The sequence below is a fragment of the Rhodococcus sp. HM1 genome (genome assembly GCF_023218075.1).
GTDB lineage: Bacteria > Actinomycetota > Actinomycetes > Mycobacteriales > Mycobacteriaceae > Rhodococcus.
Genome location: NZ_JALPTB010000029.1, coordinates 1 through 57,309, shown reverse-complemented (window position 1 = coordinate 57,309; position 57,309 = coordinate 1). Strand labels below are relative to the sequence as shown.

56 protein-coding genes and 1 riboswitch (1 of these 57 only partly in view) are annotated in these 57,309 nt (G+C 69.7%); of the genes, 26 read left to right on the top strand and 30 right to left on the bottom strand.

The features are described from left to right. Together pepN and M1M07_RS16485 are read right to left on the bottom strand one after the other, a co-directional pair. On the bottom strand, positions 1-1,282 hold the 5' portion of the coding sequence (gene pepN / locus M1M07_RS16490) for an aminopeptidase N (RefSeq protein ID WP_248674898.1). 1,214 nt of this gene lie to the left of the window's left edge; the window shows 1,282 of its 2,496 coding nt (coding positions 1-1,282); its start codon is at positions 1,280-1,282; its stop codon lies off the left edge, out of view. Between the two features lie 58 nt (positions 1,283-1,340). Next, complete coding sequence (locus M1M07_RS16485) at positions 1,341-1,520, bottom strand: 4-oxalocrotonate tautomerase family protein (protein WP_197252026.1); 180 nt, start codon at positions 1,518-1,520, stop codon at positions 1,341-1,343. A 61-nt stretch (positions 1,521-1,581) separates the two neighbouring features. Between M1M07_RS16485 and M1M07_RS16480 the strand changes: the two genes are divergently transcribed. Further along, complete coding sequence (locus M1M07_RS16480; protein ID WP_197252027.1) at positions 1,582-2,022, top strand: hypothetical protein; 441 nt, start codon at positions 1,582-1,584, stop codon at positions 2,020-2,022. Between the two features lie 26 nt (positions 2,023-2,048). Here M1M07_RS16480 and hisI read toward each other — a convergent pair whose 3' ends face one another. From hisI to M1M07_RS16445, 7 genes are all read right to left on the bottom strand, one after another. Continuing rightward, positions 2,049-2,399 (bottom strand): phosphoribosyl-AMP cyclohydrolase, encoded by a 351-nt coding sequence (gene hisI / locus M1M07_RS16475; RefSeq protein ID WP_197252028.1) that lies wholly within the window; start codon positions 2,397-2,399, stop codon positions 2,049-2,051. After that, complete coding sequence (gene hisF, locus M1M07_RS16470; RefSeq protein WP_197252029.1) at positions 2,396-3,169, bottom strand: imidazole glycerol phosphate synthase subunit HisF; 774 nt, start codon at positions 3,167-3,169, stop codon at positions 2,396-2,398. The genes hisI and hisF overlap by 4 nt, the downstream gene beginning before the upstream one ends. Next, positions 3,166-3,993: an inositol monophosphatase gene (locus M1M07_RS16465; protein ID WP_248674897.1), complete on the bottom strand. Its 828-nt coding sequence runs from the start codon at positions 3,991-3,993 to the stop codon at positions 3,166-3,168. Before M1M07_RS16465 ends, hisF begins: the two co-directional genes overlap by 4 nt. A gap of 4 nt (positions 3,994-3,997) precedes the next feature. Next, positions 3,998-4,732 (bottom strand): bifunctional 1-(5-phosphoribosyl)-5-((5-phosphoribosylamino)methylideneamino)imidazole-4-carboxamide isomerase/phosphoribosylanthranilate isomerase PriA, encoded by a 735-nt coding sequence (gene priA / locus M1M07_RS16460; RefSeq protein ID WP_197251341.1) that lies wholly within the window; start codon positions 4,730-4,732, stop codon positions 3,998-4,000. Between the two features lie 153 nt (positions 4,733-4,885). Continuing rightward, positions 4,886-6,511, bottom strand: coding sequence for an ABC transporter permease (locus tag M1M07_RS16455; protein WP_248674896.1), 1,626 nt, complete (start codon positions 6,509-6,511; stop codon positions 4,886-4,888). Beyond that, positions 6,508-7,587, bottom strand: coding sequence for an ABC transporter substrate-binding protein (locus M1M07_RS16450; protein WP_248674920.1), 1,080 nt, complete (start codon positions 7,585-7,587; stop codon positions 6,508-6,510). The genes M1M07_RS16455 and M1M07_RS16450 overlap by 4 nt, the downstream gene beginning before the upstream one ends. Before the next feature lie 53 nt (positions 7,588-7,640). After that, positions 7,641-8,714 (bottom strand): 2OG-Fe(II) oxygenase family protein, encoded by a 1,074-nt coding sequence (locus tag M1M07_RS16445; RefSeq protein WP_248674895.1) that lies wholly within the window; start codon positions 8,712-8,714, stop codon positions 7,641-7,643. Positions 8,715-9,159: 445 nt separating this feature from the next. On the opposite strand from M1M07_RS16445, the gene M1M07_RS16440 reads away from it, so the two are divergent. Continuing rightward, on the top strand, positions 9,160-11,130 hold the full coding sequence (locus tag M1M07_RS16440; RefSeq protein ID WP_248674919.1) for a heavy metal translocating P-type ATPase: 1,971 nt from the start codon (positions 9,160-9,162) through the stop codon (positions 11,128-11,130). 22 nt (positions 11,131-11,152) lie between these two features. Here the strand turns inward: M1M07_RS16440 and M1M07_RS16435 are convergent, their stop codons facing one another. From M1M07_RS16435 to hisD, 7 genes are read right to left on the bottom strand one after another with little or no spacing between them, the layout of a single operon-like run. After that, positions 11,153-11,404: a hypothetical protein gene (locus M1M07_RS16435; protein ID WP_197251336.1), complete on the bottom strand. Its 252-nt coding sequence runs from the start codon at positions 11,402-11,404 to the stop codon at positions 11,153-11,155. Further along, the gene (gene hisH / locus M1M07_RS16430) at positions 11,401-12,036 is read right to left on the bottom strand and encodes an imidazole glycerol phosphate synthase subunit HisH (protein ID WP_197251335.1); all 636 of its coding nucleotides are present in this window, start codon (positions 12,034-12,036) and stop codon (positions 11,401-11,403) included. The genes M1M07_RS16435 and hisH overlap by 4 nt, the downstream gene beginning before the upstream one ends. Further along, the gene (locus M1M07_RS16425; RefSeq protein WP_248674918.1) at positions 12,033-13,175 is read right to left on the bottom strand and encodes an MFS transporter; all 1,143 of its coding nucleotides are present in this window, start codon (positions 13,173-13,175) and stop codon (positions 12,033-12,035) included. Before M1M07_RS16425 ends, hisH begins: the two co-directional genes overlap by 4 nt. Before the next feature lie 23 nt (positions 13,176-13,198). Continuing rightward, complete coding sequence (locus M1M07_RS16420; protein ID WP_231610203.1) at positions 13,199-13,354, bottom strand: hypothetical protein; 156 nt, start codon at positions 13,352-13,354, stop codon at positions 13,199-13,201. A gap of 3 nt (positions 13,355-13,357) precedes the next feature. Further along, a complete protein-coding gene (hisB, locus tag M1M07_RS16415; RefSeq protein WP_197251333.1) occupies positions 13,358-13,972 on the bottom strand; it encodes an imidazoleglycerol-phosphate dehydratase HisB in 615 nt (204 codons plus the stop codon). Continuing rightward, positions 13,969-15,111 carry a histidinol-phosphate transaminase gene (locus tag M1M07_RS16410; protein ID WP_197251332.1) on the bottom strand — a complete coding sequence of 381 codons (1,143 nt, stop codon included), beginning with the start codon at positions 15,109-15,111 and terminating at the stop codon, positions 13,969-13,971. Before M1M07_RS16410 ends, hisB begins: the two co-directional genes overlap by 4 nt. Then, on the bottom strand, positions 15,108-16,436 hold the full coding sequence (hisD, locus tag M1M07_RS16405; protein ID WP_248674894.1) for a histidinol dehydrogenase: 1,329 nt from the start codon (positions 16,434-16,436) through the stop codon (positions 15,108-15,110). The genes M1M07_RS16410 and hisD overlap by 4 nt, the downstream gene beginning before the upstream one ends. A gap of 142 nt (positions 16,437-16,578) precedes the next feature. On the opposite strand from hisD, the gene M1M07_RS16400 reads away from it, so the two are divergent. The 7 genes from M1M07_RS16400 (at position 16,579) to ctaD (ending at position 24,315) form a co-directional block, all read left to right on the top strand. Continuing rightward, positions 16,579-16,974, top strand: coding sequence for a helix-turn-helix domain-containing protein (locus tag M1M07_RS16400; RefSeq protein WP_197251331.1), 396 nt, complete (start codon positions 16,579-16,581; stop codon positions 16,972-16,974). A gap of 174 nt (positions 16,975-17,148) precedes the next feature. Further along, a complete protein-coding gene (locus tag M1M07_RS16395) occupies positions 17,149-18,837 on the top strand; it encodes an alpha/beta hydrolase (RefSeq protein WP_197251330.1) in 1,689 nt (562 codons plus the stop codon). 86 nt (positions 18,838-18,923) lie between these two features. Further along, positions 18,924-19,313 (top strand): hypothetical protein, encoded by a 390-nt coding sequence (locus tag M1M07_RS16390; RefSeq protein ID WP_197251329.1) that lies wholly within the window; start codon positions 18,924-18,926, stop codon positions 19,311-19,313. Positions 19,314-19,391: 78 nt separating this feature from the next. Then, positions 19,392-20,534 carry an alpha/beta fold hydrolase gene (locus tag M1M07_RS16385; RefSeq protein ID WP_248674893.1) on the top strand — a complete coding sequence of 381 codons (1,143 nt, stop codon included), beginning with the start codon at positions 19,392-19,394 and terminating at the stop codon, positions 20,532-20,534. A 5-nt stretch (positions 20,535-20,539) separates the two neighbouring features. Further along, complete coding sequence (locus M1M07_RS16380; protein WP_248674917.1) at positions 20,540-21,742, top strand: family 1 glycosylhydrolase; 1,203 nt, start codon at positions 20,540-20,542, stop codon at positions 21,740-21,742. Positions 21,743-21,767: 25 nt separating this feature from the next. Continuing rightward, complete coding sequence (gene rhtB, locus M1M07_RS16375; protein ID WP_248674892.1) at positions 21,768-22,400, top strand: homoserine/homoserine lactone efflux protein; 633 nt, start codon at positions 21,768-21,770, stop codon at positions 22,398-22,400. Between the two features lie 202 nt (positions 22,401-22,602). Beyond that, a complete protein-coding gene (gene ctaD, locus M1M07_RS16370; RefSeq protein ID WP_248674916.1) occupies positions 22,603-24,315 on the top strand; it encodes a cytochrome c oxidase subunit I in 1,713 nt (570 codons plus the stop codon). A gap of 24 nt (positions 24,316-24,339) precedes the next feature. On the opposite strand, the gene M1M07_RS16365 is transcribed toward ctaD, so the two are convergent. Next, a complete protein-coding gene (locus M1M07_RS16365) occupies positions 24,340-24,639 on the bottom strand; it encodes a DUF2470 domain-containing protein (protein WP_248674891.1) in 300 nt (99 codons plus the stop codon). A gap of 159 nt (positions 24,640-24,798) precedes the next feature. Between M1M07_RS16365 and M1M07_RS16360 the strand changes: the two genes are divergently transcribed. After that, positions 24,799-25,227 carry a CBS domain-containing protein gene (locus M1M07_RS16360; protein ID WP_197255379.1) on the top strand — a complete coding sequence of 143 codons (429 nt, stop codon included), beginning with the start codon at positions 24,799-24,801 and terminating at the stop codon, positions 25,225-25,227. A gap of 10 nt (positions 25,228-25,237) precedes the next feature. On the opposite strand, the gene M1M07_RS16355 is transcribed toward M1M07_RS16360, so the two are convergent. The 4 genes from M1M07_RS16355 to M1M07_RS16340 all read right to left on the bottom strand — a co-directional run bounded on the left by M1M07_RS16355 (position 25,238) and on the right by M1M07_RS16340 (position 30,734). After that, a complete protein-coding gene (locus M1M07_RS16355; protein WP_197255381.1) occupies positions 25,238-26,632 on the bottom strand; it encodes a wax ester/triacylglycerol synthase family O-acyltransferase in 1,395 nt (464 codons plus the stop codon). A gap of 179 nt (positions 26,633-26,811) precedes the next feature. After that, positions 26,812-28,485 (bottom strand): MDR family MFS transporter, encoded by a 1,674-nt coding sequence (locus M1M07_RS16350; RefSeq protein WP_248674890.1) that lies wholly within the window; start codon positions 28,483-28,485, stop codon positions 26,812-26,814. Between the two features lie 128 nt (positions 28,486-28,613). Then, on the bottom strand, positions 28,614-30,344 hold the full coding sequence (gene thiC / locus M1M07_RS16345; RefSeq protein ID WP_248674889.1) for a phosphomethylpyrimidine synthase ThiC: 1,731 nt from the start codon (positions 30,342-30,344) through the stop codon (positions 28,614-28,616). Continuing rightward, positions 30,343-30,452: riboswitch (TPP riboswitch) on the bottom strand. It overlaps the preceding gene by 2 nt. A gap of 117 nt (positions 30,453-30,569) precedes the next feature. Next, complete coding sequence (locus M1M07_RS16340; RefSeq protein WP_248674888.1) at positions 30,570-30,734, bottom strand: hypothetical protein; 165 nt, start codon at positions 30,732-30,734, stop codon at positions 30,570-30,572. Positions 30,735-30,780: 46 nt separating this feature from the next. On the opposite strand from M1M07_RS16340, the gene M1M07_RS16335 reads away from it, so the two are divergent. Beyond that, entirely contained in the window at positions 30,781-32,463 is a 1,683-nt protein-coding gene (locus M1M07_RS16335; RefSeq protein WP_248674887.1) for an alpha/beta hydrolase, read from the top strand. A 124-nt stretch (positions 32,464-32,587) separates the two neighbouring features. Here the strand turns inward: M1M07_RS16335 and nadC are convergent, their stop codons facing one another. The 3 genes from nadC to nadA are packed head-to-tail and all read right to left on the bottom strand — an operon-like array spanning position 32,588 to position 36,057. Next, positions 32,588-33,454 (bottom strand): carboxylating nicotinate-nucleotide diphosphorylase, encoded by an 867-nt coding sequence (nadC, locus tag M1M07_RS16330; protein WP_248674886.1) that lies wholly within the window; start codon positions 33,452-33,454, stop codon positions 32,588-32,590. 3 nt (positions 33,455-33,457) lie between these two features. After that, complete coding sequence (locus tag M1M07_RS16325) at positions 33,458-35,029, bottom strand: L-aspartate oxidase (protein ID WP_248674885.1); 1,572 nt, start codon at positions 35,027-35,029, stop codon at positions 33,458-33,460. Beyond that, the gene (gene nadA / locus M1M07_RS16320) at positions 35,026-36,057 is read right to left on the bottom strand and encodes a quinolinate synthase NadA (RefSeq protein WP_197255389.1); all 1,032 of its coding nucleotides are present in this window, start codon (positions 36,055-36,057) and stop codon (positions 35,026-35,028) included. The genes M1M07_RS16325 and nadA overlap by 4 nt, the downstream gene beginning before the upstream one ends. 80 nt (positions 36,058-36,137) lie before the next feature. Here nadA and M1M07_RS16315 point away from each other — a divergent pair, with 80 nt between their 5' ends. Further along, positions 36,138-36,848, top strand: coding sequence for an NUDIX domain-containing protein (locus M1M07_RS16315; protein WP_248674884.1), 711 nt, complete (start codon positions 36,138-36,140; stop codon positions 36,846-36,848). A 112-nt stretch (positions 36,849-36,960) separates the two neighbouring features. Here M1M07_RS16315 and M1M07_RS33210 read toward each other — a convergent pair whose 3' ends face one another. Beyond that, positions 36,961-37,539 (bottom strand): radical SAM protein, encoded by a 579-nt coding sequence (locus M1M07_RS33210; protein WP_368862565.1) that lies wholly within the window; start codon positions 37,537-37,539, stop codon positions 36,961-36,963. Positions 37,540-37,903: 364 nt separating this feature from the next. On the opposite strand from M1M07_RS33210, the gene M1M07_RS16310 reads away from it, so the two are divergent. Next, positions 37,904-39,652 (top strand): cutinase family protein, encoded by a 1,749-nt coding sequence (locus tag M1M07_RS16310; RefSeq protein WP_248674883.1) that lies wholly within the window; start codon positions 37,904-37,906, stop codon positions 39,650-39,652. Between the two features lie 121 nt (positions 39,653-39,773). On the opposite strand, the gene M1M07_RS16305 is transcribed toward M1M07_RS16310, so the two are convergent. After that, positions 39,774-39,971 (bottom strand): hypothetical protein, encoded by a 198-nt coding sequence (locus M1M07_RS16305; protein ID WP_197256707.1) that lies wholly within the window; start codon positions 39,969-39,971, stop codon positions 39,774-39,776. Between the two features lies 1 nt (position 39,972). Next, complete coding sequence (gene bioB, locus M1M07_RS16300; RefSeq protein WP_197256709.1) at positions 39,973-40,986, bottom strand: biotin synthase BioB; 1,014 nt, start codon at positions 40,984-40,986, stop codon at positions 39,973-39,975. Between the two features lie 120 nt (positions 40,987-41,106). Between bioB and M1M07_RS16295 the strand changes: the two genes are divergently transcribed. From M1M07_RS16295 to M1M07_RS16255, 9 genes are all read left to right on the top strand, one after another. Next, entirely contained in the window at positions 41,107-41,733 is a 627-nt protein-coding gene (locus M1M07_RS16295; protein WP_248674882.1) for a TetR/AcrR family transcriptional regulator C-terminal domain-containing protein, read from the top strand. A 42-nt stretch (positions 41,734-41,775) separates the two neighbouring features. Beyond that, complete coding sequence (locus M1M07_RS16290) at positions 41,776-43,071, top strand: SWIM zinc finger family protein (RefSeq protein ID WP_248674881.1); 1,296 nt, start codon at positions 41,776-41,778, stop codon at positions 43,069-43,071. Then, positions 43,068-44,537, top strand: coding sequence for a DUF5691 domain-containing protein (locus tag M1M07_RS16285; RefSeq protein ID WP_248674880.1), 1,470 nt, complete (start codon positions 43,068-43,070; stop codon positions 44,535-44,537). The genes M1M07_RS16290 and M1M07_RS16285 overlap by 4 nt, the downstream gene beginning before the upstream one ends. Continuing rightward, positions 44,534-45,637: an AAA family ATPase gene (locus M1M07_RS16280; protein ID WP_197256717.1), complete on the top strand. Its 1,104-nt coding sequence runs from the start codon at positions 44,534-44,536 to the stop codon at positions 45,635-45,637. The genes M1M07_RS16285 and M1M07_RS16280 overlap by 4 nt, the downstream gene beginning before the upstream one ends. Positions 45,638-45,639: 2 nt before the next feature. Further along, positions 45,640-47,850 (top strand): DUF5682 family protein, encoded by a 2,211-nt coding sequence (locus tag M1M07_RS16275; protein ID WP_248674915.1) that lies wholly within the window; start codon positions 45,640-45,642, stop codon positions 47,848-47,850. Further along, complete coding sequence (locus M1M07_RS16270) at positions 47,847-49,004, top strand: VWA domain-containing protein (protein ID WP_197256721.1); 1,158 nt, start codon at positions 47,847-47,849, stop codon at positions 49,002-49,004. Before M1M07_RS16275 ends, M1M07_RS16270 begins: the two co-directional genes overlap by 4 nt. Before the next feature lie 35 nt (positions 49,005-49,039). After that, positions 49,040-49,174 carry a DUF4352 domain-containing protein gene (locus M1M07_RS16265; protein WP_231611582.1) on the top strand — a complete coding sequence of 45 codons (135 nt, stop codon included), beginning with the start codon at positions 49,040-49,042 and terminating at the stop codon, positions 49,172-49,174. Between the two features lie 288 nt (positions 49,175-49,462). Beyond that, a complete protein-coding gene (locus M1M07_RS16260; RefSeq protein WP_197256723.1) occupies positions 49,463-50,197 on the top strand; it encodes a YncE family protein in 735 nt (244 codons plus the stop codon). Further along, entirely contained in the window at positions 50,194-50,346 is a 153-nt protein-coding gene (locus tag M1M07_RS16255; RefSeq protein ID WP_231611584.1) for a hypothetical protein, read from the top strand. Before M1M07_RS16260 ends, M1M07_RS16255 begins: the two co-directional genes overlap by 4 nt. Positions 50,347-51,612: 1,266 nt before the next feature. Here M1M07_RS16255 and M1M07_RS16250 read toward each other — a convergent pair. Together M1M07_RS16250 and M1M07_RS16245 are read right to left on the bottom strand one after the other, a co-directional pair. Beyond that, positions 51,613-52,131: a hypothetical protein gene (locus tag M1M07_RS16250; RefSeq protein WP_197256725.1), complete on the bottom strand. Its 519-nt coding sequence runs from the start codon at positions 52,129-52,131 to the stop codon at positions 51,613-51,615. Then, positions 52,128-53,261, bottom strand: a complete 1,134-nt coding sequence (locus M1M07_RS16245; RefSeq protein WP_197256727.1) for a serine/threonine-protein kinase — start codon at positions 53,259-53,261, stop codon at positions 52,128-52,130. Before M1M07_RS16245 ends, M1M07_RS16250 begins: the two co-directional genes overlap by 4 nt. Positions 53,262-53,419: 158 nt before the next feature. Here M1M07_RS16245 and M1M07_RS16240 point away from each other — a divergent pair, with 158 nt between their 5' ends. The 3 genes from M1M07_RS16240 to M1M07_RS16230 are packed head-to-tail and all read left to right on the top strand — an operon-like array spanning position 53,420 to position 55,289. Continuing rightward, positions 53,420-54,076 carry a TetR family transcriptional regulator gene (locus M1M07_RS16240; protein ID WP_248674879.1) on the top strand — a complete coding sequence of 219 codons (657 nt, stop codon included), beginning with the start codon at positions 53,420-53,422 and terminating at the stop codon, positions 54,074-54,076. 14 nt (positions 54,077-54,090) lie between these two features. Then, positions 54,091-54,801: a hemerythrin domain-containing protein gene (locus M1M07_RS16235; protein ID WP_197256731.1), complete on the top strand. Its 711-nt coding sequence runs from the start codon at positions 54,091-54,093 to the stop codon at positions 54,799-54,801. Then, positions 54,801-55,289 carry an SRPBCC family protein gene (locus M1M07_RS16230; RefSeq protein ID WP_248674878.1) on the top strand — a complete coding sequence of 163 codons (489 nt, stop codon included), beginning with the start codon at positions 54,801-54,803 and terminating at the stop codon, positions 55,287-55,289. The genes M1M07_RS16235 and M1M07_RS16230 overlap by 1 nt, the downstream gene beginning before the upstream one ends. Before the next feature lie 12 nt (positions 55,290-55,301). Here the strand turns inward: M1M07_RS16230 and M1M07_RS16225 are convergent, their stop codons facing one another. Beyond that, positions 55,302-56,255 (bottom strand): alpha/beta fold hydrolase, encoded by a 954-nt coding sequence (locus M1M07_RS16225; RefSeq protein ID WP_248674877.1) that lies wholly within the window; start codon positions 56,253-56,255, stop codon positions 55,302-55,304. 266 nt (positions 56,256-56,521) lie between these two features. On the opposite strand from M1M07_RS16225, the gene M1M07_RS16220 reads away from it, so the two are divergent. Next, positions 56,522-57,309 (top strand): serine hydrolase (locus M1M07_RS16220; protein WP_248674876.1); only part of this gene is annotated, 788 nt, incomplete at its 3' end.

Below are 57,309 nucleotides of genomic sequence, written 5' to 3'. Positions count from 1 at the left end.
CGGTGAGCAGATCGTCGAGGGTGGTGTTGCCGAAGGCGTGGGCACGGAAGTAGCGGCGAGCACCTTCGAAGAACGCGTCCCGGCCCACATACGCGACGAGTTGCTTCAGGACGGAGGCACCCTTGGCGTAGGTGATGCCGTCGAAGTTCAGTTTGGCGGCTTCGAGGTCGACGATGTCCGCGACCACCGGATGCGTGGTGGGCAGCTGGTCCTGCAGGTATGCCCACGCCTTGCGCCGGTTCGCGAACGCCACCCACGCGTCGGTGAACTCGGTGGCCTCCGCGCTGACGAGCGAACCCATGTAGTCGGCGAAGGATTCCTTGAGCCACAGGTCGTCCCACCACTTCATGGTGACGAGGTCGCCGAACCACATGTGCGCCATCTCGTGCAGGATCGTGTTCGCCCGGCCCTGGTACTGCGCCGCGGTCGCCGCGCCCCGGAAGACGTAGGACTCGGTGAAGGTGACACAGCCGGGGTTCTCCATCGCACCGAGGTTGTATTCGGGTACGAACACCTGGTCGTACTTGCCCCAGGGGTACGGGTAGCCGAAGTGCTCGGCGAAGAAGTCCAGCCCCTGCTCGGTGATCTCGACGATCGCGTCGGCGTCGAGGTACTGCGCGAGCGACGCCCGGCACAGCACACCGAGGTCGACGGTGAGATCGCCCCGGCTCCAGGATGATTCGACCAGATGATAGGGGCCGGCGACAACCGCCGTGATGTAGGTGGACATCGGCGGGGTCGGCGCGAACACCACGCGCTGCCCACCCAGCACCGAATTCCGGTGCGCGACGGCCTGATTGGACACGACCTGCCATCCCTCGGGTGCGGCCACGTCGAAGGTGAACGGCGCCTTGAGATCCGGCTGCTCGAAGCACGCGAAGACGCGGCGCGCGTCGGCGGGCTCGTACTGGGTATAGAGATAGGTCTGTCCGTCGGCGGGGTCGACGAACCGGTGCAGGCCCTCTCCGGACCGGCTGTACTCGCCGGTCGCCACGACCGTCACCACGTTGTCCTCGGCCAGCCCGCTCAACGCGATCCGCGCCCCGTCGTACGCGACCGTGACGGGGACGCCGTTGACGGTGACGGACTCGACGGACGGCCCCAGGAAGTCGAGCCAGGTCTCACTGCTCGTCGAGGTGAACTCGATCGTGGTGGTGGTCGCGAAACCGGTGGTCGCCGAATCGGGCGCGTCCCGCAGGTCCAGTTCCACGCGGTAGGCGTGCACGCGGACGGCGTTCGCGCGGGTCGCGGTCTCGGCTCGGGTCAGGTTCGCGGTGCTCACGCGACGATCCTATGGTGCCCGCACCCGGATCCGCCGTCACCGGAAGTGGCGTCGCGGGTCAGCCGAGCGGAACCCCGCCCACACCCCAGTTCTCGCGGGGCACCTCGGTGAGGGTCACCCACACCGACGACTCGGGTTTGCCGGAGGTTTCCGCGTAGGCCTTGGTGACCGCGGCGATGACGGCGGCCTTCTGCTCGGTGGTCAGGCCGGGTGTCTGGCTGATCTGGATCAGTGGCATGTAGGACACTGTGCCACAACCGTCCTCGGACCTCTCACGCGCGCTGTGTAGCGTTCACGGCATGAGCAGGTTGGACGAAGTGGGCGAGCGCGACGCGTGGCGATGCTGGCTCTGCGACGAACCCGTGGACCCGGACATGTCGGTCAACGATCCGCGCGGCCCCAGCGTCGACGCCCTCACCACCGCGAAGAAGGGCGCGAAGGGCGGGCAGGAACGACTGGCCCACCGCGCGTGCAACACGAAGAAGGGCGCGGTGAAACCGGTGGTGCCGTGGGCCGAGCACCTCTTCGTCGTCGACCCCGCCCCGATCATCGGGGTGGTGGATCAGCTCACCCGCAAGGGCGGCCGCGTCGCCGTCGCACGCTGCCCCACGGAAGCCGACGCGACCGAAGCCGGTGCCTGGCTGGTGGACCGGATGTCGCGCCTGGCACCCGACCTGAAGGTCGCGGCGCGGATCGACTCCGCCGGAGGCGGATTCCTCCTGTCGCTCACCGCGTCCTGAGCATCGGCCCCGGCCTGCCGACGGCTCTACTCGGCGGCGAGCAGCACGTCGGTGTCGAAGCAGGTGTGGGTGCCGGTGTGGCAGGCGGCGCCGGTCTGGTCGACGACGAGCAGCACCGTGTCACCGTCGCAGTCCAGCCGCACCTCGTGCACGTACTGGGTGTGCCCGGAGGTTTCGCCCTTGACCCAGTAGCTGTTGCGCGACCGCGAGAAGTACGTCGCCTTGCGGGTAGCGAGGGTGCGGGCGAGCGCCTCGTCGTCCATCCACGCCATCATCAGCACCTGGCCGGTCGACTTCTCCTGCACGACGGCCGCGAACAACCCGGCGTCGTTGCGCTTGAGTCGGTCGGCGATCCGCGGGTCCAGAATGTTGGTCATCGCACCGTGATCCCTTCTGCCCGCATGGCGTCCTTGACCTGGGGAATGGTGAGTTCCCCGAAGTGGAACACGCTGGCGGCGAGCACCGCGTCGGCCCCGGCCTTGACGGCGGGCGCGAAGTGCTCGACGGCACCGGCGCCGCCGCTGGCGATGACCGGCACGGACACGGCGGCGCGGACGGCCTCGATCATCTTCAGATCGAATCCGGCCTTGGTGCCGTCGGCGTCCATCGAGTTGAGCAGGATCTCACCGACCCCGAGTTCCTCACCGCGGCGGGCCCATTCGACCGCGTCGATGCCCGTGCCGCGGCGACCGCCGTGGGTGGTGACCTCCCAACCGGACGGGGTGGGTTCCTGCCCCTCGGGGACGGTGCGGGCGTCGACGGACAGCACGATGCACTGGGCGCCGAACCGCTCGGACATCTCGCGCAGCACCTCGGGGCGGGCGATCGCGGCGGTGTTCACGCTGACCTTGTCGGCGCCGGCGCGCAGCAACCGGTCCACGTCCTCGACGGTGCGCACACCGCCACCGACGGTGAGCGGGATGAACACCTGCTCGGCGGTGCGGGTGACCACGTCCAGCATCGTGCCGCGGTCACCGCTCGAGGCGGTGACGTCGAGGAAGGTCAGTTCGTCGGCGCCCTGTGCGTCGTAGAGGGCGGCGAGTTCGACGGGGTCACCGGCGTCGCGCAGGTTCTCGAAATTCACGCCCTTGACGACGCGTCCGGCGTCGACGTCCAGGCACGGGATCACCCGAACTGCCAGGGTCATGGTTGTTGTTCTCCTTCGAGGCGGGAATCGGTCACCGATTCCAGTATGTCGAGTATCTCGTCGTGCACGCCGGGCGCGGCCGCGACCACCGAGCCGGAACCGATCCGCCACGGTGCGCCGGTGAAGTCCGTGGCGATACCGCCGGCGGCGCGCACCAGGGCCACCCCGGCCGCGTTGTCCCACGGATGGTGCCCGAACACCACGGCACCGCCGAGTACCCCGGCGGCGGTGTAGGCCAGGTCCACACCGGTCGAGCCGTGCATCCGCAGCCGGGATACGCGCCGGCTCAGTTCGGTGATGACCGCGAGCCGTCGCGTGCCGGGGACACGGCCGCGGCTGTCGATGTCGAAGCTGCCGACGCCGACCATCGCGTCGGCGAGCCGGCCCGGCTTCAGCGGCTCGGCGGGCACGCCGTTGTGCAGCAGGGGCCCGTCGACCGTGGCAGCGAACCGCTCCCCCACCAGCGGGAGCCACGTCAACCCGATTATCGGTTCGCCGTCGTGCACGAGCGCGAGGAGGATCCCGGCGGTGGGCAGGCCGGCGGAGTAGTTCACGGTGCCGTCGATGGGGTCGAGCAGCCACACCGTGCCCGTCCCAGCGCCGGGTCCGCCGAACTCCTCACCGTGCACCGCGATGCCGGTGCGCTCGGTGAGCTCGCCGCTGATGCGTCGCTCCAGCTCGAGATCGAGATCGGTGGCGAAGTCGTCGGGACCCTTGTCGACCGATCGGGGCGCGCCGCGACCGGCGACGAACCGCTCCGCCGCGCCGTCGAGGATCTCACTCGCGACCGCAAGCAGCCTCGACAGGTCGGCGGTGTCGGTCATCGGCTCACCGGGAGACGGCGTCGAGCGCTTCGGCCAGGGTGAACCGTCCCGCGTAGAGCGCCTTGCCGACGATCGCACCCTCGACACCCTCGGGCACCAGTGTCGCGATCGCCCGCAGGTCGTCGACGGTCGAGATACCACCGGAGGCGACGACGGGCGCGTCGGTCGCGTTCGCCACCTCGCTCAGCAGATCCAGGTTCGGGCCGGTGAGGGTGCCGTCCTTGGTGATGTCGGTGACGACGAACCGGGAGCAGCCGTCCTGGTTGAGTCGCTCCAGCGTCTCCCACAGATCGCCGCCGTCGGAGACCCAGCCGCGGCCGCGCAGGCGCCAATTGCCGTCGATGAGCTTGACGTCGAGACCGACGGCGATGCGGTCGCCATACTCGGCGATGGCGCGGGCACACCATTCCGGGTTCTCGATGGCTGCGGTACCGATGTTCACGCGGGCGCAGCCGGTCGCGAGGGCCGCGGCGAGCGTCTCGTCGTCGCGGATGCCACCGGACAGCTCGACCTTGACGTCGAGCTCACCGATCACACCGGCGAGGAGGTCCCGGTTGTCGCCGCGACCGAAGGCGGCGTCGAGGTCGACGAGATGCACCCACTCGGCTCCGGCGTTCTGCCATTCGAGGGCGGCGTCACGCGGCGAGCCGTAGCTGGTTTCGCTACCCGCCTCTCCCTGAACGAGGCGAACTGCTTCACCGTTGACGACGTCGACTGCAGGCAAAAGGACCAGGCTCACTGCGCCCACAATAGTGCCTGGCGCCCTCGACCCGGAAAACGTGCCGCGGTCGACCCTGCCGCAGATCCAGAAGACAGCCGCGCGCGGCGGGCAGCGCGCTCCTGTCTGTTCGCTCGGCGGCTCTGCGCCGCCCGAGGATGCGCGGCGATTCCGTCACTCCCCCATCCGCGCGAACACCGTCGACTCGAGTGCCGAGACGATCGTGTAGGCGACGATCATCGTGCCCGTACACACCACGACGGCGGCCCACAACTGGTCGTACGAGAAGGTCGTGGTCGCGCGGAGCATGAGGTACCCGATGCCCGTCCCGGTGGCGAGCCACTCCACCAGCAACGCGCCGACGACCGCGGCGGGCACGGCGATACGGGCGGCGGCCAGCAGCGCGGGCAGCGCGGCGGGCAGCTGTGCACCGACGAAGGTGCGCAGGGCGCTTGCTCCGGATACCGCGAACACGTCGGTGATGCTGCTGGGCACGGCCCGCACGGCGGCGAGTGTCATCACGAGTGTCGGGAAGAAGGTGACGGCAGCACAGATGAAGGCGGCGGTGAACAGCCCCCGACCGAAGATGATCATGAAGACGGGGGTGAACACGCCCAGCGGCACCGATTGCAGGACGATCGCCGGCGGCATCATCACGTACTCGAGCGCCGGGAAGCGCACGAACGCGGTCACGAGCACCAAGGCCACCGCGGTTCCCGCGAGGTAGCCGACGGCGGCCGACGACAGTGTCTGGCCCAGCGCGCCGAACACCTCGGCCCGGTGCGCGGCCGCGTCGTCGCCGGTGAGCAGGTAGCGGACGACGTCGTCGGGGGTCTTGGCGACGAACGAGCTGAGGTCGAACAGTTCGACGGCCGCCCACCACGCCGCGATCATGACAACCACCGAGGCCACGAACCCCCCGGCGAGTCCGAGCAGCCCGACACGGTGCCCGGCGGCGCCGGTGGACCCGACCGTCACCGAGGACGCGGAGACCGTGCGCGTCCACGGCGACGTCACGCGGTTCACCAGCGCGGGAAGCGCGTAGGCGATGCCCGCGACGGCGGTCGCCGCGAGCGCGAGCGCCCACGTGCGGGGCACCTGCAGTTGCTGCTGGGCCGTCATCATGGCGGGACCGAGACCGTCGGAGCCACCCAGATATTCACCGATGATGGCGCCGAGCACGGCGGCGGGTCCGGCGATGCGCAGGCTCGCCAGCACACTCGGAAGGCTCGCCCGCAGGCGCGCGAAACGCAGTTGCGCGCCGCAACCGCCGCCGGCCGCGCGCACGACGTCGAGCACGGCCGGGCTCACCGATCGCAGGCCGACGAGCGCCCCCACCACGGTGGTGAGCACCACCCCGAGGGACGCGACCACGATCTTCGGGGCGTCCCCGTCGAGCAGCACGTACAGCACGGGCCCGATCGCCAGGACGGGCAGGAACGAGACGATCGCGGCGATCCGCAGCACGAACGATTCCAGCCGGGGCACCAGCACGACCAGTCCGGCCGCGGCGAGCGCGACGACGTTGCCGGCCAGCCAACCGGCCGCCGCGATCCGCACGGTCGCCGCGGTGTTGGCCGCGATCAGCGCGCGGTCGTCGACGAACGCGCCGAGAACCGCTGCCGGCGTGGGAAACAGCGCCGGGCGCAGCAGCGCCAGACCCGTCCACACCAGCAGGAGAACAGCGAATCCCACTGTGCCCGAGATCAACCTGCGGTCGACCCGGAACGTCCTGCTCCGACGCGCCGGGACGGCCGCCGAGGTTTCGGTGACGGGCCGGGCGGCGGTGGCGGTACTCATCCGGCGACGTCGGCGAGCGCCGTCGCCAGTTCGGGTCGCGTCTCGTAGATCTCGGCGAGCAGCGACAGATCGAACAGGTCCTCGGCGGTGATGTCGAGGCCGGAGTCGGCGAGGGTGGCGATGTTCTGCGCGACGAGTTCGTCGGTGACCGTCATGATCCCGGACCGGCGGGTGTCGTCGGTGACGACGAGCCCGGTCTGGACGCGGGCGATCTCGCTCTGCACGGCGGCGTCGAGACCCAGGTCCGGTGCGTACTGCTCGATCGCGATGGTCGCTGCCCGGTCGGGATCCTTGATCGCGGCGATCCAGCCCTCGATCTCGGCGGTCAGGCAGGCGAGCACGTCCGCGCGCCGATCCCCCGCGAGCGACGACTCGTCCGCGACGTAGACCTGCGCGACGAGGGGGTAGCCGTGGTCGGCGAGCAGCAGCGTCGTGACGGCATGCCCGGCCGCGGCGAGGGTCACCGGTTCGTTGGTCACGAACGAGAACCAGCCGTCCACCTCGCCCGCGGTCAGCGGGGTGGGATCGAACTGGACGGGAACGGTCCGGACGGAGGCCGGGTCGACGCCGGCGCCGGCGAGGAATGCGGCCCAGACGGTTTCGTTGACCGCCTGGACACCGATGGTCTTGCCGACCATGTCCTGCGGGGTCCGGATCGGCGAGGAGGCGAGGGACGTGACGCAGTAGGGATTCTTCTGGTACAGCGCACCGACAATCTTGACCCCGGCGCCGCCGTTGAGGCGCGCGGTCGCGACCTGGTCGGGGGACGACGCCACCCCGATCAGCGCCTTGCCGACCGCCACGTCGATAGGTGTCGGGGTCGCGGTGGGTCCGCCCTCGACGAGCTCCACGGTGTCGAAACCCTGTGCGGCGTAGAACCCGTCGGCGATCGCCAGGTAGGTGCCGGCGAACGAGACGCCGTGGGTGTACGACAGGCGGAACGTCAGCGAGCGCGGGCCGTCGGAGCCTCCGGTGGATTCGCCGTCGCTGCCGGAACAGGCGGCGAGCAGGGCGGATCCTCCGCCGAGCAGCACGAGGCCGCCCAGCGAGCGGGCGAGGAAGGCACGTCGGTGCATGGTCGTCAAAATGATTCTCCTGGGGAGTGCGTGCGGCCGGGTTGCGTCACCGATCAGGCGGTGAGTCCGACGACCTTGTATTCGAGGTATTCGCCGGAATGCACGGCCTCGTGGGCGATCGGAGTGTCGGCGTCGGTGCACGACGGCAGGCACTCGATGATCGTGGACCAGTTCGGGGTGTGGAAGAACGGCATCGAGACGCGCTCGCGCTCCCACTTCTCTTGCGGCGGGGTGAGGATGCGGTGGCGGGTGGAGACCCAGCGGTCGTTGGTCCAGATCGCCATGAGGTCACCGATGTTGACGACGAAGGAGTTCTCGACGAACGGCACGTCGACCCATTCCCCGGTCGACCGGTCGACGACCTGCAGGCCGCCCTCCTCGTCCTGGTACAGGATCGTCAGCGTGCCGGAATCGGTGTGCGGGAACTTGCGGTACTGGCCCTCGGCCGGCGGTGTGGTGATGGGCGGGTAGTAGTTCGCACAGAGGTTGGTCAGGTGGTTGTCGAACATGCCGTCGAAGAAGTGTTCGTCGAGGTCGAGTCCGAGCGCGAAGAACCGCATCACCTCGAGGGCCAGGTGTTCGAGCTCGGCGTAGTACGCGAGCCAGCTGGGCCGGAAGTCCTCGAGACCGGGCAGGTCGGGCCAGCGGTTGGGACGCGACCACACCTCGTATCCCTCGGCGAGTTCGGCGGGATCGGCCACTCCGGGTTCACCGGCGCGGTTCATGGTGAACAGCTCGCACAGGTCGGGCGGCGAGTCCAGGCGGGTCGCGAAACCATCGGCGCTGGCCCCGTCGCGGCCCGGGGTGCTGGCCCGGCCCTCGTGGAACAGGCGCAGCCCCCGCAGCGTGACGTCACCGGGCGGCGCGGCGAGGTGCCGGCGCTCCTCGAGCGGCACGTGGAAGAAGTCGCGGGTCACGCTCAGCACCCGATCGATGAGCGCCCGGTCGATGCCGTGGCCGGCGATCACGAAGAATCCCGAAGTGCTGCAAGCCTTGTCGAGGGCACGTCCGACGGCCGCGCGCGCCTGCGAATCTCCGGTCAACGCCCGGGACAGGTCGATCTGCGGGATGTACCCGTCGATGAGAACGGGGTCGCCGGAAACGGTCGAAACGTTCGAATCAGTCACAGGGATCATCGAACGGGACGAAGATGACGGCTCCTCACCGTCAGGTAAATGATTCGTTACCGATGCAACTGAAACGCCGGCGCGGGCGCCTCGATGCAGTCGCCGACCGAGGAGACAGCGGCGCGCTGCATGCCGCGCGCGGCTGTCTGCTGGGTCGGCGGGTGTCGGGCGGGGTCGTGGGAGCCGTCGATCATCACCCTTGCCACATACCCCCTGGGGGTATACCGTCGGTTGTGGCAAACCCCCATGCGGGTACAAGACCAGCAAGAGGTCCACCTTCGTCCAGCCCGGAGAGGTGCCCATGCACAACCACCAGCCCGAGATCGAACCCGGCGCCACGAAGACGACACTGCGCCCGGATCCACATGCCGGTCACGACGCGCACACCGCCGACGCCGCACACGGCGGTCACGATCGGCACACGGGACACGGAGCCCACGGGGAGATGTTCCGGCGACGATTCCGGATCAGCCTCGTGTTGTCGGTGCCGGTCGTCGCGTTCAGCCACATGGTCGCCGAACTGTTCGGCTACACCCTCCCGCACGCCCCCTGGGTCGCGTGGATTCCGCCCGTGCTGGGCACGGTGATCTTCGTCTACGGCGGCATGCCGTTCCTCACCGGCGGCTGGGCCGAGCTGCGGTCCCGGCGGCCGGGGATGATGCTGCTGATCGGGATGGCGATCAGCGTCGCGTTCGTCGCCTCGTGGGTCACCACGCTCGGCCTGGGCGGCTTCGACCTCGACTTCTGGTGGGAGCTGGCGCTGCTGATCGTCATCATGCTGCTCGGCCACTGGCTCGAGATGCGCGCGCTGGGTTCGGCGTCCGGCGCACTCGAGGCGCTCGCCGCGATGCTGCCGGACACCGCCGAGAAGATCACCGACGATGGCACCCGCGAGGTGCCGCTGGACGAATTGACGGTCGGCGACCTGGTTCTCGTGCGGGCCGGAGCGCGAGTGCCGGCGGACGGCAACATCGCCGACGGCCGCGCCGAGGTCGACGAATCGATGATCAGCGGCGAATCCAAACCCGTCGTCCGGCAGGTCGGCGACACCGTCGTCGCCGGCACCGTCGCCACCGACAGCTCCCTGCGGGTACGTGTCACCGCAGTCGGCGAGGACACCGCTCTGGCGGGTATCCAGCGGATGGTCGCCGACGCACAGGCCTCGTCGTCCCGCGCGCAGGCCCTGGCCGACAAGGCCGCGGCGTTCCTGTTCTACTTCGCCGCGGTCACCGGCGCGCTCACCTTCGCGGTGTGGACGCTGCTCGGCAACCTCGACGAGGCGGTGGTGCGCACCGTCACCGTGCTCGTCATCGCCTGCCCCCATGCCCTGGGTCTGGCGATCCCGCTCGTGATCGCGATCTCCACCGAACGCGCCGCGCGGGCAGGGGTTCTGGTGAAGGACCGCCTGGCGCTCGAACGCATGCGCACCGTCGATGTGGTGCTGTTCGACAAGACCGGCACCCTCACCCAGGGTCGCCATCAGGTGACCGGCATCGCGCCCGCCACGGGTGTCACGGACGAGGAGCTGCTCGCCGTGGCCGCCGCGGTCGAGGCCGACAGCGAACACCCGGTCGCGCGGGCCGTCGTCGCGGCGGCGGAGGACCGTGTGCCCCACGACGCGCGGGTCACCGCCACCGACTTCCGGTCGCTGCCCGGCCGCGGAGTGAGCGCCGTCGTCGACGGTGTGGAGGCGACGGTCGGTGGACCGGCGATGCTGCGCGACCTGCAGCTCTCGGTGCCCGACGAGGTTGCCGCCGTCACCGGCGGATGGGTGCAGCGCGGCGCCTCGGTGCTGCACGTCGCGCGCGGCGCGCAGGTGCTCGGCGCGGTCACGCTTGAGGACGCGGTGCGCGACGAGTCACGCCGGGCGATCGAGGCCCTGCACGCCCGCGGGGTGCGGGTCGCGATGATCACCGGCGATGCACAGCAGGTCGCCGATGCCGTCGCCGCCGACCTGGACATCGACGAGGTGTTCGCCGAGGTGCTACCGGAGCACAAGGACGCGAAGGTCACCGAACTGCAGCAGCGCGGCCACCGGGTCGCGATGGTCGGCGACGGCGTCAACGACGCACCCGCCCTCGCTCGCGCGGACGTCGGTGTCGCGATCGGCGCGGGCACCGACGTCGCGATCGAATCCGCGGGGGTCGTGCTGGCTGCGGACGATCCGCGGGCGGTGCTGTCGATCATCGAACTGTCGCGTGCCGGCTATCGGAAGATGTGGCAGAACCTGGTGTGGGCCACCGGCTACAACATCGTCGCGGTGCCGCTCGCCGCCGGCGTGCTGGCCTTCGCCGGGGTGGCGATCTCCCCCGCGGTGGCCGCGATCCTCATGTCGGTGTCCACCATCGTGGTCGCGCTCAACGCCCAGTTGCTGCGTCGCCTCGATCTGGATCCGGCCCGCCTGTCGCGTCCGTGAACCACCCCGCGGCGTGGTCCGGCTAGCTGCGATCGTCCCCGCGCCCGTAGGCCCGGCGCGTCATCCGCGTCGAAACGACACCCATCGCGGCGATGGCGCCGGCGATGCCGACGAGGACGATGATCAGCCCGACGACCGGACCCGGCTGCAGCACGATCATCAGCACGGTGACGAGCGCGAGCACCGCGGTTGCCGAACCGACGACCGCGAGCGCCAGCTTCCCCAGCGGCAGATCCTTGCGTGGATCGTCGCCTCGGCCGCCGGCGCCGGTCACAGGCTGCCGACCCAGTTGCGCAGCAATGCCGCGCCGGCGTCTCCGGACTTCTCCGGGTGGAACTGCGTCGCCGACAGCGGGCCGTTCTCCACGGCGGCGAGGAACCTGACGCCGTGCTCGGCCCACGTGAGCTTCGGCGGGGCGATGCGTTCGGGTTCGGGCAGTTCCCACACCTGCGCGGCGTAGGAGTGCACGAAGTAGAATCGGGTGTCGGCGTCGAGGCCGGCGAACAGCACCGAGTCGGCGGGGGCTTCGACGGTGTTCCAGCCCATGTGCGGCAGCACCGGGGCGTCGAGGCGGGCGACCGTTCCCGGCCATTCGCCGCAGCCCTCGGTCTCGACGCCGTGCTCGACACCCTTCTCGAACAGGACCTGCATGCCCACGCAGATGCCGAGGACCGGCCGGCCTCCGGCCAGGCGGGTTCCGATGAGCTTCTCGCCCCCGACGGCCCGCAGGCCCTTCATGCACGCGTCGAACGCGCCGACGCCAGGGACGACGAGGCCGTCCGCGTTGAGCGCGACCTTCGGGTCCGCGGTGACTTCGACGTTCGCTCCGGTGCGGGCCAGTGCCCGGGCAGCCGAATGCAGGTTGCCGGAACCGTAGTCGAGAAGGGCGACGTTCTTTGCGCTCATGGGTTCGATTCTATGGGTCGTGGTTTCGGGTCGGACGGCCCGGCAAGGCGGGCCAGGAGGGGAAGGACCGGAACGAGCACCGCGGCGATCGCGAAGGCCGCCGGGTACCCCGCGGCGGTCGCGAGTGCGCCGAGCAGAAACGCGCCGATGCCAGCACCGGCGTCGAAGCCGATGTTCCAGGCGGCACTCGCGGATCCGATGTGGCTTGGGCCGGCGCGACGGAACGCGACGAGCAGCGCCTCGTTCTGCACGATGCCGAAGCCGAGACCGAAGCATGCCGCCGCGCCGATCAGCGCAGGCGCGCCGGCGCGGTCGTCGGCGACGAGCGCGAACGGCACCATCGCGATCGCGGCGAGCGCCAAGCCGATCGGCAGCAACCGGCCCGCACCGATCCGGTCGGCCAGCGATCCCGCGCCGAACCGCCCGACGAGCGTGGACGCGCTCAGCGTGGCGAGGGCGATCGGCACCGGCAGGCCCACCGCCGCGATCTGCAGCAGCGACGTCAGGCCGCCGTAGGCGATGGCGCCGGCACCGATCGCCACGGTCGGCAGCAACAGTGCGAGCAGCGGAGGCCGGCCGTGCGTGGCGCCGGCGGCGGGTCGGACCCGCGGCAACCGTGCGGCGGCCACGAGCCCGAGTGTGGGCACGAGCGCACCGAGCACGAACACCGGTGCGGTCGAGAACCTTTCGGCCAGGAACAGGCCCAGCGGCAGACCGATCATCTGCGACGCGGCGATCGCGATGCCGAGGGCGCCGGTGGCGCGGCCCAACTGCCGGGCCGGGGTCAGTTCCGCGACCAGCGCGGCCGCGGCCACGGTGATCATGCCGAAGCCGATGCCGCGCACCGCCGAGATGCCCAGCACCACCGGCGGCGCGGTCGAGGCGAGCAGCCCCAGCGACGGCAGACCGAGCAGCAGGCACCCGGCGATCAGCAGTTGCCGATGTCCCCGGGCGCGCATCAGCTTCGGCATGGCCAGCTGGGTGAGCACCGTGGTCGCCATGAACACCGTCGTCACCGATCCGGCGAGCGTGTCGCTGCCTCCCGCCTGCGCGATCGCCCACGGGACGACGGGCAACAGCAACGAGAATCCGCCGAACGCGGCGGCCGCGAGAGCCCAGGACGCGAGAAGGCCACGGATGCCGAGCAGGCCCGGCGCAGCCGTCACAGCAACCTCAGGATCCCGGCGATCGCGGCGAGCAACGTCAGGGCCAGCAGCACCCCGGCGAACAGCTGGTTGCCGGCTTTCCATGCCGACCACGTTCCCCCGGCGGCCAGCCCTGCGACCAGGAAGCAGCCGTAGGTCAACAGGACATCCATCGGCTACAGGCTGCCCTTGGTCGACGGGATGCCGCTGACCCGCGGGTCCGGTTCGACGGCCTCGCGCAGCGCCCGCGCCACCGCTTTGAACTCGGCCTCGGTGATGTGGTGCTGGTCGCGGCCGTACAGCACGCGCACGTGCAGCGCGATACGGGCGTGGAACGCGAACGACTCGAACACGTGCTTGTTGATCACCGTGGCGTAGGGCACGCCCGGGTAGCCGCCGATCACCGAGTGCACCATGTAGTCCGGTTCCCCGGTGTGCACGCAGTACGGCCGTCCCGACACGTCCACCGAGGCGTGCGCGAGGGTCTCGTCCATGGGGATGAAGCAGTCACCGAAGCGGCGGATGCCGCGCTTGTCGCCGAGGGCCTGGTTGAACGCCTGGCCGAGCACGATCGCGGTGTCCTCGACGGTGTGGTGCGCCTCGATCTCGACGTCGCCCTTCGCGTGGACGGTCAGGTCGAAGGAACCGTGCTGGCCGAGCGCGGTGAGCATGTGGTCGTAGAACGGGATACCCGTCGAGATGTCGGTGCGGCCGGTGCCGTCGAGATTGATCTCGACGCTGATGCTCGACTCCTTGGTCGTGCGTTCGACCTTCGCGATCCGGTCGCTCATCGGGTTCCCTCGATTTCCGTTGCGGCGAGTTGCTCACTCACGCGCAACAATTCGTCGTTCTCGTGTGCCAACCCGATGGTGGTGCGCAGGTAGCCGGGGATGCCGACGTCCCGGATGAGCACGCCTTCGTCGAGGTAGCGCTGCCAGGTGGCGGGGGCGTCCGCGAACCGGCCGAACAGGATGAAGTTGGCGTCCGACGGGATCACCTCGTAGCCGAGGCGCGCCAGTTCCGCGGCGACGCGGATGCGCTCGGCGGTCAGTGCCGCGACCGACCCGAGCGTCTCCTCGGCGTGCCGCAGCGCCGCCCGGGCGGCGGCCTGGGTGATCACCGACAGGTGGTACGGCAGTCGCACCAGCAGCAGTGCCTCGACGACGGCGGGCGCCGCGGCGAGGTAGCCGAGGCGACCCCCGGCGAACGCGAACGCCTTGCTCATGGTGCGCGAGACGATGACCTTCGCCGGATACTCGTCGATCAGCGCGAGCGCGCTCGGCACCGCGGAGAACTCTGCGTACGCCTCGTCGACGATGACGATGCCCGGTGCGGCCTCGACGATCACCCGCAACTGGTCGAGCGGGATGCTGTGCCCGGTGGGGTTGTTCGGGCTGGTGACGAACACGACGTCGGGCTTACGGTCCCGGATCGCCGCGACGGAGGCCTCGATGTCGAGGGTGAAATCGTCGCGCCGGTAGGTCGCCAGCCACTCGGTCTGGGTGCCGTCGGAGATGATCGGGTGCATCGAGTACGACGGCACGAAGCCCATCGCACTACGGCCCGGCCCACCGAACGCCTGCAGGATCTGCTGCAGGATCTCGTTGGATCCGTTCGCCGCCCACAGGTTTTCGACACCCACTGCGACACCGGTCTGCCGGGTCAGGTAGGCAGCGAGGTCGGTGCGCAGGGCCACGGCGTCGCGGTCCGGGTAGCGGTGCAGCTCACGCGCCGCCTCACGCACGGCCTCGGCGACGTCGTCGACGAGCGCCTGCGTCGGCGGGTGCGGGTTCTCGTTGGTGTTCAGCTGCACCGGCACCGTCAACTGCGGTGCGCCGTAGGCGGATTTGCCGCGCAGGTTCTCGCGCAGGGGCAGGTCGTCGATGGTGATGCGGCTGCCGGGCACGGTCCCGGTCTGTGCGCCGCTCATCGCAGAGCCTCGAAACGCAGACGCACGGCCTCACCGTGGGCGGGCAGGTCCTCGGCGTTCGCGAGGGTGATGACGTGCCCGGCGACGTCCTGCAGCGCTTCGCGGCTGTAGTCGACGACATGGATGCCGCGCAGGAAGGTCTGCACGCTCAGCCCGGACTGGTGCCGCGCGCAGCCGGCGGTGGGCAGCACGTGGTTCGAGCCGGCGCAGTAGTCGCCGAGGCTGACCGGCGCCCACGGCCCCACGAAGATCGCGCCGGCGGCACGGACCCGCGCGGCCACCTCGGAGGCGTTCTCGGTCTGGATCTCGAGGTGCTCGGCGGCGTAGGCGTTGACGACCTGCAGGCCCTGCTCGAGATCGTCGACCAGGACGATGCCGGACTGGCTGCCGGACAGCGCGGTCGTCACACGTTCGCGGTGCTTGGTGATCTCGAGCTGCGCGGCGAGGGCGGCGTCGACGGCGTCGGCCAGGTCGGTGCTGGTGGTGACCAGGACCGAGGCGGCCATCACGTCGTGTTCGGCCTGGCTGATCAGGTCGGCGGCCACGTGCACGGCGTCGGCGGTGTGGTCGGCGAGGATCGCGATCTCGGTGGGCCCGGCCTCGGCGTCGATTCCGACGACGGCGCGGCACAGCCGCTTGGCGGCGGTGACGTAGATGTTGCCGGGGCCGGTGATCATGTCGACGGGGGCGAGCTCGGTCGCGGCGTCGTCGACGTCGGTGCCGCCGTAGCTGAGCAGCGCGACGGCCTGGGCGCCGCCGACGGCCCACACCTCGTCGACGCCGAGCAGCGCGGCCGCGGCGAGGATGGTCGGGTGCGGCAGACCGTCGAAGTCCTTCTGCGGCGGCGAGGCGATGACGAGCGATTCGACGCCGGCGGCCTGGGCCGGGACGACGTTCATCACGACGGACGACGGGTAGACGGCGTTGCCGCCGGGCACGTACAGGCCGACGCGCTCGACCGGCACCCAGCGTTCGGTGACGGTGCCCCCGGGCACGACCTCGGTGACGGTGTCGGTGCGGCGCTGATCGGCGTGGACGAGGCGGGTGCGGGTGATGGCGACCTCGAGGGCCGCGCGCACGGCGGGGTCCAGTTCGGCGAGCGCCCGGTCGATCGCGGCCTGCGGTACGCGTACCTGCGCGGGGCGCACGCCGTCGAACTTCTCGCTGTAGTCGAGGGCGGCGACGGCTCCGCGGTCGCGGATGTCGTCGACGACGGGACGGACGTGATGCAGCACCGCGTCCACATCCACTCCGCCTCGGGGCAGGGCGCCCCTCAGCTCCGCAGTGGTGGGGGTACGACCGCGCAGGTCGGTGCGGGCAAGCATGAGGTGTCCTCTCTCGTAGAACAGGGATCTGTTCCATTATCCGCGATACACGCAAACGAGTTGTCGGCCGGTCGCCCGGCGGCGCGGCGTCCCTGCCCCGGCGGCACCGATTCCGGGCTGCGGCGGTCCTATGCTGGGCGGCATGGACGACGACGCATCGCACCCTGCCACCCTGGGTGAGCTGATTCGCCGCCAGCGCGAGCTCGCCGCACTGCCGATGCGGCAGCTGGCCGCGATGGTGGGAATCTCGAACCCGTATCTGTCGCAGATCGAGCGGAATCTGCGGGCGCCGAGCGATCGGGTGCTCAATGCCATCGCCGAGCAGCTGCACCTGTCGGCGGACACCCTGACGGCCCAGGTCGCCTCCCCCGCCGCGGCCAAGGAATCCGCAGTGCTGCAAGCGATCCGGGAGGATCCGGATCTGACCAACCCGCAGCGCCGGTCGCTGGAGGAGATGTACGAGGCGTTCCGGGAGGTGACCGTCGCCAAACGGAGACGGGGCATTCGGGACGAGTCGGACGAATCCCCGACAGCGTGACGTGATTCACATCTGAAACAAGTTCTACGAGTGCGTCACAGCACCTCGCAGGTCGGGCGAGTGCCCGTGCGCCGCGTCACTACCTGCAGTGACCATGTACCTCGAAGTAAGGTGCGCGCCTCTGCGGTCCGTGTCACCCTCGGGCATCCCCCAACCATGACCTGAGGTGAGCCCGTGCTCGACCATGTGCACAAGAAGTTGAAGTCCAGCCTCGATCCGATCGGCTGGGCACCCGCCGTCGCGTCCGTGGCCGGACGCGCCGTCCGCAATCCGCAGAAGGTCGCCTCGGCGACCACCGGATACACCACGCGCCTGGCCAAGATCCCCGCCGCCGCCACCCGCGTGTTCAACGAGGCCGACCCGCAGCCGCCGCTGCCCGTCGATCCCCGGGACGGGCGGTTCAGCAACGCCGCGTGGAAAGAGAACCCCGCCTACTTCTCGCTGCTGCAGAGCTACCTGGCCACCCGCGAGTACGCGCTCGAGCTCACCGAAGCCGGCGCCGGTGACCCGCTGCAGGACGGCAAGGCCCGTCAGTTCGCGAACCTGATGTTCGACGTCCTCGCACCGTCGAACTTCCTGTTCAACCCCGCGGTGCTGACCCGCGCGCTCGAGACCGGCGGCGCGAGCCTGCTGCGCGGCGCCCGGTACGCCCTCGACGACCTGACCAACCGGGGCGGCCGGCCGCTGAAGGTCGACGTCGACGCCTTCAAGGTCGGCGAGAATCTCGCGGCGACGCCCGGCAAGGTCGTCTACCGCAACGATCTGATCGAGCTGATCCAGTACGCGCCGCAGACCGAGCAGGTGCACGAGATCCCGATCCTGGCGGCGCCGCCGTGGATCAACAAGTACTACATCCTCGATCTCGCGCCCGAGCGCAGCCTGGTCGAGTGGGCCATCCGCCACAACCGCACCGTGTTCATGATCTCGTACCGCAATCCCGACGAGTCCATGCACGACGTGACCATGAGCGACTACTACGCCCAGGGCATCGCGTCGGCGCTGGACGTGGTCGAGGAGATCACGGGATCGTCCCGCATCGAGGTGCTCTCCATCTGCCTCGGTGGCGCGATGGCCGCGATGGCCGCCGCCCGGCTGGCGGCCGAGGGCGACCGCCGCATCTGCGCGCTGACCATGCTCAACACCCTGCTCGACTACCGCGACGTCGGCGAGCTCGGATTGCTGACCGATCCGGCCACCCTCGACAACGTCGAGTTCCGGATGCGCGCCCAGGGCTTCCTGTCCGGCCACGAGATGTCCGGCAGCTTCGACATGATCCGGGCCAAGGATCTGATCTTCTCGTACTGGGTATCGCGGTGGATGAAGGGTGAGAAGCCGACGGCCTTCGACATCCTCGCCTGGAACGAGGACAGCACCCGCATGCCCGCGGCCATGCACTCGCACTACCTGCGAACCCTCTACGGACGCAACGAACTCGCCGAAGGCGTGTACGAACTCGCCGGCAAGACACTGGATCTGGGCGACATCCGGTGCGACACGTACATCGTCGGTGCGATCAACGACCACATCGTGCCGTGGACGTCGTCGTACGAGTCGGTGCGGCTGCTCGGCGGCTCCGTCCGGTTCGTGCTGTCCAACGGCGGTCACATTGCGGGAGCGGTGAATCCGCCGGGGCCGAAGTGCTGGTTCGAGGCGGTCGGCGCACCCGACGCGGAAACCCCTGCCGCTCTGCCGAATTCGGCGCAGGACTGGAAGGAGCGAGCCACCCGGAGCACGACGTCGTGGTGGGAGGACTGGGCGGCATGGTCCGGTTCGCGGGCCGGCGCGCTGGTCGCACCGCCGTCGATGGGCAGCACTGCACATCCGGCGCTGTGCGACGCACCGGGCACCTACGTCTTCGGATGACGCTCGGGTAGCGCGTTAGCAATCACCGTGCTAACTTGCTAACAGCGTCGTTCGAGGCGCTTCCACCACCGACAGAAGGACTCGTTATGACCTCCCCCAAGACCACCAACGCCGCCAAGGTCGCCACCGACGCCGCCTCCAAGGCCGCCACCGACGCGACCGACGCCGCGCAGAAGGTCGCCGCCTCCGCCACCCAGGCCGCCACCCGCGCCACGGAGGAGCTGAGCAAGGCCGTCGACGACACCGCCGCCCGCGTGAACGACTTCAACGGCAAGATCGTCGACGCCGCCAAGCAGAGCGGCAACCTGGCCGTCGACACCTACGAGAAGACCGTCTTCAGCCTTCTCGACCTGCAGGAGAAGTTCGCCGAGGCCACCCCGATCGAGTGGGTCGCCGACCTCGCGAAGGCACAGGTCTCGTTCGCTCGCGAACTGACCGCCACCACCGCCACCACCGCCCGCGACCTCCTCAAGTGAGGCCCGTGCGCACCGTCCTCGCATCGAAGGACGGGAAACGCGCACCGGCTACCGAGCCGCAGGCTTAGGGTGCGCGGCATGGACGCCGTATCACCCGCCGCGATCGCCGCGGCCCCGTTCCGCATCGGGGCCGCGGCGATCGCCGGTTGGAGCGCCTATCTGCTCGGTCTGGCCCGGCGCGGTGCCGGTCCGCTCGACCTCGTCGACGACGCCACCGCGTTCGTGAACGTCCTCACCGACCGCGACCGGCCCGGCTGGGCCCACCCCTGGCCCGTGGCCCTGCAGTGGCCGCTCGCGCGGCTGCGGGACTGCACCGTCGCATCACCGTCGACGGCCGGGACCGTGCCCACCCTGCTCCTGCCACCGCAGGCCGGCACCGATTCGTGCATCGTCGACCACTCCACCGAACGCAGCCAGATCGCGGCGCTGCACGCCGGCGGACTGACGCGGCTGTACTGCCTGGACTGGCTGCCCGCGACGGCCGAGACCGACGGCGACTCGATCGACGAACATCTCGCCGTGGTCGCCGAGGCGGTGGCCCATCTCGGCGGACGGGTCAATCTCATCGGTGACAGCCAGGGCGGGTGGCTCGGCGCCGTGTACGCGGCGCTGCACCCCGACGAGGTGCACACGCTGACCGTCGCGGGGGCACCGATCGACTTCCACGCCGATCGTCCGGGACTCGGCCTGCTCGGCCACCTGCCCCGCAGGGCGGGCGCCGCTGCGGCGGCCCTGGTCTACGACACCGGGCACCTGCTCGGCGTCCATCTCACCGACCCCGTCGGCGAGGTGCAGCGGGCGATGGATCTGCTCGCCGGGCTCGACGATCCCGAGGTGATCGCGCGGATCACCGAGCAGCGCCGCTGGTTCGTGTGGCGCCAGCCGATCCCCGCCGCGTTCCGGGACTGGATCGTCGAGCACCTCGTGGTGGGCAACGAACTGGTCCGGGGAGAGCTGGTGATCGGCGGGCGGCGCGTCGACCTCGCCGAGATCGACTGTCCCCTGATCCTGCTCGCCGGAACCGGCGACCTGCTGGCCCCGCCCGCACAGGTGCACGCCCTGGCCGCGCTCGTGGGCACCGCACCCGAACGGATCTCCCTGCACACCGTCGAGGACGGGCACATCGGGCTGTTCGTCGGGCGCCGGGTCCTGGCCGAACAGTGGACCCCGATCGCGTCCGCCGTCGCAGCGCAGTCCGGATCGGCAGCGGGGTTCGGGTGAACCGGGTGCGGGCGGCGGTCGTCGCGGTGGCGCTGATCCTCACCGCGTCGATCCTGCCCACAACGGCCGCAGCGGCACCGACCGAGTTGGCACCGACCGAGTTTCTGTGGGAAGTCTCCTCGTCGGGCTTCCAATCCGAGGGCTCGTCGCCGGACAGCAACTGGTCGCGCTACTCGGCCTCGGGCCGCACCCGCGACCCGATCGGTGCCGCCGTCGACTTCCGCCACCGCTATCGCGAGGACATTGCCCGCGCCGCCGACCTCGGGGTGGACGTGTTCCGGTTCTCCGTCGAATGGGCCCGGGTCCAACCGCGGGCCGATCACTGGGACGAGACGGAGTTCGCGTACTACGACGACGTGGTCGCCGCGATCCGGGAGCACGGCATGACGCCGATGATCACCCTGGACCACTGGGTGTATCCCGGATGGATCGCCGACCGCGGCGGCTGGGCCGATCCCGGCACGGTCACGGCCTGGCTGGCCAACGCCGAACGGGTGGTCGCCCGGTACGCGAACGCCGGGGCGCTGTGGGTCACCGTCAACGAACCGACGATCTACGTGCGGCAGGAACTCACCCTCGGCGGGTTGTTCCCCACCGACGTCCCCCGCATGTTCGACGGGCTCGTCGCCGCGCACCGCGGTGCGTACGAGCTGATCCACCGGCACGATCCGGACGCGAAGGTCACCTCGAACGTCGCGTACATCCCCGGCGCCCAGTCCTACCTGGACACGTTGTTCCTCGACCGCGTCCGCGACCGCCTGGACTTCGTCGGGGTCGACTACTACTACGGGGTGGAGCCCGGCAATCTCACCGCGATCCACGCCGCGTTCGACGACTTCGCAGCGGTGCGCCCGCATCCGCAGGGGCTGCACGACGCGCTGATGGACTACACCCGGCGGTATCCGGGGCTGCCGCTGTACGTCGTCGAGAACGGCATGCCCACCGCCGACGGGGCGCCGCGTCCGGACTGCTGGACCCGCTCCCGCCACCTGCGCGAGCACGTCGCCGCGGTGGCCCGCGCGATCGACGACGGCGCACCGGTGTTCGGCTACAACTACTGGTCGCTCACCGACAACTACGAATGGGGTTCGTACACACCACGGTTCGGCCTCTACACCGTCGACGCCCGCACCGATCCGACGCTGGCCCGCCGTCCCACCGACGGCGTCGAGGCCTATCGCGCGATCATCGGCGGCGGCGCACCCTAGATCTGCGCTGCCCTAGAATCGTGCGATGACCTGGCAGATGTGGCTCGCCTTCCTCGGCGCGGCGTGGGTGATCAGCCTGTCCCCCGGCGCCGGGGCCGTCGCGTCGATGTCCTCGGGACTCGCGCACGGCCTGCGCCGCGGCTACTGGAACATCCTCGGTCTGCAACTCGGCCTGCTGCTGCAGATCGCGGTGGTCGCCGCGGGCGTCGGCGCCGTCCTGGCCCGGTCCGCGACCGCGTTCACCGTCATCAAGTGGTTCGGCGTCGCGTATCTCGTGTATCTCGGGATCCGGCAGTGGCGGGCCCGGCCCACCGAAACCGAGGCCGAGACGCCGACGCGGGGCGCGTCCGCGCCGGCGCTGGTGCTGCGGGGCTTCCTCGTCAACGCCTCGAATCCGAAGGCCGTCGTCTTCATGCTGGCGGTGCTGCCGCAGTTCCTGGAACCGGCGGCGCCGCTGCTGCCGCAGTATCTGGCGATCGCGGCGACCATGGTCGCCGTCGACGTCGTCGTGATGACCGGCTACACCGGTCTGGCCGCGCGCGTGCTCACCCTGATGCGGTCCCCGCGGCAGCAGTCGATCACCAACCGCGTGTTCTCCGGACTGTTCCTGACCGCGGCTGCGTTCCTGGCGACGGTGCGCCGCGCCGCGACGGTCTGACCCGCCCCCCGAAAGCCCCGCGAGCGCGGGCGGAACGGGGTTAGGCTGGCCCGGACCAGCCAACTGCCGGTCGTCCGGTACCGGGTGTCGGTACCCGCGTCCGAACCTCTCGGTGGTGCACGACTCGGCCGTTCTCGGACGGCGGACCGGAGGCATCGTGAATCCAGTGGTGACCGCACCCGCGCCCCGCGCGACGCGTCCCATGCCCGCGCGTTATCACCTCAAGGGCTCGGTGCTCTACAAGCTGATGACCACGACCGATCCCAAGGACCTCGGGATCATGTACATGGTCACTTCGTTCGGGTTCTTCCTGGCCGGCGGCCTGATGGCGATGCTGATGCGCGCCGAACTCGCGGTCCCGGGCATGCAGTTCCTGTCGAACGAGCAGTACAACCAGTTGTTCACCGTGCACGGCGGCGTGATGCTGCTGATGTACGCAACGCCGATCGTGTTCGGTTTCGCGAACTACATCCTGCCGTTGCAGATCGGCGCCCCCGACGTCGCGTTCCCGCGTCTGAACGCCCTGAGCTACTGGCTGTACCTGTTCGGTGCGCTGATCGTCGTCTCGTCGTTCATCACCCCGGGGGGCGCCCCCGACTTCGGCTGGACCTCCTACACCCCGCTGTCCGACGTGACGCACACGCCCGGCGTCGGCGCGAACCTGTGGGTGATGGGTCTGGCCATCATGGGTCTGGGCACGATCCTCGGCGCCGTGAACATGACCACGACGGTCGTGTGCCTGCGGGCCCCCGGCATGACCATGTTCCGGATGCCGATCTTCACCTGGAACATCCTCATCACCAGCGTGCTGATCCTGCTGGTGTTCCCGCTGCTCACCGCCGCGTTCATGGGGCTGTTCGTCGACCGGGTGCTGAACGGGAACGTCTACGACCCCGCCACCGGCGGGGTGATCCTGTGGCAGCACCTGTTCTGGTTCTTCGGGCACCCCGAGGTGTACGTGGTGGCGCTGCCGTTCTTCGGCATCGTCTCGGAGATCTTCCCGGTCTTCTCCCGTAAGCCGATCTTCGGGTATTCGGGTCTGGTGTACGCGACGATCGCGATCGCGGCCCTGTCCATCGCGGTGTGGGCGCACCACATGTACGCCACCGGCGCCGTGCTGCTGCCGTACTTCTCGTTCATGACGTTCCTCATCGCCGTCCCGACCGGCGTGAAGTTCTTCAACTGGATCGGCACGATGTGGAAAGGTCAGCTCACTTTCGAGACCCCGATGCTGTTCTCGGTCGGCTTCATCATCACGTTCCTCTTCGGTGGCCTGACCGGCATCATCCTCGCGAGCCCGCCGATGGACTTCCACCTGCACGACTCGTACTTCGTGGTCGCGCACTTCCACTACGTGCTCTTCGGCACCATCGTGTTCGCCACCTACGCGGGCATCTACTTCTGGTTCCCGAAGATGACCGGCCGCATGCTCGACGAACGCCTGGGACGGTGGCACTTCTGGCTGACGTTCATCGGCTTCCACACCACCTTCCTGGTGCAGCACTGGCTGGGCAACGAGGGCATGCCGCGTCGCTACGCCGACTACCTGCCCACCGACGGCTTCACCACGCTGAACAGCATCTCGTCCGTGGGCGCGTTCATCCTCGGCGCGTCGACGCTGCCGTTCCTGTGGAACGTCTTCAGGAGCTACCGGTACGGCCAGGTCGTCACGGTCGACGACCCGTGGGGTTACGGCAACTCGCTGGAGTGGGCCACCTCCTGCCCGCCGCCGCGGCACAACTTCACCGAGCTGCCGCGCATCCGGTCGGAGCGTCCGGCGTTCGAGCTGCACTACCCGCACATGTCGGATCGGATGCGCGCCGAATCGCACGTCGGCTGGGGCAGCAGCAGCCACGAGGTCACCGAAGGAGCGCACCTCCAGGATCTCGCCGACCGCACGCCGAAGGAGCACTGACCGCCCTCGGGCGGGGCGTTCGAGTCAGTGCTCGGCGGGCGCGACGCCGAGTCGCTCGCACGCCGCGTGGTAGAGCGCCACCACCGCGCCACGGATCGCCGCCCGGTCGCCGGCCGGTTCGAGCCACGGCACCCGCACGATCCGCTCGTCGCCGTCGCCGGTGGTCAGCTGCCACTGCCCGGCCTCGGCGTCGAGACCGATCATGCGCGCCGCCGTGGCGGTGGGCTCCGCGAAGGCACGGACGATCAACAGGTTGTCGTCGGCATGGTCGTCGTTCATGTGTCCGGTCACGGCAGCAACGACGTCGGCATCGAATCGAGTCACGGCGAGGAGCCTAGCGAAGCCGAAACCGGCGCAGGCAGCCGCGCATCGGTCACGAGTCGGTAAAGACTCCGGGGCGGGTCGCGACCCTGGCATACGCTCGATGTCTGCCGGTGCTGGACGCGGGCGGATAACGGACGAGCGGATGGATCGGAGATCCGGATGCGAATCGCGGATGTGCTGCGCAACAAGGGCCGGGCCGTCGTGACCGTGCCCCCGACCGCGACAGTCGGGGAGGTCGTCGAAGTCCTGGCCACCCGAAATTTGGGCGCCCTGGTCGTCCTCGAGGACACCGCCCCGATCGGCATCGTCACCGAACGCGACGTGGTCCGGCTGATCCACGTGCACGGCCCCGGCGTCCTCGATGCACGCGTCTCCGACGTGATGACCACGGCGATGTACACGTGCCTGCCGAGCGACAGCGTCGACAGTCTCGCCGAGACCATGACCGAGCGGCGGATCCGGCATCTGCCCGTGCTCGTGGACGGGCACCTCGCGGGCATCGTCAGCATCGGCGACATCGTCAAGAGCCGCATCGACGAACTGCAGGCCGAGCGCGACCAGCTCGAGTCGTACATCGACCACGGCTGACGACCACCGCCTACGCCGGGGCCCCCACCTCGTACGCAGCCTCGAGCGCCTCGAGTTCCGCGCCGAGATGATCGAGCAGTGGATGCAACTGCCGGATGCTGCGCCCGCACGACGTGAGACCGAACGCGATCTCGCCGTCGGTGCTCGTGCACGTGATGTTCAGCGCCTGCCCGTCGACCGGCACCGACAGCGGATACAGGGCGTCGACGCGGCAACCGTTCCAGTACAACGGATCCGTGGGACCGGGCACGTTCGAGACGATCACGTTGAACGGTGGCCGCGGCAACGCCCGGTTCCCGGTGAGCACCCCCACCGCGAGCGGCGCGATGCCCAGGGCACTCGCCGCGAGCCGCGACACCGTCGACATCCCTTCCATCGACTGCTTGCCCTCGGCCATCGAGTCCCGAACGGCCTCCAGGCGGGCCTGCGGGTCCGCGAGGTGGGTCGCGAGATTGCACATGAGGACGCCGATGTCGTTGCCGCCCGGATCCTTGTCCTTGCGCAGCGACACCGGGACCATCGCGATGAGCGGATCGTCGGGCAGGGCGTCGTGTTCGAGCATGAACGTGCGCAGCGCGCCCGCCGACATCGCGAGCACCACGTCGTTGACGGTGGCCTCGGCGGCCTTCGCGACCATCTGCACGCGTTCGAGCGGCCACGATCGGGCCGCGAACCGGCGTGCCCCCGCGATGGGCACGTTGAACATGCTGTTCGGCGCGGACAGCGACATCGACCCACCGCGGTCGTGCAGCGCCCGATCGACGGTTCCCACCAGCGCCGGCACGAGCCCGACGGCCTCCGCGACGGTCGCGCGCACCGCGCGGACGATCGCGCCGGGCAGATCGATGGCGGTACCGACCGCGGACCTCGCCGGGTCCGAACGGTCCACGGTGCCCCACGGCGCCGGCATCCCGGTCTCGCACGGATCGGTGGAGAGCACACGCCGCAGCAGTTTCATCGCACCGACACCGTCGGCGAGGGCGTGGTGGATCTTGACGTAGATCGCGTACCTGCCGTCGGCCAGCCCCTCGATCAGGTAGATCTCCCACAGGGGCCGGGACCGGTCCAGGACGGTGCTGTGCAGGCGCGACACCAGCTCCCACAGCTCGTCGATACCGCCCGGTCGCGGCAGGGCGTTGAAGCGTACGTGGTGGTCGAGGTCGAAGCGAGGATCCTCCTCCCACGCCCACTGCCAGAGCGTGGACAGCGACCGCACCGCGCGGCGGCGCCACAGCGGCGCCACATCGTCGTCGCGGGACAACGCCTCGACGAACAGAGCTCGAACATCCTGATCGGTGGCGCCCTCCGGTGGCTGCAGCAGCAGCAGTCCCCCGACGTGCATCGGATGCTCACGGGACTCGCCGAGCAGGAACATCGAATCGGTCGGTGACATCGGTAACCGCATTCGGTTTCTTTCCGCTACCCGCCACGCGAGAGCTCACTTCGGGGTGAGCCCCCTGCAGCTCACCGGAAAAGCACCCGTAGTGAGAGCGATCACATCGGGTGCTCTCCAAAGTTCTACGTGATGAACCACCGGGATCGCCACCGTTCGAACGACCGATCTGATGCACTGCGAATGCATGTTCAGTTACCGGTGTCCGTGGCCCGGGCCGCGGCGAGGCCGGAATCGGGTCGCAGCGGTACCTCCCGCCAGAGCAGCACCAGCACGACCGTCACCACACCGACGACCGAGGTCACGAGGAAGACCGTGTCCATCGCGTCGGCGAACCCGTCGGCGAGCGGTCGCGCGAGAACCGGGTTCAGCCGCTGCACGATCGAACTGTCCCCGAGCACCGATTCGAGCGCACCCGGATCCCGTTCGAGCACACCGCGGGCGAACGACGCGTCGACCGGATCACCCCCGCGCGTCGCCGCGGTCAGCGCCGACCGGAAACCGGGATCGGCGGCCGCGGCGGCCAGACGCTCGGCGATCGCGGAAGTGACCCGGGCGAACAGGATCGACAGGAACACCGCCACCCCGAGGGTGCCGCCGATCTGCCGGAAGAACGTGGCCGCCGCGGTGGACACCCCCATGTCCTGCGGTGGCAACGCGTTCTGCAACGCGAGGGTGATCGGCTGCAGGAGATTGCCCAGGCCGAACCCGAGGATCGCCATGTAGGCCATCACGAGCGGCAGCGCCGTGTCCGTGGCGATCGTGTGCAGCAGGAACATGCCGACGGTGAGCATCGCCGATCCGATGATCGGGTAGATCCGGTAGTGCCCGGTGTGCGCGATGAGCTGGCCCGAGAACACCGAACCGGTCATGATGCCGAGCACCATCGGGATCATCTGCAGCCCGGCGACCGTCGGTGACGATCCACGCACCACCTGCAGGTACTGCGGCAGCAGTGAGATGCCTCCGAACATCGCGGTGCCGACGAGCAGCGAGATCAGCACACCCAGCGCGAACGTGCGATTGCGGAAGAACCGCATCGGGATCAGCGCCGCGTCCTTCATTCCGATCTCGACGGCGACGAACACCGCCACCCCGACACCGCCGACGAGATAGCAGCTCACCGCCGGGCCGCTGCCCCAGCCCCATTCGCGGCCCTGTTCGGCGACGACGAGCAGCGGCACCACCGCGACGACGAGCGCCAGCGCACCCCACCAGTCGATGCGGATCGCCCGGCGCTGCGCGGGCAGCCGCAGATTACGGGCCACCACCGCGAGGGCGAGCACCCCGACGGGAACGTTGACCAGGAACACCCACCGCCAGCCCGTGATGCCGAGCAGGCTGCCGGTCCCGGCGAAGAAACCGCCGAGGACCGGACCGAGCACGCTGGAGACGCCGAACACGGCGAGGAAGTACGCCTGGTATTTGGCACGTTCGCGAGGCGCGAGGATGTCGCCGAGAATCGCCAGCGCCAGCGACATCAGGCCGCCGGCGCCGATGCCCTGGATCGCCCGGAACGCGGCGAGCATGTACACCGAGGTGGCGAACGAGCACAGCAGCGAACCCAGCAGGAACACGGAGATCGCCGTCAGGTACAGCCGGCGTCGCCCGTAGATGTCGGACAGCTTGCCGTACAGCGGCGTCGTGATCGTCGCGGTGACGAGATACGCCGTGGTGACCCACGCCTGCAGCGCATAGCCGTTCAGGTCGTCGGCGATCGTCCGGATCGCGGTGGCGACGACGGTCTGATCGAGGGCGGCCAGGAACATCCCCAGCATCAATCCGCTGAGGATGGAGAGGATCTCGCGGTGCGTGAACGCGACCGATGCGGCCGGGTCGGCACGGTCGCGGTCGGTGCCCGTCACCGTTCCACTCTGTGCCCGGCCCGGCCCGTCGGCAAGTACCACCTGTCGTCGGCGGCGTGACCTCGCCGGACACGCCCGGCGTCCTCGCCGACCCGACCCTGCCGCCGTCCCGTTCCGCCGGCGAACCCTCAGGGGGACGGGACGGCGGGTGTATCGAGGTAGACCGTGCCGCCGGCGGCTCGGAACTCGGCGGATTTGTGCTGCATCCCGGCGACGACCGCCTGCTCGGTGGCATCACCGAACCGGTCCCGGATGTCCTGGGAGATGCGCATGGAGCAGAACTTCGGCCCGCACATCGAGCAGAAGTGCGCGGTCTTGGCCGGTTCGGCCGGCAGCGTCTCGTCGTGGAACTCCTCGGCGGTCTCCGGATCCAGGGACAGAGCGAACTGGTCCCGCCACCGGAACTCGAAACGCGCCTTCGACAACGCGTCGTCACGCTCGGCGGCACCGGGATGACCCTTGGCGAGGTCCGCGGCGTGGGCGGCGATCTTGTACGTGATCACCCCGGTCTTCACGTCGTTCCTGTTCGGCAGTCCCAGATGTTCCTTCGGAGTGACGTAGCACAGCATCGCCGTGCCGTAGCGGGCGATCTCGGCGGCCCCGATCGCGGAGGTGATGTGGTCGTAGCCCGGAGCGATGTCGGTCACCAGCGGGCCCAGGGTGTAGAAGGGCGCGCCGTGACACAGCTTCTGCTGCCGCTCCACGTTCTCCCGCACCAGGTGCAGCGGGACGTGGCCGGGCCCCTCCACCATGACCTGCACGTCGTGGGCCCAGGCGCGGGCGGTCAGCTCGGCGAGGGTGTCCAGCTCGGCGAACTGGGCGACGTCGTTGGCGTCGGCGATCGACCCGGGCCGCAGCCCGTCACCGAGGGAGAAAGCGACGTCGTAGCGGGCGAAGATCTCGCAGAGCTCGTCGAAGTGGGTGTAGAGGAAATTCTCCTCGTGGTGGGCCAGGCACCACCCGGCCATGATCGACCCGCCCCGGGAGACGATGCCGGTGACCCGCTCGGCCGTCAGCGGCACGTAGCGCAGCAGCACCCCGGCATGAATCGTCATGTAGTCCACACCCTGTTCGCACTGCTCGATCACGGTGTCGCGGAAAATCTCCCAGGTCAATGCTTCCGCCCGCCCGTTGACCTTCTCCAGGGCCTGGTAGATCGGCACCGTGCCGATCGGCACCGGGGAGTTGCGGATGATCCACTCCCGGGTGGTGTGGATGTCCTCGCCGGTGGACAGGTCCATCACGGTGTCCGCGCCCCAGCGGGTGGCCCAGCGCATCTTGTCCACCTCCTCGGCGATGGAGCCGGTCACCGCCGAGTTGCCGATGTTGGCGTTGATCTTCACCAGGAACGCCCTGCCGATGATCATCGGCTCGGACTCGGGATGGTTGATGTTGGCCGGGATGATCGCCCGCCCCGCCGCCAGTTCGGTGCGTACCAGTTCCACATCGCAGTTCTCCCGCAATGCCACGAACCGCATCTCCTGGGTGATGATCCCGGCCCTGGCGTAGTGCATCTGCGTGACCGTCCGGCCCGCCTTCGCCCGCACCGGGACACGGCGGGGGCCTTTCCACTCCCGGGACGCCTCACCACGCCGGGCGGCCGAGCGACCGTCGTCGAGCAGATCCCGTTCCCGGCCCGGGTACTGCTCGACGTCGCCGCGAGCGGCGATCCAGGAGGCCCGTGCCGGCGGGAGCCCGACCTCCGGGTCGCTGCCGGGACCCTCGGTGCGGTAGACCCGCAGTGGCGGGTTCGGGACCCCACCCGGGGAGTTCTCCAAGCGGATTTCCGTGACGGGAACGTGGAGGTCGTGTTCCTCGTCGTGGACATGGGTCAGGGCCTGGGCGTTCGATGCGCTCATCGGAACTGTGCCTACTTCCTTCGCCGGCATTACCCGGACAGGTTCGACGGTCGCAGGCTGCGTCAGCCCGATCTCAGCCCCTGCAATAGGGCTCCCGTGTGGACGGCACCGACACTAACACCGTTGCCGGCCCGGGTCTCCCACCAGGGTCCGCACCGACGGTGCGCCTTCAGGGACTTGCGTTGCCGTGATGGATGTTTCGTGGTCACGATGGATGTTTCGTGGTCACGCGGATTGGGCATCGCCGAGATCGCACCCTGGTGCTGTCGATATCCATTCGTACACCGCTGCTTCCGTCGTCCGGAACGTCGCGCCGAGCTCCTCCGCGTCGAGATACATACTGCTTGAATGTGCTGTCTTGTAATGCAATTCGATATCGTCGGCCGCCACGGCACCTATGCGGTGCGACAATTCAGGTGTCGAAGGGAGACCCGCGATGACCCAGACACGACCCGTGATCAGGGACGACGTCGAGGAATCGATCGGCGGTGGCGAGGACGTCGCACCCCCTGGGCTCGGGATGGCCCTCGGTGCCCTGGCCGATGTGTTCGGCCACGGACGGACAGTGGCCCGGCACAGCGCCGCGTTCGGCAAGGAACTGGCGAAGATCGCCGTCGGCCGGTCGACGGTGGCCCCGGCCAAGGGCGATCGCCGGTTCACCGACCCGGCATGGGATACACACCCGGCCTACCACCGACTCGAACAGACCTACCTGGCGGCCACGGGCGCCGTCGACGGCGTGGTCGACGACGTCGGCCGCGCGATCGACGCGCGCCGGGCGGCCGAGGCCAAATTCGCCGCCGACATCCTCACCGCGGCCCTGGCCCCGACGAACTACCTGTGGACCAACCCCGCGGCACTGAAGGAAGCGTTCGACACCGCCGGACTCAGTCTGGTGCGCGGCACCAAGCATTTCGTCACCGATGTGATCGAGAACCGGGGCATGCCGTCGATGGTGCCGCGCGACGCCTTCACCGTCGGTAAGGACCTCGCGGTGACCCCGGGAGCGGTGGTCTCCCGCGACCCGGTCGGCGAGGTGATCCAATACACCCCCACCACGACCACGGTGCGCAGCCGGCCGGTGCTGGTGGTGCCGCCACCGATCGGCCGGTACTACTTCCTGGACCTGCGGCCGGGACGCAGCTTCGTCGAGTACAACGTCGGCCGGGGCCTGCAGACCTTCATGCTGTCGTGGCGCAATCCCAGCGCCGAGCAGGGCGACTGGGACATGGACACCTACGCCGCGCGGATACTCCGGGCGATCGACGAGGTGCGGGAGATCACCGGCAGCGACGACGTGAACCTGATCGGGTTCTGCGCCGGCGGCATCCTCGCCACCACGGCGCTCAACCATCTCGCCGCTCAGGGCGATGACCGGGTGCACAGCATGGCGTACGCGGTGACGATGCTCGACTTCGGTAACCCGGCCTTGCTCGGCGCGTTCGCGCGCCCCGCGCTGGTCCGGTTCGCGAAGGGCCGCTCACGCCGCAAGGGCCTGATCAGCGCCCGGGACATGGGCTCGGCGTTCACCTGGATGCGTCCGAACGATCTGGTGTTCAACTACGTCGTCAACAACTACCTGATGGGACGCACCCCGCCGGCGTTCGACATCCTCGCCTGGAACGCCGACGGCACCAACCTGCCCGGCGCCCTGCACGGTCAGTTCCTCGACATCTTCCGCGACAATCTCCTCGTCGAGCCGGGCGGGCTCACCGTGCTGGACACGCCGGTGGACCTGAAGTCGATCACCGTGCCCACCTTCGTCTCCGGTGCCATCGCCGATCACCTGACCGCGTGGCGCAGCTGCTACCGCACCACCCAATTGCTCGGCGGCGACACCGAGTTCGTGCTCAGCTTCTCCGGGCACATCGCCAGCCTGGTCAACCCGCCCGGCAACCCCAAGGCCCACTACTGGACCGGCGGCACACCGGGCCCGGATCCGGACACCTGGCTCGAGCACGCCGAACGACAGCAGGGCAGCTGGTGGGAGGCCTGGGCGGACTGGGCAATCGCCCGCAGCGGAGAGGAGACCGCTGCACCCGCCGCACCCGGCAGCGACCGGTATCCGCCGCTCGAGGCTGCCCCCGGCCGGTACGTGCGCGACCTTCCCGCCGACTGACCACCGGCCTGCACCCTGTATCAGGACAGCGGCCGCGGTGCCGAGCTCTCGTCACCGCGGTCGACTCCGCTCACTTCGCCTGGCGCGGAGGAAGATTCGCGCCGGATCGACGCCCGAACCGGTGTTACATGTCCAGGCCGAGATCGAGCACCGTCACCGAGTGCGTGAGCGCCCCGACCGCGAGGTAGTCGACGCCGGTACGCGCGTAGTCCGCGGCGACCTCGAGGGTCAGCCCACCGGACGATTCGAGCCGGGTCTGCGGCGCGTGGGTGTTGCGGCGCTGCACCGCGATCTGCGTCTGCCACACCGGGAAGTTGTCGAGCAGGATCAGCTCGGCCTTCTCGGCGAGCACCTCGTCGAACTGTTCGAGGCTGTCGACCTCGACCTCGCACGGGATGCCCGGGGCGTGCGCACGCACCGCGCGCAGCGCCGCGACCACCGAGCCGGCAGCGGCGACGTGGTTGTCCTTGATGAGGGCCTCGTCGCCGAGACCCATGCGGTGGTTGACGCCGCCGCCGACACGCACCGAGTACTTCTGCAGGGCGCGCAGTCCGGGCAGCGTCTTGCGGCTGTCGCGGATCTTCGCCTCGGTCCCGGCGACCGCGTCCACCCAGTGCGCGGTCGCGGTGGCGATGCCGGACATGTGGCACATCAGGTTCAGCATGGTGCGCTCGGCGGTGAGCAGGCCCCGCGTCGGCGCCTCGACGATGAGCACCGGCTCACCGGCCTGCACCCGATGCCCGTCCTGGACCCGGTCGAGCACCTGGTAGTTGCCGTCGCCGATCACCTCGTCGAGGACCATCAGACCCGCGTCGACACCGGCGATCGTGCCCGGTGAGCGCGGCACCACCGCCGCGGTCGCGACCGCGTCCGCCGGCACCGTCGCTTCGGACGTGACGTCGGCGCCGTAACGCAGGTCCTCGTCGAGCGCGACGCGGATCAGGGTGAGGATCTCGTCGCGGTCGAGGCCTTCGGGCAGCTCGGTGGCCATTGTCTAACGCACTCCTGTCAGGGTGGGGACGGTCAGGTCGACATCGCCGTCGACCAGGCGGATTTCGAGGCTGCGCGCCTGTGCCGGATCGGTGTCGGGGCAGTCGCTGCGGGTGTGGCAACCGCGGCTCTCGGTGCGGGCGCGGGCCGCGACGAGCAGTGCGTCCGCGGTGACGGTCAGCGCCGCGTCCTCGAGCGCGGTGGTGTCGGTGCACAGGCTGTGCCCGGCGTCCAGGAGACCGGCCTGGGCCGCGGCGAGTCCGGCGTCGTCGCGGACGACCGGGGCGTGGCGCGTCATCAGGGCCTGCAGGGTCGCGCGGTCGGCACGCCGGCGGGCCGGCAGCGCCGCGTCGGTCGCTTCCACGCGCAGGCCGGCGCGTTCCTCGGCGGCGGCGTGCCCGGCGCGTTCGCCGAGCACGAGTCCTTCGAGGAGGCTGTTCGAGGCCAGCCGGTTCGCACCGTGCAGGCCGGTGCGGGCGACCTCCCCGGCGGCGTACAGGCCGGGCACCGCGGTGCGGCCGTGCACGTCGGTGACGACGCCGCCGCACGAGTAGTGCGCGGCCGGGGCGACCGGGATCAGGTCGTCGGCCGGGTCGAGACCGACGGCCAGGCACGAGGCGGTGATCGTGGGGAACCGTTCGGCGAAACCGTCGAGGTGCCGCGCGTCGAGGAACACGTGCTCCTCCCCCAGCACGGCGAGCCGCTCGGCGATGGCACGGGAGACCACGTCGCGGGGTGCGAGATCACCCAGCGGGTGCACCCCCGCGGTGATCGAGGCCCCGTGGGAATCGACGAGGCGTGCGCCCTCGCCGCGGACCGCCTCGCTGATGAGCGGGCGCCGGCCCTCGCCGCCCCGCGCGTACAGCACGGTCGGGTGGAACTGCACGAATTCGACGTCCGCGACCGCGGCACCGGCGTGCAGCGCCAGTGCGATGCCGTCGGCGGTGGCACCGGCCGGATTGGTGCTGCACGCATACAGCTGGCCCAGCCCACCGGTGGCGAGCAGCACGGCGGGGGTGTGCACGACGCCGAGGCCGCGCTCGTCGAGGACGAGGACTCCGGTGACGCCGCGCGCATCGGTGAGGATCCGGGCGGCCGCAGCCCCGAACAACACGGGCAGGCTCGCGGCGTTGAGCGCGCGCTGCACCTCCATGCCGGTGGCGTCGCCGCCGGCGTGGATGATGCGCCGGGTCGAGTGCCCGCCCTCGCGGGTGCGGGCGACGTCCCCGTCGCGGCCGCGGTCGAAGACGGCACCGAGATCGGTGAGCGCGGCGACGGCGTGCGGGCCGGCGCTGACGATGGAACGGACCGCGTCCTCGTCACACAGGCCACCACCGGCGGCGAGGGTGTCGGCGACGTGCGAGTCGACGCTGTCGCCGGTCGGGGCGACCACGGCGATGCCGCCCTGCGCGTACTGGGTGGAGGTGTCGGTGGGGCCGCCCTTGCTGAGGGTGAGCACGGTCAGGCCGCGCCGCGCGGCCGCGCGGGCCGCGGTCAGTCCCGCAACCCCGCCGCCCACGACCACCAGGTCGGCGCGGGCCTCCCAGCCCACGCCGACCCCCGTAGGCGTCGTCACTCGCCGCCGCCGGGATTGCCGATGGCGATCATCCGCTGCACGGACAGGCGGGCACGCTCGGCGACGGCCGGGTCCACGTGCACCTCGTCCTTGCCCTCGCGCAGGCAACGCAGCAGGGAGGCGGGGGTGATCATCTTCATGTACGGGCAGGAGGCGCGGTCGTTGACCGCCTGGAAGTCGATGCCCGGTGCGGCCTTGCGGAGCTGGTGGAGCATGCCGACCTCGGTGGCGACGAGGACCTGCTTGGCGCCGGTCGCGCGCGCGGCGTCGATCATGCCGCCGGTCGAGAGGATCTTGACCTTGTCGTCAGGCACGAAGCCTTCCCCGGCCAGGTAGAGGGCGGAGGTGGCGCAGCCGCATTCGGGGTGGACGAACAGGTCCGCGTCCGGGTGCGACTTGGCCTGGGCGGCCAGTTCCTCGCCGTTGATGCCGGCGTGGACGTGGCATTCGCCGGCCCAGATGTGCATGTTCTCGCGGCCGGTGACGCGCTTGACGTGGGCACCGAGGAACTGGTCGGGCAGGAACAGCACCTCACGGTCGGGGTCGATGGAGGCGACGACGTCGACCGCGTTCGAGGACGTGCAGCAGATGTCGGTCAGGCCCTTGACCTCGGCGGTGGTGTTGACGTACGAGACGACGACGGCGTCCGGGTACTCGGCTTTCCATTCGCGCAGCTGATCTGCGGTGATCGAGTCCGCGAGCGAGCAGCCGGCGCGCTCGTCCGGGATCAGCACTGTCTTGTTCGGGCTGAGGATCTTCGCGGTCTCGGCCATGAAGTGCACGCCACAGAAGACGATGGTGTCCTCCTCCGCCTCGGCAGCGATGCGCGAGAGCGCGAGGGAGTCACCGACGTGATCTGCGATGTCCTGGATGGCAGGCAGCTGGTAGTTGTGCGCCAGCAGCGTCGCGTTGCGCTCGCGGGCCAGCCGACGGACCTCCTCGGCCCACTCCGGCGTCGCGTCGATGCCGGCGTAGCCACCGGGGCCGTCGACGATTGCGGCGGCTCCCGCCCACTCGATCGTGGTCATGGACTGGCTCCTTCGTGCAATCCGGGGCGGGCTGCGCCCGGATTTCCGTATTCGGGGGTTTTCGACTTAGGATCGAAAACATGCCACATAGTAACACTCATCACGAAGTGCTCATCGTGGTGTTCCAGGTTCGCCACTTTCCGGCCACCCCCGAGAACCCCGCAACCGGGCCGGAACTGGCGGTTCTGCTCTGGCAGCGGGCCCTGGATCCGGAGGCCGGGACCTGGTCGCTGCCCGGTGGGCAGCTGCGCGACGACGAGGACCTCACCGCCTCTGCGCGCCGCCAGCTCGCCGAGAAGGTGGATGTGCGCGAGGTCTCCCATCTCGAACAGTTGTCGGTGTTCTCCGCCCCCCACCGCATCCCCGGCCCCCGTACCATCGCGTCCACCTATCTCGGCCTGATACCGAGCACGTCGGATCCGCAGTTGCCCGACGACACCGCCTGGCACCCCGTGGCGCACCTGCCGGAGACGTCCTTCGACCACGGCGTGATGGTCGACAACGCCCGTGCCCGCCTGGCCGCGAAGCTGTCCTACACGAACATCGCATTCGGGCTGGCCCCCGCGGAGTTCGCCATGTCGGAACTGCGCGACATCTATTGCGCTGCACTGGGTTACCAGGTCGATACGACGAACCTGCAGCGAGTTCTCAAGCGCCGCAACGTGCTGACCGCAACCGGTACGACAGCCCCGCCCGGACGCACCGGGGGCCGCCCCGCCGCCCTCTACCGGTTCACCGACTCACGCCTGCGCGTCACCGACGAATTCGCCGCCCTGCGTCCGCCCGGCTGAGATGGATCGCGCCTGATCGAACATCCGGGTGCAGTGGATGATTCGAGACCGCGCACCGACCCCGGTGATCATCACATCCGAAATCGCCGCGATACGAGTCCGTTTCACTCGGTCACTTCCTCCGGCCCCTCGGGATCACACGACTGTGTGCACAACAGCGGCTCGCACGGACAGCCCAGGTCCGGGTTGCACGACCGGGGGCAGCGTGCCGGGAAACAGACTTCGGCTTCGATCCTCGGAACCCCGCGGTGTCATTGTCGATCGCCAGTACCGCCGCACGGGTCGGCACCTTCCGTTCGATCAGCCGGCGCAGGTTTCCGGTCGTGCGCCGATGACTCCCCCGAACCTGTGTGACGGTGTCGTGGACCGCGGGATCGCCCGAGTAGACCGAGGTGGCGAAATGGATTCCGTTGGCTGCGGAGAATTCGAGGGTCGCCTCGTCGAGCCGCGTGAGGTTGGTGAACACCTCGACGAAATCGAATCCGACGTCGATACTCCGGCGCAGCAGTCGGCCGAATGCCGGATTGAGCTGCGGCTCCCCTCCGATGAACTGAATTTTCCGGCGGCCGAGTGCATACGCCTCGGCCGGGATCCGCGGCCACGCCTGCCCGATGGTGAACCAGATCTCACAGTCCGGAGCCGTCCGGGCTCTCCCAGCAAAACCAGCCGGCCCAGAGACTTTCGGCGGCACGGAGAAGGGCGCTCGGGTCGGGTTGTCGTCATCGGCCACGGATTCGTTCCTCCCGTGCAGTATTCGACATGCAACGGTCAGTGCCACGACAAAATCGAGATGCAGAGCCCGCGGCAACCATCAGGCCACACCGCGTAGCCCTCAGGGAACATTGGGCGCGTCCGACATCCTACGAGTCGAAGCCACAGGGCCGCTGCGTTTTCGCTCATTCGCCCGCAGCCGGTACCACCTGGCACCGGACACAGATCGGCGACGCGGACCGCGGAAATGTAACGCCGTCGCCGGGGCAGCCGACATGCCCTGTGACGCGGGGGCACCCCATTGCGGGGTGGTCGATGGGTGACCACAACCGGATTGGACGGATATGGCAGAGCAGACGGCGTCGCACCGACGGCGGATCGCAGCGGGCCTGGCGGCTCCGGCAGTGTTGGGAGTGGCGGCGCTGGTGGCGGTCGCCGTGACGGGGACCGACACGCCGGTCAGAACGGACACCGCTCTGGTCGCGATGACCAACGAATGCCACGACATGGTGAGCATCGCCATCGGCGGCCGGACCGACACCCCGCGCACCGGTCAGCACGCCATGCTCACCACGCCCGACGGCACGACGCTGCCCGCCGCGATGTCCGGGGACTACAACAGCCCCTGGGTCGACCCGGTGGTCAACGCCCCGCGCGACGCCGGCAAGGACTACGCCGCGTTCTACGTCGAATATCCAGCGCACATGGCGACCTACGAGGACGCGGTCGAGACGGGCGTCGACAACGCCCAGACCGTGATGAAGGCGATCCGCGCCGAGTGCCCGAACACGCAGTTCGCGATCGTCGGATACAGCGAGGGCGCCGACGTGGCCCGCCGCGCCGCGATGGAGATCGGCAACCAGAAACCGAACGAGGACGGCTCGTACGACATCGTCGACCCGAACTACGTGGTCGGTGTCGTCATCCTCGCCGACGCGGGCCGCACCGCGGGCGAGGGTCCGTTCCCCGGCGCGCAGGATCCGTTCCGCAATCCCGACGGATACAACCGCCCCTACCAGTCCGGGAACACGAGCGCCGACGGCAGCGGCATCGCGACGGACACCAGCGGCGGCTTCGGCGCGCTGGACGGCAGGATCGCCTCGTTCTGCTCCGAGGGCGACTTCACGTGCGACGCCCCGGAGAACATCGCGCTGCTCCAGCTCGCCTCGAACGTCGGCCGGCAGCTCAACATCGACCGGATGCAGGACGAAGGCCTCACCCTGGCGACCGGCCAGGACCTGGCGGTCACGATCGGCCGCGTCGCGATGCTCGCGTTCGCCGACATCCAGGCGCAGGGCAACTGGATGCAGTCCGACGAGACCTTCCTCGACGTGCTGATCAAGGTGTCCGATCCCAGCTACACGCCGACCCAGCCGACGGACGTCGCCGCCGACACGGAGCTCCAGCTCAGCGCGGCGGAGAACCTGGTGTATCTGCCCACGAAGGTGCGCAACGAGATCATCGGCTTCATCGCGGACAACGCGAACACCATCCCGGTCGCGCTGAGCGATCCCTACCAGCAGACCCTCGGCGAGGTCAGCGGACACCACTTCGACTACTGGCGCGACGCGGACGCGGCGAACGGCAAGCCGCTGACCTCGGCCGAATACGCCGCCCAGTGGCTCACCCACCTGGCCGAACAGGCCGACAAGGGTGAACTGCCCAAGTCCACCGCGAAGAGCGCCTCCGCGGACGCGCTCGCGGTGACCGCGGAGACCACCTCCGAGACCACGACGAGCACCACGACAACCCCGGGCACCGACGCGGTGACCACCGAGCCCGGCACCACCCCGGGAGGCACCACCCCGTCCACCTCGGGAACCACCACCACGGGAACGTCGGATGCCGCCCCGGCGCCGGTCGCCGACACCGCTGTGGCACCGGCCGCCACCGATCCGGCGGCAGCCACCCCGACCGCGACCCCGGAGACGGTGACCGAAACCGCCACGACCGGGACCACCACGACCGAGACCACCACGTCCGGAACCACCACGACCGAGACGACGGAGACCGCACCGGCCACGTCGACGACGACCCGCACCACGACCGTCGCTCCCACCACGACGACCCCGGTTCCGCCGCAGCAGCGCTGAGCGGAACGGCAGCGCCGCACCGAACGACGACGAGGCCCGGAGGGTTTTTCCTCCGGGCCTCGTCGCATGTTCAGCGCAGTCGCATGTTCAGCGCAGTCGCATGTTCAGCGCAGTCGCACGCTCAGCGCTGCTCGTCCTGGGCCGAATCGATCGTGCCGTGGCGGGAGCACCGCGCCCACCATCCGTCCGGGGTGATCTGGACGATCATCCGGCGGCCGCACTGTGCGCAGAAGCGCGGCGGTTCGAGGCCGAGTTGCGCGGCACGCGGCCGGACCGGCTCGGCGCCGTCGAGCTCGGCGCCCGTGAACGGATCGAACATGTCAGAAGCTTTCGCTCAGGGCCTTGATCGGCATCTTCAGCTCGCCTAGCAGATCCAGATCGGATTCGGCGGGGCGTCCCAGCGTGGTGAGGTAGTTGCCGACGATGACGGCGTTGATGCCGCCGAGGATGCCCTGCTTGGCACCCAGGTCGCCGAGGGTGATCTCCCGTCCGCCGGCGAACCGCAGGATGGTGCGGGGCAGCGCGAGCCGGAACGCGGCGACCGCGCGCAGGGCGTCGGCCGCGGGCAACACGTCCAGGTCGCCGAAGGGCGTGCCGGGGCGCGGATTGAGGAAGTTCAGCGGCACCTCGTCCGGGCCGAGTTCGGCGAGTTCGGCGGCGAACTCGGCGCGCTGCTCGAGCGTCTCCCCCATCCCGAGGATGCCGCCGCAGCACACCTCCATACCCGCTTCGCGGACCATGCGCAGCGTCTCCCACCGTTCCTCCCAGGTGTGGGTGGTGACGACGTTCGGAAAGTACGAGCTGGAGGTCTCGAGGTTGTGGTTGTAGCGGTGCACACCCATCGCGGCGAGCTGGTCGACCTGCTCCTGGGTGAGCATGCCCAGCGAGCACGCGACCTGGATGTCGACCTCGTTGCGGATGGCCTCGACACCGGCGGCGACCTGCGCCATCAGCCGGGCGTCCGGGCCACGGACCGCGGCGACGATGCAGAACTCGGTGGCTCCGGTCTTGGCGGTCTGCTTCGCGGCCTCGACGAGGCTCGGGATGTCGAGCCACGCGGAGCGCACCGGGGAGGCGAACAGACCCGACTGCGAACAGAAGTGGCAGTCCTCGGGGCAGCCGCCGGTCTTGAGGCTGATGATGCCCTCGACCTCGACCTCGGGTCCGCACCACTTCATGCGCACGTCGTGCGCGAGGGTGAGCAGGTCCTCGAGCCTCTCGTCGGGCAGCTGCAGCACTTCGAGGATCTGGTCGCGGCGCAGACCGTCACCGCGGTCGAGCACCTGTTCGCGGGCCACCGCGAGGATGTCGGTGGGGGCGAGTGCCTTGGTCACGGCGGATCTCCTGGAGTATCGGGAACAAACTTGAACACCGTTCACTTGAACAGCGTTCAGGTTAGGGCGGTGGTCGACTACTGTCAAAGGGGACAAGCACGAAACAGAGGGAGCGAACAGGTGCAGTTGCGACGCGGCGACGTTCTCGACGGCGCCATGGCGATCCTCGACGAATACGGTCTCGGCGACCTGACGATGCGCAAGCTCGCCGGATCGCTCGGCGTGCAGCCGGGCGCCCTGTACTGGCATTTCCCCAACAAGCAGACACTGCTCGGCGCGATGGCCGACCGCATCCTCGAGGGCGTGGACGCCCCGCCGAGCACCGAATCGTGGGACGAGGCCCTCGCCGAACTCGCCCACCGATTCCGCGCCGCACTGCTCGCGCACCGCGACGGCGCCGAACTCGTCGCCTCCAGCTACGCGTCCCGGTTGACCACCTCCCGCGCCCGCGACAGTTTCGTCGCCGTCGCCCAGCGCGCGGGGCTGTCCCGCGCGCACGCCGAACTCGCCGGCTACGCGCTGCTGCACTATGTACTCGGCCACACCGTCGACGAGCAGTCGCGCCTCCAACTCGCGGAATTCGGCGCGCTCACGCGGTCCCCGGTCTCCCCCGACGTGACCACCGAAACCCCCGCTACCTCCGACGACGACCTGCTCGACGGCGATCCGGCGGTCCGGTTCGACTTCGGTCTGGATCTGCTCGTCGACGGCATCCGGCGCCGGCTCGACGAACACGTCACGCACTGACGGTTGGCGTCCTGTCGGACCCCTCCCGTACGTTGCTCCGACGTGACGACACCCTGGTCCCCCGCTCAGATCGCCGCGGCCGCCCCCGACCGTTCGTCGGAGACGGCGGCGCGCGGGCTGGCGTCGAAATGGACGGAGACCGGACGCAGCGACCGCGCCCTGTGGGGTGTGTGCCGCGGCAGCGGCGCGAGCAACTACCTGGCTTCGGTGGACCTGACCGGGCCCGCCTACCGGTGTTCGTGCCCGAGCCGGAAGTTTCCCTGCAAGCACGCCCTGAGCCTGCTCATGCAGTGGTCCGCGGGGTCCGTCCCCGAAGGGACCGCACCCGACGCCGTCACCGCCTGGCTGAAGAGCAGGGCCGAAAAAGCCGAAAAGGCAACGACTTCCGAGGACACTGCTCCGAAGGAAACCGACCCGGCCGCGCTGCAGCGCCGCCTCGAACGGGCCGCCGCGGGACTCGAGGATCTCGATCGCTGGCTCACCGACCGCATCCGCAACGGACTCGGGTCCGTCGACCACGGCTACGCCACCTACGACGAGATCGCCGGACGCATGGTCGACGCGCAGGTGCCCGGCGTCGCCGGGGCGCTGCGGGCGCTGCCGTCCGTCGTCGCGACCCACGAGGACTGGCCCGCACGGGTGCTCGCTGAATACGCGCGCCTGCACCTGCTGATCCGGGCCTTCCGGAGCCTCGCGGAACTGCCCGAACCGCTGGTCCGATCGGTCTGCACGCACCTCGGATTCCCCACCAGAACGGACGAGGTGCGCCGTGAACCCGCGGTCCGCGACCGCTGGCAGGCGGTCGCGAGCCGCACGACCGAGGACAACCGCATCTACACCCGCAAGCTGTGGCTGCGCGGACGGGACACCGGACGATGGGCGGTGGTGCTCGATTTCTCGCACGGCACAACACGATTCGACGCCGAGGCGCCGGTGCCCGACACCCTCGTCGACGCCGACCTGCACTTCTATCCCGGGGCCGCACCGTTGCGCGCGCTGATCGGCACCCGGCACGCGGCACCGGAACCGTTCACGACCCTGCGGGCGACGGATTTCGACACCGCGCTGAGCGACTACGCCGGCGCGCTCGGTGCCGATCCGTGGATCCGCTCGTGGCCGGCGCTGCTCACCGCCGTGACACCCACCCGCATCGACGACCGGTGGTGGCTCGTCGACCGGGCCGAACGTGCCCTTCCACTGGCCGGTGATCTCGACAGCCGCTGGCGTCTGCTCGCGGTGTCCGGCGGCCACCCGGTGACGGTGTGCGGCGAGTGGGACGGGCACGCCGTGATACCGGCCTCGGTGTTCGAGCCGGGCCAGGAGGCGGTCGCCCTGTGAGCACGCACGGACTCGAGACCCTGACCTCGGCGGCGTTGCTGGGCACCGCCCGTACCGAACCCGATTTCGCCGCGCTGCACACCCAGGACGCGGCAGCCGCCATCGTGGCCCCGCCCGAGCACCGCCTGCTCGGTGCCGCGGCACTGGAACGCGCGTTCGTCGCCGCCGGATCCGTTCCCGTGACGCGCCCGCTGCCCGAGCCCGCCGCCGACGACGACCGGCCGCTGCTGCCCCCGGCAGCAGGCGAACGACTCCGTGCACTGCTCACCGTGCGATCCGACCTGATCGGCGAATGGCTCGATGCCGCACAGGGTTTCCGCGCCCCGCACGGCATCGTCGTGGACCTGCTCGGGCGCGCCTCGGCGCTCGACGAGGAGCTGCGGGACAAGCTGCTCGTCCTGCTCGGGCCGCGCGGCCGATGGCTGGCGCAGCAGAATCCGCGCTGGTCCGATCTGGTCGCGCCCGACACCGACGATCCGTCCGTGTGGCAGCACGGTGCCGCGGCCGCCCGGCGCCGCTGGTTCCGGGCCCTGCGCGCACAGGACCCCGCCGCGGCGACCGAGTTGCTCGCCGCGTCGTGGAGCACCGAGACGGCCGCGAACCGCCAGAACCTGCTCACCGAACTCGCGGCCGGGTTGGGTGCGTACGACGAGGACCTGCTCGACACCGCGCTGGACGACCGCAGCCGCAAGGTCCGCAACGTGGCACTCGATCTGCTGCGCCGGCTCCCCGAGTCCGCGTTCGGCCGCCGCATGACCGGGCGTGTCCGAGCCTGGGCGCGCGTGCACGACGGCGCCGTCGAGTTCACGATCCCGGACGTGCTCGACGCGGAAGCGATGCGCGACGGTCTCGACGATCCGCTCCCCCGTGCCGCCGAGGCGGCACGCGCCGACCGCGCGTACCCGGTCGAGGAGGCCCGCGACCGGGCCCGGGTGTGGGCGCTGGCGGCGTCCGCGCCGCTGTCCGCGTGGCTCGCGTCCGGCATGCGGATCGGCGACGTGCTGGACCTCGAGGTGAGCGAGCACCTGCGGGACGTCCTGCGGCACGGCCGGGAGACCGCCGTCGATCATCAGCGCGACAGCGCCTGGGCCGCCGCGCTGCTGCCGCGCGAGGACCGGGCCGGCCTCCGGGTTGCCGAACACGCACCTCGGGATGTGCTCGTCGAGCACCTGCGACGCATGTCCGCCCGGCAACTGCTGCTCGTCGACGACATCGCCGCGCTGCCCGCACCGTGGCCCGCCGACATCGCCCGGAAGGTCCTCACCGTCCTCTACACCGCCGCGGCGCCGACTTCGCACAGCTTCCGGGCGCTGACCGACCTGCTCGCGCGCCGCGCCCCGTTCGAACTGGTCGACCTGTTCGACGACGCCGCCACCCGCACCGACGACCTCGTCCGGCTCAATCGCTTCGCGACGGCCGCCGACATCCTGAAACTTCGCCGAACCCTTCACGAGGAGTTGAGTTGACCGACACCGTCATCGACGAGCCGAACCTGCTGCGCCCGCACGCGGAGCAGCAGTACGCGCACGAACTCGCCGCGCTCGCCCGCGTCGACGATCGTCCGCGGCCGCCGTCCTGGCAGCTGTCGCCGTGGGCGGTCGTGACGTACCTGCTCGGCGGGGAACTGTCCGACGGCACCGTCGTCAGCCCCAAGTACGTCGGGCCGCGTCGGCTCATGGAGGTGGCGGTCGCGACACTGGCCACCGATCGCGCATTGCTGCTGCTCGGTGTACCCGGCACCGCCAAGACCTGGGTGTCCGAGCATCTGGCGGCGGCGATCTCCGGAACCTCCACGCGTCTGGTGCAGGGCACCGCCGGCACCGCCGAGGAAGCGGTCCGCTACGGCTGGAACTACGCGCGGCTGCTCGCCGAGGGTCCCACCCCGGCCGCGCTGGTGCCGTCCCCGGTGATGACCGCGATGCGCGACGGCGCCGTCGCCCGCATCGAGGAACTGACGCGCATTCCCGCCGACGTGCAGGACGCGCTCATCACGATCCTGTCCGAGAAGACGCTGCCCGTCCCCGAACTCGGCATCGAGGTGCAGGCGGCCAAGGGATTCAACGTCATCGCCACCGCCAACGACCGCGACCGCGGTGTCAACGACCTCTCGTCGGCGCTGCGCCGACGGTTCAACACCGTGGTGCTGCCGCTGCCCGCCAGCGAGGACGACGAGGTGGAGATCGTCGCGCGGCGCGTCGCCCAGCTCGGGTCCGCACTGGAACTGCCGCAGGTTCCGGCGGCGGCCGACGAGATCCGGCGCGTGGTAACGGTTTTCCGGGAGCTGCGGCGCGGCGTGACCAGCGACGGCCGCACCAAGCTCAAGTCGCCGTCCGGCACCCTGTCCACCGCGGAGGCCATCTCGGTGGTCACCAACGGGCTCGCCCTGTCGGCCCACTTCGGGGACGGTGTGCTCCGCTCGGCCGACGTCGCCGCCGGCATCCTCGGTGCCGTGATCAAGGATCCGGTCGCCGACACCGTCGTGTGGGACGAGTACCTCGAAGCCGTCGTCCGCGGCCGTCCCGAGTGGGCCGACTTCTACCGTGCGTGCCGCGAGGTCGCCGGGTGAGTGTGACCGCGCAGGTCCGGGTGCTGGGCATCCGGCACCACGGGCCGGGCTCGGCGCGCGCGCTGCTGCGCGCGCTCGCCGAGTTCGAACCGGACACCGTGCTCATCGAGGGCCCCGCCGACGCCGATCCGCTGGTAGCTCTGGCGGCGTCCGAGCAGATGTGCCCGCCCGTCGCGCTGCTCGGCTACGCGAGCGGTAATCCGGCGACGGCCGCGTTCTGGCCGCTGGCCACGTTCTCCCCGGAGTGGCAGGCACTGCAGTGGGCGATCCTGCACGACGCGGACGTCCGCTTCTGCGATCTGCCGGCGACGCTGAGCCTCGCGGCGGACCGGCCGGCCGGCGAGCAGGGTCCGGATCCGCTGGACGCGCTCGCCGCGGCCGGCGGCTACGACGATTTCGAGCAGTGGTGGGACGCCGTCGTCGAATCCCGTACCCGGCATCGAGACGACACGAACATCGAAAATGACTGTCACGCAGACAGTTTCGATGCCATCACCGACGCGATGGCGGCAATGCGCGAGACGATGGAGATCGACGAGCACACGCTGCGACGCGAAGCGCACATGCGCCAGGTGCTGCGCGCGACCGTCAAGGCCGGAGCCCAGAAGATCGCGGTGGTGTGCGGGGCGCTGCACGCGCCGGCGCTGTCCGGCAAACTCGGGCCCGCGGCACCCGATGCGCGACTGCTCAAGGGCATGCCGAAGATCAAGTCGTCACTCACGTGGGTGCCGTGGACGCACTCGCGGCTGTCGTCGGCGTCCGGATACGGCGCGGGCATCACCTCGCCCGGCTGGTACCACCATCTGTTCACCCACCACGACCACACGATCGAACGGTGGTTCACTCGGGTCGCGCGGGAACTGCGCCGCGAAGACCTGCCGGTCTCGAGCGCACACGTCATCGAGGCCACCCGACTGGCCGAGGCGCTCGCCGCGCTGCGCGAGCGCCCCCTGCCCGGCCTCACCGAGGTCACCGAGGCGACCCGGTCGGTGCTGTGCGACGGCGACGACGTGCTGCTCGACCTGGTGACGCGGCGACTCGTCGTCGGCGAGGCGCTCGGCGAGATCCCCGACGACACCCCGACGGTTCCTCTGGACGCGGACCTGCAGGCCCGGTCGAAGACGCTGCGGCTCAAGCGGTCCGCGGTCGACAAGAACCTCGACCTGGATCTGCGCAAGGACAACGACCTGCAGCGGTCGCGGTTGCTGCACCGCCTCGCGCTGCTCGGCATCGACTGGGCGAAGCCGGCGACGAGCGCGGTCCGTTCCACCGGCACCTTCCGTGAGTCGTGGACGCTGCGGTGGGAGCCGGAACTGTCCGTCGCCGTCGTCGAGGCCTCACGGTGGGGAACGACCGTCGAATCGGCGGCGCACGCGGTGGTCCTCGACCGGGTAAGCCGCCCCGACGTTTCCCTCGGTGCGGTCACCGAGACGCTGGAGAAGGCGCTGCTCGCCGACCTGCGCACAGCGATCCCCGATGTGCTGTCCGCGGTCGATGCCGCAGCCGCGCTCGATCACGACGTGCTGCACCTGATGTCGGCGCTGCCGGCGCTGATCCGCACACTGCGGTACGGCGATGTCCGGGGCACCGACCTGTCCTCGCTCGCGCACGTCACCGACGCCTTGCTCGCGCGGATCTGCGCCGGCCTGCCCGCGGCGGCGACCGGCCTGGATGCCGATGCCGCGGACGCACTGCGCAAGGCCGTCGACGAGGTGCACACCGCGATCGCCGTCCGCGACGACGCGGACACGACCGGGCGGTGGCTCGCCGCCCTCCGGGTGATCGCGGACCGCGACGACGTCGACGGCATCCTCACCGGACGGACCGTGCGACTGCTGCGCGACATCGGCCGGATCGACGAGCACGAAACCGCGCTGCGGGTGTCGCGGGCACTGTCGGTGGGCAGCGATCCGGGTGCGAAGGCGCGCTGGATCGACGGATTCGTGGGCGGCGGCGCGGTCCTGCTCATGCACGACCGCGACCTGCTGCGGTTGATCGACGACTGGGTCTCGGCACTTCCCGCACAGGATTTCGTGGACGTGCTGCCCGTGCTGCGCCGCACCTTCGGCTCGTTCGCTCCCGCCGAGCGCCGCACGCTCGGCGCGGTGGTGCGTGGCGGCGAGCGGACCCCCGGCAGCGTCGCCTCCGTCGATGCCGAGCGCGGGGCCCGCGCCGTCCGCACCACCGCACTGATCCTGGGAGTTCCTGCGTGACAACATCATCGGACGAGACGGAACGGCTGCGTCGCTGGCGGCTGCTGCTCGGCGAAGCCTCCGAGGACTCCACCGGCGGGCTGAGCTCCAGCGACGACGAGGCGATGGACGGTGCCCTCGCCGCTCTCTACGATCGCAGCGATCCGGATCCGAGCGGCCGGCGCAGCGCCGGTCTGGGCGGTTCGGCGCCGCGGGTCGCGCGTTGGCTCGGCGACATCCGCACCTACTTCCCCACCTCGGTGGTGCAGGTCATGCAGCGCGACGCGATGGAGCGGCTGGGGCTGACGCAGCTGCTGCTCGAACCGGAACTGCTCGACGCCGTCGAACCGGACGTGCATCTCGTCGGCACATTGCTCAGCTTGAACAAGGTGATGCCGGAAACCACCCGCGCGACCGCGCGGATGGTCGTGGAGAAGGTGGTGCGCGAGATCGAGGAACGCATCGCCCAGCACACCCGGTCCGCTGTGACCGGTGCGCTGAACCGGGCGGCGCGGACCTCGAATCCGAAGTTGCGCGACATCGACTGGGATCGCACGATCCGCGCGAATCTCGCGCACTATCTGCCGGAGTACCGCACGGTGGTGCCGCAGCGGCTGATCGGATACGGCCGGCGCTCGCAGGCCGTGCAGCGCGACGTGGTGCTGGCGATCGACCAATCGGGGTCGATGGCGTCGAGCGTGGTCTACGCGTCGGTGTTCGGGGCGGTGCTCGCGTCGATGCGGGCGCTGCGCACGTCGCTGGTCGTGTTCGACACCGCGGTGGTGGATCTGACCGACAAGTTGTCCGATCCGGTGGAGGTACTGTTCGGCACGCAACTCGGCGGCGGCACCGACATCAACCGTGCGATCGCATACAGCCAGTCGCTGATCACCCGGCCCACCGAGTCGCTGTTCGTGTTGATCTCCGACCTGTACGAGGGCGGGATCCGCGCGGAGATGCTCAGCCGGATGGCGTCGATGCGCGACGCCGGGGTGCAGGTGGTGGTGCTGCTGGCCCTGTCCGACGACGGTGCTCCGGCCTTCGATCGGGAGAACGCGGCGGCGCTCGGGGCGCTGGGAATCCCGGCGTTCGCGTGCACACCCGACAGGTTCCCGGAACTGCTGGCGCTGGCGCTCGAACGCGGTGACATCGGGCGGTGGGCGCAGTCGTTGTAGAGGTGCTTCGATGCTGTGAGGTGTCTCGATACCGCGTGACGGAGGTTGCGACACCGAACTCACCGCACGTGGCCCCCTATGTCAACAAGGTTCCGCAGGGACAGTCCGTGTTCGTACATGTCGACGTGACGAACATCGGCGACAAGGCGACGAACGCGCACAGCGGATGAAAATCGAAGCCTCGCTTGAACATCGCCTGTTCCGCGAAGAATGAACCACGTCGACCACGCCGATCACGTCGTCACCGGCGCGGCCCCCACACGAATAAACCCCTCAGCACCACCTGGGTAATTCCGTTCCCGAACATCGGCGCGGAATGTCACCGGTTGCTGCGCAGACCCGGACCCGTCGACGCCGCAGCCACCTGCATCCCCGGTTGGTAACCACTCGGGCTGCTGTCGATACACCTGCTCACGCGTTGTGTTGCAGCCACGGTTGCATCGGCTCAGGAGGTGGAGATGCGGCCGAAGCGAAACCTCGCGACACTGCTGGGTCTCATAGCTGTCCTGGCAAACGGCTGCTCGTCTTCCGCGCCATCCGAGTCCCCACAGACGGGCGATCTACCGATGCGGCAGGTCGCGCAGGTGGAGCTGACCGGCGGACCGGTGCGGTTCGACTACACCAGCCTCGACAGCGGGCGTGGACTGTTGTTCATCGCCCACATGGGCGCCGGTGAGATCGTCGAAGTCGACGTGCGCAGCCACCAGGTCGTCCGCACCGTCACAGACGTTCCGGACGTGCACGGAGTGCTTGCGGTCCCGGACAAGCACCGGGTGTACGCCACCGCCACCGGACGCAACCAGCTGGTCGCCTTCGACGAGGACACCGGTGAAGTCCTGTTTACCGCACCGACCGGCGAATATCCCGACGGGTTGGCCTACGATCCGATCCGCAACACGGTGTGGACGACCAACGAGCACGCCGGAACCGAGACCGTCGTGGACGCGGATTCGGGGGCCGTGCGAGCGACCGTCGACCTGGGTGGCGAGGTCAGCAACGTCGTCTACGACCCGGTCATCGCTCGCATGGTGGTGGCCGTGCAGGGCCGCGGCGATCTCGCGGAGATCGATCCGGCCGGATACACCGTAACCGACCGCATCCCGATCCCCGGATGTGACAGCCCGCACGGCCAGGTCCTCGATGCGGCCGGTCCGACCGGATCGACTCCGGCAAGATCCACATCAACGAAATGACCGTCGCGGACGAGACGAACGCACCGTTCGGAGGTGTGGGCGCGTCAGGTACCGGTTCACGTTTCGGTGGCCCGCTCGCGAATATCGAAGCGTTCACCGAGACACAGTGGGTGACCGTTCGTCCGGACATCGCCCGTTACCCATTCTGACCGTCCCGCCCGTGTGATCACCTTCTATCCACGACATCACAGCTCAGCCGATGGAGATCTGCCCCCGGTTACAACGAGGGCAGATCTCTGTTTCGTGCGTTGATCCGCGGTGTCGGATCGGCCAGATACTGCTGCCGCACCAGAACGAAAGGATGCTCCGGCATCCGTCCGCGTGTGACCTCACGCTCGGCCACGGCCACCGCGGCGAAGTCACCGCCCACGTGGACCGTGCCCGCCCCCGGCGCGAGGCCTCGTGAACCATGGCACCTCGCTTTCGATCGTGAAGTCCTCCCAGAAGGCGGCGGGTCCGTGCCGGTAACGGGTGAGCGCGCGACAAACGCGCCGGGGCATCCGGTCGCCGAGGACCCGATCAGCCGCCGCAGGGGGCGACGTCGAGCATCACCGCATCGGGATCGTCGAGTTGATCGACCGTGTCACACAGACACCGGTGACAACCTTGCCCCCAGTTCCCCCAACCCCGCGATCATCGCACGACTGATCGCGCCCGAGCGGCCCTCGGCGACCGACCATCCATACCGTGGCACGGACTGGACGACGGCACCATCGCCTACTGAAGTGCTCTCGGAGGTCCCTTGAGGCTCCGCCCCGGGTAGCCGGTCAGTGCCGCGGTGACCCCTACCGCGACGCCGGTGTGGGATCAGCGGTAGGTCGAAGATCATCGGCACAAGCGGTCCGGCCCGCCGACGACGTGCCCGTTCGATTTCTCGGCGTGTACCGATCGAGCCTACACTTCGAGTTGCTTTGGAGTAGAGGGCAGTTCGGCGCGTCGTTCGTCGGCACGTTCCAACTCGGCCGTGGCGGCGGACGGGCAGCGGCGAGATCGGATTCGAGCCGACCGATGGTGGCAGTCGCGGCCGCAGCTGCATTCTCCGCGTCGGCGCGCACCCGGGCCGCCCGGTCACGAGGCTGCTCGCCCTGTCCGGCCAGGACAGCCATCCGGTGCTCGAGGTCGGCGCTCCGGTCCTCGTACTCGGTGTGGATGCGGACCCGTTCGTCGGCATTATCGCGGCGGGCATCGCCGGGAGCGGATGGTCGACCGCGAACGATGGCTCGGGCGAGGTCGGATCCATCAGCCGCTCGTGCAGCTGGGTTGCCGCCTCGGATGCGTCGGCCCCATCACGGAATCGGAGAATTGTGCGGATCATCCGCGCCGGGTGTGGATATGCCAGGCATGCGATGGGGTGATCGCGGTGCCCCCACACGTCGGGCCGCGGTTACCGGGAGTCCCGGTGGTCGCGAACTCGCTCATCCGTTGCCGTTGCCGTTGCCGTTGCCGGGTTTGTCCTTATCGGGTTTATCAGGTTTATCCTTGTCGGGTTTGTCCTTATCAGGTTTGTCCTTGTCCACTTCGGTGCCTTGCCCCGGCGGGACCGCGGTGGTCGGGAATGTGCCCGGGGCGCCGGAAACGGGGGGTGCCTCGACGGCGGTGGTCTCGACGGCGGTGGTCTCGACGGCGGTGGTGGTGGCGAGGGGGAAGAGGCCGGCGAGTTCGGTCTCCACGTTGTCGGCGGCGGCAAGGATTCGGTCCGCCCTCTCGGCGGTGATCGCGTTACTGTCGCGGAGCCGGAGCACATCCGCGCGGAGTCGGGCCAGGGCGTCGGTGGTTCCGGCCTCGTCCCGGGCGTTGACCGCCGAGCGCACCGTCGCGGTGTCCGCCTGCAGGAAGGTCAGGCCGGATTCGGTGCTCGCCTCCGGTGCCTCGCTGCACCCGGCGAGCGTGACGACGATGGCAAGGACGGCAGCTCCGAGCATCGGTCGGTTCACGGCTGCACCGCCCGGTCGAGCTCGTCGAGAGCGTTCGAGAGCGGCGCCGGGAGCGGGCCGGCGCCAGCCGGGGTGGGGACGGCTACCGGCGGTGGGGTACCGTCCTGCCCCCGGGAGCCGACGAGGGTGACGGCGACGAGGGCCACGGCGACGAGGGCCACGGCGACGAGCACCGGCGCGAGCGTAACGCGGACCCGGGCCAGGCCACGGTGAGGGACCCGGTCCGTGCCCACCGGGGTCGACGCGGACACGAGGGCGGGTGAGGGAGGGGCGAGCACCCGCGTGGGCGCCCGTACCTCAACGGTGACCGGTTCTGAGCCGCGGGAACGCACAGCCGCGAGCATGACGCGGGCGTCGAGGTACCGCCGCCGGGGGTCGCGAGCGAGCGCCCGGTCGATCGCAGTCGCCAGGGCAGGGTCGACGTCGCCTCGCTCGGCGGCCAGAGGCGGTGGCGGCTCGTCGAGGATGGCGCGGACCAGCGCCGCCGGGTTGTCCCGCTCGAAGGGGCGGTGCCCGCAGAGGGCCTCGTACCCCAGGACACCGACCGCGTAGAGGTCATCGGTGACGGTGGCGGGGTTCCCGGCGAGTCGCTCGGGGCTGAGATAGGCCACCGTGCCCAGGAGCTCGCCGGTTTGGGTGAGGGTGTGCTCGGCGCCAAGGCTCTTGGCGATCCCGAAGTCGGCCACCTTGACGGCGCCGGTGGCCGTGAACAGGATGTTGCCGGGTTTGAGGTCGCGGTGGAGGATGCCGGCGTCATGGGCGGCGGCCACAGCTTCGAGCACCTCGGTCAGAATCGTACGGACCCGTTCACGCGGCAAGGGCCCGCCTGTGAGGTCGTCGGCGAGAGTGCGTCCGGGCAGGCGTTCCATCACGATGTAAGGGATCCCGCCGTCCTCGCCGCTGTCGTGGACGGCGATCACGTGCGGGTGGCTCAGGGTGGCCGCGGACCGGGCCTCGGCCTCGAATCGCCGCCGGATCTCGGACTGGGTCGCGAGCGCGGGAAGCAGCAGCTTGATCGCCACCGGTCGGTCGAGGCGGGTGTCCCAACCGTCGCGCACCTCACCCATCCCGCCGCGGCCCAGCACACCCCGCAGCTCGTAACGGCCACCGAGGACTTGGGGCGCCGGCATGATGTCGACGCTAGCGGGCGCACCCACCCCAGCGCCAGCCGGTCGCGATGTTCGCGGTGCAGGCGACTTCCCATCGAGCGGCTCCGGTGCCACCGCCCGCTCCCCCAAATTCGATACAAGTACTTGTATTGAAAATAATGGCGTTACACAATGTAGTGGTGAGCACGAACGCGGACGCACGCGGGACTGCATCGACCACCCCGAAGGCGCGGCGGTACGACGCGACACTCCGGCGCCGTCAGGCCGAGGAGAGCCGACGCCGAATCCTCGACGCCGCCGCGGCCCTGTTCACCGAACGTGGCTGGTCCGTCGGGATGCGCGAGATCGCACGCGCGGCCGGCGTCTCCTTCGAGACCGTGTACAGCCACTTCGGTTCCAAGCCTCGCCTGTTCAACCAGGTGCTCGATATCGCGGTCGTCGGCGACGACGAGCCGGTGGCGCTGATGGACCGGCCCGAGTTCGCCGCTATTTCCCGCGGAAGTCACCTGGAACGGGCCGCCGCGGGAGCCAAGTTGGTCGCCGGCGTGAACGGGCGCACCGTCGGCCTGCAACGCGCCCTGCGCGAGGGAGCCGCCGCGGAACCGCAACTCGCGTCCCGGCTCGACGAGATCCGGCAGGCCCAGCGGCAGACCGTTCACATCGCGGGAGCGGCCATCGCGGGCCGCGAACTGACCCCGCTCGAAGGCGACGGCCTCTGGGCGGTGATCACGTTGGAGGTCTACGACCTTCTCATCCGCAGCGCAGGGTGGAGCCCCGCTCGGTACGAAGAGTGGCTCACCGACACGATCGTCAAATTGCTCTCCCTGGAGAAGTGAAAGGAGGGCGGGCCATGAACACCAACAGGATCGAGCCCGCCGACACACGAAGCATGGGAATCGTGCACAGTGCACTGCGTCGCGACCTGCGACGAGCCCGCATGGTGCTGGAGGCTCCTCCGTATCCCGACGAGCCGCGCCGCAGAGCACTTGCCGCACACATCCTCTGGATGTGCCTATTCCTGCACATGCACCATGCCGGCGAGGACGCCGGACTGTGGCCGGCGATCCGGGCGAAGGACCCGGCGGCCGGTGCGCTGCTCGATCGGATGGCGTCCGACCACGAACAGATCGGCGGAGCGATCGCCGTCGTGGAGGACGCCGCGCGGGCCTACGGTGACGACCCGTCCGCACGGGCACGGTTGCTCGCCGCCGTGACCGGACTCGAAGACGTTCTGCTCCCCCACCTGCAGCGCGAGGAACTCGAGATGATGCCGGTCGTTGCCGCCACGATCACCACCGCGGAGTACCGCGCAATCGAGAAGAAGTACTTCGTCGAGCCGAAGGGTTTCGCCGAACTCGGCATGGAAGCGCACTGGATCATCGACGGGGCGACACCCGAGGATCGCGACACGATCGTGCACGTCGTTCCCGCCGTGCCGCGCTTCCTCCTCCTGCACGGTTTCGCCCGAAAGTACCGTCGGCAGGCCGCCGTGCTGTGGGGCACGGGTCCTGCGTCCACCGTGCCGTCGCTGCGCGTGGCACCGATCGAGGAGCATTCGTGATGGGCACGCTGGCACGACACGGACGCACCGAAGCGATCACCGCCGCGCCGCCAGAAGCCGTGTGGCACATCATCACCGACGTGACCCGGATCGGTGAATGGAGTCACGAATGCCGGGGCGCCCACTGGATCGGCACCGGCCAGCGTGCAGCGCCGGGCGTTCGATTCCGCGGCACGAACCGGTCCGGCATCTTCGTCTGGAGCCGCTCGTGCATGTTCACCACGGTCGATCCCCCACGGTCGCTGGCATGGAAGACGGTGGGCCTGTGGGGCAAGGTCGACAGCACGGTGTGGCGAATCGACCTGGAACCGAACGGAACCGGAACACGGATCGTGCAGACCTACGACATCGTGCACGTCGCTCCCGGTCTGGACCGGGTGTACTGGCTCCTCGTCAAGGCACACCGCGACCGTCGCGACGCGCTGTCCGACGACCTGCAACGGCTGGCGCGCCTCGCCGAGGTCCCCCGCTTCCACCAGGCAGCGTAGGTGCTGCGGAGGTTATCCGTCCGCGCGATCGCGGACGCGGTTCACGGCGTCGACCACGGCGTCGGGTCGTTGGGTCTGGATGTAGTGCGTGGTACCGGGGACGACGACGAGTTCGGCATCGGGCTGGCTCGCGACGAAGTCCGTCTGGGCCTGCGGCTCGGCACCGTGCAACGCCTCGAGATCGGCGGCCGACATGCCGGGAGGCAGCGGGTCGGGAAGCGGCGTGTCCTCGCCGCGGACCAGCACCTCCATCGGCACCGGCGGTAGCGGCGGCGCAGTCCCGATCTCGTCCATGAGCTGGTCCAGAGAATATGTTTCGGCCGTATATCCGTCCGGATAGCTTCCCGGCGTCAACTGCGGGTGGGCCATCAGGTTCCATTGATCGGCGGTCACGCTGTCGCGCAGTTCCGGCATCGGTGCGTCCACCAGGACGATCCCGGCCACCTCCGAGGGATACGTAGCGGCATAGAGCGCCTGCAGCGGACCACCCAGCGAGTGCCCGACCAGCACATATGGCCCGGTTTCACCGGCTGCCGTCAGCAGGTCGTGCAGTTCGGCGACCACCTCCGCCGGATCGCGCGGCATCGGGACCTCGTCGCTGCGGCCCGGCGACGGCTCCTCCGCGTCGACGACTTCGCCATCGCGAACGGTCGTGGTGACGAGGGAACCGGGCCGGTCGTAGGAGCACACGCGAGTCGACGTCGCGAGCGCCGGTTGCACAGCCGGAGAATCGGATTCGCTCAGGCTCCAGATGTCGCCTGCGTTGCCGAACCCGGATTGCAGGACCACTGTGGGACTTCCGGTGCCGCGACAGTCCAGATACAAATGGTGGCCGTCCCCGATGTCCACCCGACCCGCGACGTCGCCGCTCGCCACGGCGTCCTCGGCCTGCGTGTCCGTGCCACACGAGCACACGAGCACCCCGCCCATCAGCGCGGCGACCAGAGCGCGTCGCAAGACAGCCATCACAATCCCTTCCGAAGATGCTGCCGGGGCGGCCCGCAGCAGGCTGTTCGTTTGTCGAGACTAGTCCGTCGGACCGTGGCACGAAGCCGCATCCGCCGGTCGGCCGGCCGTTCGATGCCGTCCGGATTCCGGGATGGAAACCGCGGGACACATGCGACACTGGTCATCGACGGCGCCCCTGACCTGAGGCATTCCCCGGGTCGAGGGTTCCGCGGGAACACAATCCGTCTCACCCTTACAGGTGCCCGGGCCAGAGGTATCCGCTGATGCGAGCTCGATCGTCCTCGATGCGCAACCATCGTGCCGCGGCGGCCACAGTGCTCGGGACGATGATGTTCGCGACGCTGACCGGCTGCGGCAACTCCGCCCCGACTGCCGAAGCCCCGCCGGCGCAGGACGATCTCGAAGCTGCGGTGCGGCCGGTGATCACCGAGCAGATGGAGGAGATGGGCATTCCGGGACTGGTCGCCATCGTCCGGAGTCCCGAGCGGGGCGACTACGAGATCGCGGCCGGCGTCGCGAACATCGACACCGGCGAACCGGTGGAGATGACCGACCACTTCCGGATCGGAAGCATCACCAAGACGTTCACCGCGACGGTCGCCCTGCAACTCGCTCAGGAGGGCAAGTTCGGACTGGACGATCCACTCGAGCAGTACTTCCCACAGGTCGACACCAACGGGGCCACCATCCGTCAGGCACTGAACATGACCTCCGGGATTCCGACCTACACCACCGACGCGTTCCTGAACGCGCTGGCCGACGATCCACAACGAGTGTGGACCCCGGACGAGCTGCTCGCGACGATCGAGGGCACGCCCGCCGAATTCGCGCCGGGCGAGGGCTGGGACTACTCGAACACCAACTATGTGCTGCTCGGAATGCTGGCCGAGCGCTTCGGTGGCGCGCCCTTGAAAACATTGATCCAGGATCGCATCTTCACCCCGCTGCAGATGAACGGCTGCTCACTCCCCGCCGCTACGGATGCGACCGTTCCCGACCCGTTCAGCCACGGCTATCAGTACGGCACCGAGTGGGACGACCCGAGCCCGCC

Bases quoted from the DNA above. Each gene is read 5' to 3' on its own strand.
- M1M07_RS16485 (WP_197252026.1), bottom strand. From the start codon at position 1,520: ATGCCACTGATCCAGATCAGCCAGACACCCGGCCTGACCACCGAGCAG.
- M1M07_RS16480 (WP_197252027.1), top strand. From the start codon at position 1,582: ATGAGCAGGTTGGACGAAGTGGGCGAGCGCGACGCGTGGCGATGCTGG.
- hisI (WP_197252028.1), bottom strand. From the start codon at position 2,399: ATGACCAACATTCTGGACCCGCGGATCGCCGACCGACTCAAGCGCAAC.
- hisF (WP_197252029.1), bottom strand. From the start codon at position 3,169: ATGACCCTGGCAGTTCGGGTGATCCCGTGCCTGGACGTCGACGCCGGA.
- M1M07_RS16465 (WP_248674897.1), bottom strand. From the start codon at position 3,993: ATGACCGACACCGCCGACCTGTCGAGGCTGCTTGCGGTCGCGAGTGAG.
- M1M07_RS16455 (WP_248674896.1), bottom strand. From the start codon at position 6,511: ATGAGTACCGCCACCGCCGCCCGGCCCGTCACCGAAACCTCGGCGGCC.
- M1M07_RS16450 (WP_248674920.1), bottom strand. From the start codon at position 7,587: ATGCACCGACGTGCCTTCCTCGCCCGCTCGCTGGGCGGCCTCGTGCTG.
- M1M07_RS16440 (WP_248674919.1), top strand. From the start codon at position 9,160: ATGTTCCGGCGACGATTCCGGATCAGCCTCGTGTTGTCGGTGCCGGTC.
- hisH (WP_197251335.1), bottom strand. From the start codon at position 12,036: ATGAGCGCAAAGAACGTCGCCCTTCTCGACTACGGTTCCGGCAACCTG.
- M1M07_RS16420 (WP_231610203.1), bottom strand. From the start codon at position 13,354: ATGGATGTCCTGTTGACCTACGGCTGCTTCCTGGTCGCAGGGCTGGCC.
- hisB (WP_197251333.1), bottom strand. From the start codon at position 13,972: ATGAGCGACCGGATCGCGAAGGTCGAACGCACGACCAAGGAGTCGAGC.
- M1M07_RS16410 (WP_197251332.1), bottom strand. From the start codon at position 15,111: ATGAGCGGCGCACAGACCGGGACCGTGCCCGGCAGCCGCATCACCATC.
- hisD (WP_248674894.1), bottom strand. From the start codon at position 16,436: ATGCTTGCCCGCACCGACCTGCGCGGTCGTACCCCCACCACTGCGGAG.
- M1M07_RS16400 (WP_197251331.1), top strand. From the start codon at position 16,579: ATGGACGACGACGCATCGCACCCTGCCACCCTGGGTGAGCTGATTCGC.
- M1M07_RS16390 (WP_197251329.1), top strand. From the start codon at position 18,924: ATGACCTCCCCCAAGACCACCAACGCCGCCAAGGTCGCCACCGACGCC.
- M1M07_RS16385 (WP_248674893.1), top strand. From the start codon at position 19,392: ATGGACGCCGTATCACCCGCCGCGATCGCCGCGGCCCCGTTCCGCATC.
- rhtB (WP_248674892.1), top strand. From the start codon at position 21,768: ATGACCTGGCAGATGTGGCTCGCCTTCCTCGGCGCGGCGTGGGTGATC.
- ctaD (WP_248674916.1), top strand. From the start codon at position 22,603: ATGCCCGCGCGTTATCACCTCAAGGGCTCGGTGCTCTACAAGCTGATG.
- M1M07_RS16360 (WP_197255379.1), top strand. From the start codon at position 24,799: ATGCGAATCGCGGATGTGCTGCGCAACAAGGGCCGGGCCGTCGTGACC.
- M1M07_RS16355 (WP_197255381.1), bottom strand. From the start codon at position 26,632: ATGCGGTTACCGATGTCACCGACCGATTCGATGTTCCTGCTCGGCGAG.
- thiC (WP_248674889.1), bottom strand. From the start codon at position 30,344: ATGAGCGCATCGAACGCCCAGGCCCTGACCCATGTCCACGACGAGGAA.
- M1M07_RS16335 (WP_248674887.1), top strand. From the start codon at position 30,781: ATGACCCAGACACGACCCGTGATCAGGGACGACGTCGAGGAATCGATC.
- nadC (WP_248674886.1), bottom strand. From the start codon at position 33,454: ATGGCCACCGAGCTGCCCGAAGGCCTCGACCGCGACGAGATCCTCACC.
- nadA (WP_197255389.1), bottom strand. From the start codon at position 36,057: ATGACCACGATCGAGTGGGCGGGAGCCGCCGCAATCGTCGACGGCCCC.
- M1M07_RS16315 (WP_248674884.1), top strand. From the start codon at position 36,138: ATGCCACATAGTAACACTCATCACGAAGTGCTCATCGTGGTGTTCCAG.
- M1M07_RS16310 (WP_248674883.1), top strand. From the start codon at position 37,904: ATGGCAGAGCAGACGGCGTCGCACCGACGGCGGATCGCAGCGGGCCTG.
- M1M07_RS16305 (WP_197256707.1), bottom strand. From the start codon at position 39,971: ATGTTCGATCCGTTCACGGGCGCCGAGCTCGACGGCGCCGAGCCGGTC.
- M1M07_RS16260 (WP_197256723.1), top strand. From the start codon at position 49,463: ATGCGGCCGAAGCGAAACCTCGCGACACTGCTGGGTCTCATAGCTGTC.
- M1M07_RS16255 (WP_231611584.1), top strand. From the start codon at position 50,194: ATGACCGTCGCGGACGAGACGAACGCACCGTTCGGAGGTGTGGGCGCG.
- M1M07_RS16245 (WP_197256727.1), bottom strand. From the start codon at position 53,261: ATGCCGGCGCCCCAAGTCCTCGGTGGCCGTTACGAGCTGCGGGGTGTG.
- M1M07_RS16235 (WP_197256731.1), top strand. From the start codon at position 54,091: ATGAACACCAACAGGATCGAGCCCGCCGACACACGAAGCATGGGAATC.
- M1M07_RS16230 (WP_248674878.1), top strand. From the start codon at position 54,801: ATGGGCACGCTGGCACGACACGGACGCACCGAAGCGATCACCGCCGCG.
- M1M07_RS16225 (WP_248674877.1), bottom strand. From the start codon at position 56,255: ATGGCTGTCTTGCGACGCGCTCTGGTCGCCGCGCTGATGGGCGGGGTG.